Below are 55,358 nucleotides of genomic sequence, written 5' to 3' on the forward strand. Positions count from 1 at the left end.
CTTCGTGGCGGTGGAGATCTCCGACCTGTCGTTAAACGTCAACCCTGCACGCGCCATCACGCCCGCCTCACCCCTCCAGGCCCCCGCCGGCCGGGAGTGTTGCTACGACGCTACGACACCGCCCTCACGCACCGCAGCGATAGAGGTGTTCAATATATTGCGGTGAAATACTCGCAGCGTCTCGCGGAAGCTGAAACGGTCGCCTCGGTTGGTTCGACCGGCGATTCCTACGACAACGCGATGGCCGAGGCGTTAAATTCGCTGTTCAAGGCGGAGCTGGTCCGAAACCAGGGGCCGTGGCAGGGAATCGACGACCTCGAGATCGCCACAGCGGAGTACGTCGACTGGTTCAACCATCGCCGCCTCCAGGGCGAGAACGGCATGATCCCGCCCGTCGAGCTCGAGGACAACTACGATCACAACCACGACGCGCTGGCGACCGCCGGCGCGTCACTTGCGAGCCTCTACGAAACCCGGGGCGATACAGTCAGCCGCTCGGAGCCGTCCTCGCAGGAGTACCAGCTGAGTATGTCGCCGTAGTGACGGTCGTGGTCGAGCTGTCCGCCGCCGCTTTCACTCAGCCCGGAACCCCACCCCAACCCCCGCCAACCACTCCAACGCCCCACCTAGATGCGCCTGCCACAGCGTCACCATGTGTCCTCCGTGCTCTGACCGCTCCGCCGTCAGCATTGTCGTCGGCCCCGCAGCCGTGACGGCCTTCGACATCTCCCCGAGGCTCGGCTCCGTCAGCGCGTCCTGGCCGCCGGAGAAGAAGTAGAGCGCGACCGGGGGCTTCTGGGCGGCGACGATCGCGGGGAGGTCGTAGCGGGGGTCATCCTGCGCGGCCCACTGCTGCCCGTCGGCGTAGATCGGGGTGTAGTAGCCGGCGAGCGAGACCGCTGTGCCGATGAGGTCCGGGTGGCGCACGGCGAGCATCGGCGCGCACCAGCCGCCCGCGCTGTAGCCGATCGCGGCCCAGGCCAGCGGATCCTCCACCATGCGCAGGTGGGTCTTCACCCAGCCGGTGACGTCCTGCGCCAGCCAGGTCTCGTAGTTGTTGCCGCCCGGAGCGGTCGCATCCACGCACTCGGTGTCATAGGTGCCGGGGAACACGCGCGGCATCACCACGATCGAGCTCGCCATCTCGCCCTTCGCGGCCATCGCATCCACGCGCTCCCCGATGCGGAACACCTGCTGCCAGGTGTACGGGCCGCCCGGGATCCCGCTGAGCGCCACGATCACCGGGTAGCGGCGCTCCGGATGCTGCAGGTACCCCGCCGGCAGATGCACCACCCCGGTCGAGAGGTTCGCCGGCAGCTTCGACGCCGAATTCGGGAACGTCACCGGCACGTACTGGCCGTCATCCGAATCCGCGATGCCCTTCAGCTCCGGATCCGTCAGCGGGCTCGTCGCCGTCCCCGGGGGAGCGGCAGCCTCGGCCGCATGGAGGCGCGCAAGCCCCTCGGGCGTCGCCGCCGGGTGCGCGGTCTCTCCCGGGGTGCCGCCGAACTGCTGGGTGGTGACCTTCCCTCCGCTGCCGGCGAGGATGTCGCCCCACTGCCCGAAGAAGACGAAGCTGCGGTTCAGCCAGATCCCTGTCGCCAGGATCGCGAGGGCGATGCACACCAGCAGCGAGACCAGCTGGATCAGCGCCGCCCGCAGCCCCGAGCGCTCGCGGCGGCGGATGATCCGCGGCACCGCCACCGTGCTCACCACCACTGCGAGGATCGTGAGTGCGATCGACCCCAAGCCCACCAGGGGCCCCAGCAGCCCGAAGGCGCCTTCCGATGCGTCCATTCCCTGCAGCTCCCTGATCGTTCCCGGAAGTTCCGCGGCGATCAATGCCGCAGATCTTCTCCACACCACCTCCACTCCACAGAGCACGGGAGCGCGGCGCCTGCCACCGTACTATCGGAGAGCCTCGCCCCAGCGGGGCTCTCCGGCCCGCCATGCCGCTCCCGCCCCGCGCGGCCCGCACGGCGATCGTCCCGGAGCACACCGCAGGCGGGGAGACGCGCACGATGGACCAGAGGCCAGCCCAGATCACCGATCCGAAGGGTCGCCGGATCGCCACCGCGATCACCTGGGTCTACGCGCTCGGCGCCGCCAGCTCCTTCATCCTGCTGATCTTCGGCCAGCTCGGCCGCGAAGCCCCCACGCTCCCCGAGATCCTCTTCAGCGTCCTGAACGTGCCGCTCTATCCCTCGCTCGCCTCGAGCGCGACGCTGCTGCTCGTCACCGGCGCGCTGCTGCGCCGCAAACGCGCAGGGCTCTGGGCCGTGGCGGTGCTGCAGGTGCTCGGCAGCCTGTACTCGCTGGCCATCGTGATCATGATCCTCAGCCAGCGCTCGCTCTACCTCCACGGTGGCGAGGACCTGCGGCTGTGGCTCGCGATCGGCGCGAACGCGATCAGCCCCCTCGTCGGCATCGCCGCCCTCATCCTCCTGCGCCGCGTGCGCGCCCAGTTCCCCGGGCGCCTCGCCCGCGGCTCCTGGCTGCTCGCCGCCGCGGTGCTGGTGATCGGCACGGCGGTCTCGCTGCTGGTCAGCCACGTGATCCTGCTGCTCACCGCCGGCTCCGGCGCGTTCCAATGGCAGGTGCTCCTGCACGGCCTGCTGGAAGCGTTCGGCCTGCGCCTGCCCGCCCCGCAGCTCACGCGCGTGCCCGGCTGGGTCCCGGACCTCACCGGGATCCTCCTCGGCCTCACGATCTTCGCCGCCGCCTGGGTGTTCCTCCGCTCCGCCCACCGCCGCGAGACCTGGAGCGCCGAGCACGCCCTGCGCGTGCGCAGCCTGCTCGCCGACCACGGCGCACAGGACTCGCTCGGCTACTTCGCCACCCGCCGCGACAAGGCCATCGTGTTCGGCCCCGGCGAGGAGGCCGCCATCGCCTACTCCGTGGTCGGCGGAGTGGCGCTCGCCTCCGGAGACCCCGTCGGCCCCAAGTCCGCCTGGGACGGCGCGATCGACGCGTTCCTCGACCTCTGCCGGCGCAGCGGCTGGCTGCCCGCCGTGATCTCCAGCGGCGAGGACGCCGCCGCCGCCTGGACCCGCCACGGCATGCTCGCCACCGCCATGGGCGATGAGGCCGTGCTGCGCACCGACCGCTTCGACCTCGCCCGCACCGACATGACCGCCGTGCGCCGCGCCGCGAACCACGCCCGCAAGGCCAGCCTCACCGTCGCCATCCGCCGGCACAGCGCCCTCACCCCCGCAGAGCGCGAGCAGATGGTCCGGCTCGCCGATCAGTGGCGCCAGGGCGGGGATGAGCGCGGCTTCTCGATGGCGCTCGGGCGGCTCGGCGATCCGGCCGACGGCTCCTGCATCCTCGTCACCGCCGAGGATCAGGACGGCCAGTGGCAGGGCCTCCTGAGCTTCGTGCCGTGGGGCCGCAACGGCGCCTCGCTCGACGTCATGCGGCGCTCCCCGTCGGCCCCCGGCGGCGTCACCGAGCTGATGGTCAGCGAACTGCTCACGCGCGGCAGCGAGGTCGGGGTGCGAGAGGTCAGCCTGAACTTCGCGATGCTCCGCGGCGTCTTCGCCGGCTCCGAGCGCGTGGGCGCGAGCCCCCTGACCCGCCTCGGCTCCGCGGTGCTCAGCCGCTTCGAGGGCCGCTTCCAGCTCGAGAGCCTCTACCGCAGCAACGACAAGTACCGCCCCGAGTGGCGGCCGCGGTACCTGCTGGTCAGCAGCGTGCTGACCGTCCCGCGCACCGCGCTCGCCGCCGGAGTGCTCGAGGGTTTCGTGCCCTGGCCCCGCCGGGCGCTGGTGGATGCACGCCCGCTCGGCTTCAGCGAGGACGAGCTCGCGCGCGTGCGGGAGATCGACGCACGGCGCGTCGCGACCGAGGATCTCGCGCCCCGCCGCTCCGACCAGTCCCGCCACCGCGTGCGGCACATGGAGTTGCTGCGCGAAGCCGGCATGGAGCCCTACCCGATCGGCCTCTCCGCACCGCAGGCCTTCGCCGAGGTCGCCGCGCGGATCGCGGAGGGCGGCAGCGACGCCCCGCTGCGGGCGGCCGGTCGCGTGCGCAGGATGCGCAGCTTCGGCGGGGTCGTCTTCGTCGAGCTCATCGAAGGTTCCGAGACCCTGCAGGCGATTCTCGAGCGCGGGACCGTCGGCCCCGATTCCCTGCGACTATGGCGCCGCGCGGTCGACACCGGCGACATCGTGCTCTTCCACGGCCGCGCCGGCACCAGCCGCGCCGGGGAGCCCTCGCTCATCGTGCACCGCTGGCAGATGGCGTCCAAGGCCCTGCAGCCGATCCCCTTCGGCTCCTTCGAGGATCCGGAGGCGCGCCTGCGCCGACGCTCGACCGACCTCATCGTCCACCCCCGCGACGCGGGGCTGCTGCGCGCCCGCTCCGTGGTGATCCGCGCGGTGCGCGAGCACTTCCAGAGCGCCGGGTACACCGAGGTCGAGACGCCGATCCTGCAGGCCATCCACGGCGGCGCGAACGCCCGCCCCTTCACCACCTTCATCAACGCCTACTCGGCCGACCTCACCCTGCGGATCGCCCCCGAGCTCGCGCTGAAGCGCCTGCTCGTGGGCGGGATGGGCCCGATCTTCGAGATCGGCCGCAACTTCCGCAACGAGGGCGCCGACGCCACCCACAACCCCGAGTTCACCGTGATCGAGGCCTACGCCCCGTTCAGCGACTACAACGGCATGCGCCGCATCACCGAGGCGATGATCAAGCAGGCCGCGCGGGCGCTGTACGGGCACGAGGTGCTGCCCCTGCACAACGTGCGCACGGGGGAGGACCTCGAGGGCAGGCCCCGCTCCGCGCAGCCCGCGGATCCCGCCGAGCGCCTGCGCGCGCTGCTCGGCGACGTCTCCGCGCCGTGGCCCGTGGTGCGGGTGCTCGATGCGGTGAGCGCGGCCGTCGGCACCGAGATCACGCTCGAGACCGACATGGACGTGCTGCTCGGCTTCGCCGCCGAGCACGGCGTGCACGTGGCCGACGGCATGGGCCCCGGCGCGATCATCGAGGAGCTCTACGGGGAGCTGGTCGAGGAGCGCACCATCCGCCCCACGTTCTACGTCGACTTCCCCCGCGAGACCAGCCCGCTGACCGGCCCGCACCGCAGCCAGCCCGGGCTCGTGGAGCGCTGGGACCTCGTGATCTGCGGGATGGAGATCGGCACCGCCTACTCCGAGCTCGCCGACCCCCTCGAGCAGCGCCGGCGCTTCACCGAGCAGTCCCTCAAGGCCGCCGCGGGCGACGTCGAGGCCATGCAGATCGACGAGGACTTCCTCCTCGCGCTCGAGAACGCGATGCCACCCGCCGGCGGCCTCGGCATCGGGCTCGACCGCCTGGTCATGCTGCTGACCGACACCAGCATCCGCGAAGTGCTGACCTTCCCGTTCGTGCGGCCGGAGCGGAAGGGCTGAGATTTCCAGCAATGAGGTGCCCGAGAGAGCCCCCTGAGAGACCTCCACACCAGTAGCGCCGGAATTCGTAGAGGTGTACCAGATCTCGAGCTGACAGAGATTCTGACTGAGCGGCGGCTTGAAGCCGTATCCGAGGTGCTCGCGCTGATCGACCTGCCGTTGTGGGGTGTGTAACTGGTGTCGTCGACCTAGGGGCGGGTGGGCAGGCAACTGGCGGGCACGATTGGCGGTGCTGAAGCTATTCACGTCCGAGACGAGCCGCGCTCCGAGGTCCGCCGGCACGCGTCGCGGAACCCTGGCGGTCGAGGATGAGTCGCCGAGCTGGTCCACGAGCAAGGCCGAGGACCGCGTTCCTCGCCGTCGAGTCGTATATCTCTGTGCGAAGCTGTGGAGATGAGCGCAATCGCCTTGCCCTCAGAGCACCTCCGCTGCGGTCGCCATCACTGCAAGCCCGTCCCGGTATCGCTCGAGGAAGACCTGATATGCGGCAACGTCTGTCGGCTCTGGGCCAATGATTGTGAACGGAGCCTTGGCGAATACTTTCTGGTCCAGAAAGCTGGCAAGGTCCATGTTGGGAGCGACCTCGAGGTACGAGGCGAGAACCGCGATTCCCCAGGCTCCGCCTTCAGCGGCGGTCTCTCCGACGGCGACCGGTGTGCCGAGTGAGTCGGCGAGCATGCGCTGAGGGATGCCAGCCGTACGGAACAGTCCACCGTGTGCGAGCATGTGGTCGATCGCGACGCCCTCCTTCTCGAGCACTCGCATTCCCAAGCTCAGGGTTCCGAAGATGCCGTACAACTGAGAACGGACGAAGTTGCCGAGGGTCAGCCTGCTCTCCGGAGTGCGCAGGAACATCGGGCGTCCTTGGGGGATGCCGGTGATCGGTTCTCCGGCCAGGTAGTTGTACGCGACAAGCCCACCTGCGTCCGCTTCCCCGTTGAGCGCCTCTTGCAAAAGGGTCCCGAAGACTTTGTCGGAGGACATCGGCGTTCCCGCAGCCTCGGCGAAGCGTGCGAACATGCCTGCCCATGCCCCAAACTCACTGGCACCGTTGTTGCAGTGCACCATCGCCACGGGATCGCCGGCCGGAGTCGTCACGAGGTCGAGCTCAGGATGTACGCCGACGAGAGGCTGCTGAAGCACGACCATGGCGAAGATGCTCGTTCCTGCCGAGACGTTCCCCGTTCGGGGTGCCACAGATCCGGTGGCCACCATCCCGGTCCCAGCGTCGCCCTCCGGCGGGCACAACGGCGCGCCTGACTCTAATGAGCCGGAAGGATCGAGCAGTGCCGCCCCGTGTGCCGTGAGCGTGCCTGCGGGAGTGCCGGCTCCGAGCACCTGAGGCAGCAGGTTCCGGATGCGCAGGTGAGCTGCACTGTCCCGGACCAGATCATCGAACTGCTCGGTCATCCGTGCGTCGTAGTCGACTGTTGTCGAGTCGATCGGGAACATGCCTGAGGCGTCCCCCACTCCCAGCACCCTCTGATCCGAAAGCTGCCAGTGAACATATCCGGCCAGGGTCGTGACGAACCGAGTCTGTTCAACGTGCGGCTCTTGGTCGAGGATCGCCTGGTACAGGTGGGCGACGGACCACCGCAGAGGGATGTTGACGCCGAACAGCTCGGAGAGTTCAGCGGCAGCTGGTCCGGTGTTCGTGTTGCGCCAGGTCCGAAACGGCACCAGCAGCTGATCAGCCTCGTCGAAGGGGAGGTAGCCGTGCATCATCCCCGAAACTCCTAGGGCGCCGAGCGCGGTGATCTCAAGGCCATAGCGCTCTTGCACACTGGCCGCAAGCTTGGCGTACGCGTCTTGAATCCCGATCCAGACCTTCTCGAGCGGATAAGTCCAGAGCCTGTCGACGAAATCGTTCTCCCACTCGTGTGCGCCGACCGCGAGAACTGCGGCCGGATCGGGGCCGATGAGGCAGGCCTTGATCCGGGTCGATCCGAGCTCGATGCCCAGGGATGTCCGGCCATCGCGAATCGACTGGCGTGCGGCGCTGTCCGGATCGGCAGATGGCGCTGCCGGAGCTGTGGGGCTCAACGGGTCCTCCAGAGGTAGTCGGGGTCCACCATTGCGGCAGACATCATCAAAGAGACAGCACTGCTTCCTCACGGGCCCGGAAGTAGCTGACCGTGTCATGGACGAGCACATCGAGACTGGCGGGGTCCGGTCGTCCGTTGCGCGCCGGATAGGGTCCGGCGCCGGGGCCGAGCGGCTCAGGCGTCACGAACCGGCCCTCCGTGTTCTGTCCGATGAGGTACAGCGCCATGATCATGGTGTCCACGTCCATCGAGCCGTTGCCCAGCGCGCCGCGGTTCGAGTCGGCCAGGTGCAGGTTCACCAGGCGATCGCCGGCCTCGAGGATGGCCCGCGGGATGTTCTGCTCCTCCGACTGCATGTGGTAGACGTCGCCGTTGATGTGCTGCACCCCTGGATGGTCGACGGCTTCTATGTACTCGACTGCGTCGGCCACCGACCGCACGAGAGATACCTCGGCGGCGCGGATGGGTTCGATCGCGGCCTTGACCCCCGTCTCGGTGAAGATGTCGGCCACAGACCTCAGTGCCTGGACCGACCGGTGGAACTCGGTGGTGTCATAGGCGTCCGGGCGGCCCACGGCGCCGGGGACCACCAGGAGGTACGCGCCACCGACGTCGCGTGTGAATGCCGCTTCACGGCGGGTGTATGCGATGGCCTCCTGCTGCTGGATCGGTCGGTTGCTGGAGAAGTCGTTGTCGACGCCGTACATCCCGCACACCCCCGATACCTCGAGGCCATGCCGCCGGAGGGTCGAAAGGGTCGCGTCCACCCGGTACCCGAGGTCGTCGCCATAGTGGTTGCCGTGCAGCTCGATGAAGCTCAGGCCCGCTGCTGCGAGGCGTGCGCAGGAGTCATCGAGATCCTCGATGCCGAATCCCCAGTTGGACCAGGAGATGTCGATGCGCCGCTCGAAGTTCTCCGGATGGTCGGTCTTGGCTTGGAGGAACTGCTCCCGGATCTCTCGGCGCCAGATGTCGACGTTCTGCTCACTCATGTGGTGCTCCCTTTTTCTGTGATGTGCGGATCAGCGCTGGCCGTAGACGTTCTGGTAGCGGTCGTAGAGGCGGTTGATGTCGTCCTGCGCGAGAGGGAGGGGATGCCCGATCTGACGGGCGAGGTGCACGGTCCTGGCGACCTCTTCGACCATCACTGCCGCCTTGACAGCGGCGCGCGCATCCTTGCCCACCGTGAATGGTCCGTGGTTCTGCATGAGGACCGCCGGTGACCTGGATTCCCGGAGGGTCTCGACGATGCCGCGGCCGATCGAATCGTCGCCGATGAGAGCGAACGGCCCGATCGGGATCGGCCCCCCGAATTCGTCCGCCATCATCGTGAGGCTGCAGGGCACAGGTTCACCGATGACGGCCCACGCGGTCGCGTAGGGCGAATGGGTATGCACGACTCCGCCGATATCCGGCATGTGCCGGTAGACGTAGGCGTGTGCGGCCGTGTCCGAGGACGGCTGGAGTCGCTCATCGGTGCCGTCATCGATCTTCACTCCGTCCAAGGTGCAGACGACCATGACATCGGCTCCTAGGTCGTCGTAGGCCACCCCGGAGGGCTTGATGACGAACAAGTCGCAGCCGGGCACCCTGGCTGAGACGTTCCCAGCAGTCCACACCACCAGCCCATTGCGGGGCAGCTCGGCGTGCAGGTCGGCCACCGTCGCCCGTGTCAGAGCGACGGTTTCTTGCAGCTCGGGGCTCAAGTCGGCGAGGACGGTGAGGGCATCGTCGGTCATGGGAATCTCTTCCGTTAGTTGTCGGGCGATCAGGTGCTGGTCGATCTGCGGATGACGAGTTCAGGGACCAGCACCCGCTGGGACATTGGGCTGCCGCTCTCGCACGCGTCGATGAGTTGGCCGACGGCGATGGACCCGAGCTCGGCCATCGGCTGGCGGATGGTCGTCAGCGGCACGGCGAGCATCTTGGCGATATCGATATCGTCGAAGCCGGTGACGGCGATATCGTCGGGCACACTCAGCCCGGCGGACTGCAGCGAGAGCATCACGCCGATGGCCGTATAGTCGTTGATCCCCACGATGGCGTCGAGGCTTGCGCCGCGGCGAGCGAGAAGCTCGACGGTGGCGGCCCGGCCGCCGTCCAGATCCGGTGCCGAGGCGACGACCTCTGTCAGATGGGCAGCAGGATCGAGCCCTGCCTCCTCTAGGACCCTCAGAAGCGCGGCCCGGCGCGCGACGTGCTGGTGGGCGCGACCCGGACCGTCGACGAATCCGAATTGCCGCCGTCCGCTGCGGATGAGGTGCTCCACGAGCAGCCTCATGCCGGCGAAGTCGTCCACGTGCACGGAGCCGATCGCGGGATTATCGCTCTCCTGGGCGAGGAGCATGACGCCGACGCCCCTGTCGTGGACTGCGACGAGTTGCGACAGGTCGGGCAGGGCGGTCGTGACGACGATGCCGCGCACGCCGTGTCGGATGAGGAAGTCGAGGCTCGCCTCCTCGCGCGTGATCACCTGGTCCGTACTCATGACGGTGAGTGCGTACCCACGGTCGTTTGCGACGTTGGACATGTGGCGGGCGCTGACGGCGAAGAAGGGGTTGGCGAGATCGAAGACCACTGCGCCCAGCGACTCCGTCCTGCCGGTCCGAAGACTGCGGGCGGCCGCGTTGGGAATATAGCCGAGCTCCGAGATCGCCGTCTCCACCCGCCTGCGCAGCGCCTGGCTCACCAGCTCGGGGCGGTTGATCGCATTGGACACCGTGGCCACCGAGACCCCAGCCTTCTGGGCGACGGCTTGCATTCCTACTCGGGGAGCAGGGCGAACGGCATCGATGTGCCCCTCGGTGGCAGTCATCAGAGCTCCATTCCGGTCGGCTAAAGGGTCTAGGGTGCGGCACTGACGGGGCCCAGGGTCCTCAGATCCCCGCCAGTGCCAGGGTTCGGCAGCGCCTCTACTCCGCCAGACCGTACCGGCGGTTCGCGTAGGAGTTGAGCAGCACGGCACCGAGCAGCACAAGGCCGAGAGCCAGAAGCTGGACACGGGGACCCATCGACCCCTGGAAGCTGATGAGGATCGCTGCGTTCAGCCACGTGATGAGCAGTGCGGCAAGAGCCGTTCCTCCGACCCGCCCGAGCCCGCCGGCGATTGCGACGCCGCCCAGGACCGCAATGGTGATGGCCGGCAGCGCCATGCCGTTCCCGGCTGTGCCGGCGTCTGGCCGTGCCGAGGCGAACTGGGCGACGTTCACGATCGCAGCCACGCCGCTGAGGAGACCGGCGGCGACGTAAGCAGATGCGCGCGTCGCCTTGACCGGCTGGGTCGCGTACTTGGCAGCGACGTCATTCGTCCCGACGGCATAGAGGGACTTGCCCCATCGACTCTTCGCGAGCGCGAGCCAGGCGATGAGAATACAGGGGAGGAGCACGGTGAAGACGTGCGCTGGTACCGCCACGTCCCCGAACAGCTCGATCCGCCGGGTGAGCGCGTTGGTCGCCGCGATGCGCTCGTCCGCGAACGGTGCCCGATCGTTGGCCAGCATAGCCATAGAACCGAAGACGTAGGAGCTCGCCAGAGTGGCGATGAGCGGTGGAAAGCCCAGGTAGGAGACGAGGTAGCCGTTGAGCAAACCCATGAGCATCGCGGCGATGAGGGTGATGACCACGGCCGTGATCACCGGCCACTGCTGGGGCCCCACAAGCCATCCGAAGAGCATTGCGGCGAGGGAGACCATCCCGCCCACGGACAGGTCGATCCCGCTGCGCCCGGACATGATCACGAACATCTGGGCGAGCGCGAGGAGTGCGACCGGAACCAAGGACATCAGGGAGGTCGACAGATAGGAGACATTGAACGGGGCGTTGAGCCTGTCGGCGGCGCTGAGGGCACTGAAAGCCACCAACAGGGCGACGATGAGGATGGCGAGGAGCGTGACCCGATCTGTCAGGACCCTGCGGAGGACTCGGCTGCCGAACCCATCGCTGGAGGGTCCCTGCTTGGCTGGCTGCAGATTGCCAGGAACGGTTGAGGTGCTCACAGCTTGGTCCTCCGCTTCTGACGGACGAGGTCGATGCCGACCGCGACGATGATAAAGATGCCGACGAAGAGATTCGTCAGCTCGTTCGGCCACCCCAAGTGCGTCACCGCACTGGAGACCGTACCGACTAGCAGGGCGCCCAGTAGAGTGCCGAACACCGTTCCGCGACCACCGAGCACAGAGGTACCGCCGATGACGCACGCGGCGATGACCTGCAGCTCCAGGCCGATCCCGACGTTCTGCTGGATGAGGCCGCCTGAGCCCACCTGGACGAGAGAGGCGATGCCGACGAGGACCCCGATGAGAACGTAGACGCTGATGAGCTTTCTGTTGACCTGGATTCCCGTGAGCCGGGCGGCCCCCGGGTCGCCGCCGATCGCATACAGATGTCGCCCACCGGCCCACTGCCGCATGTACGCCCACATGATCACCATGAGAGCCATGGCCAGCAGGAGGGCGTTAGGGATGCCGAACGTCACGGCTTGGACTGAACCGCCAATGAATCCGAGGTCATCCGGCACACCGGAGACCTGCTGATCGCCAAAGATTTGCAGCGCGACGTAGCGATAGACATTGAGGGTGCCGAAAGTGATGATCATCGGATGGATCCTGCCCACGACGATCAGCAGACCGTTGATGATGCCGAGGATCGAGCCGACGACCACGGCCACGACGAGTGCCGGGAACCAGCCGAGGTCGGTGTCGCGCAGCAGCTTGCCCACGACGACCATGGCGATTGCCATCTGACTGCCGACGGATACGTCGATTCCGGCGGTGACCATGACCGCGGTCATTCCTACGCCGATGATGGCGATCGGAGCGACTGTGTAGAGCACGGTCTGGATATTGGCCGACGTCATGAACGTGTCTGTAAACACTGCGAGCAACACCCCGACGATGACCAAGACGGCGATGAGGACGGCTTCCTGCCCCTCGATGATCGGCGTGCGCCGCAGGCGCGGGACAGGTCGCGGGGCCTTCTCCTGCGTGACGGTGCTCATGACTCTCCCTCTGTGATCCGCGGGGCGGGGATGGCTCGGTCGGCGTCGGCGTCAACGTCGGTGGCGCCAGACGCGGCAGCGAGCAGAGCTGCCGTGGATGTGTCACCGGGGAACTCGTGGCCCACGCGCCCCTGGTGGAGCACAATGATCCGATCGGACAGTGTGCGGATCTCTTCGAGATCCGTGGAGATCACGACCGAAGAGGTGCCTTCGGCTGCGAGCTCCAGCACGAGACGATGGATCTCGTCCTTCGCGCCGACGTCGACCCCCTGAGTGGGCTCCTCGAGGATGAGGACTGACGGGGACTCCACCAGCTGCCGGGCCATGACGACCTTCTGCTGGTTGCCGCCTGACAATGCACCGATCCTGGTTTCCGGAGCGGGGGCCTTGACGCGCAGCTTCTTCATCAGTTCGAGGGTGGTGGCTCGCTCCCGCTTCGCATCGAATGCGAGTCCTGCCTTGGAGAAGTAGCGCAGATGGCTCGCAGAAATGTTGAACGCGAGCGACTTGTTGAGGAAGACGCCTTCGGACTTCCGGTTTCCCGGCACCATGGCGAAGCCGGCAGCAGCGGCATCCGCCGGCGACCGCAGTACAGCCGTCGTCCCGTTGACTTTGATCTCGCCCGCAGTTGACGGGACGATCCCGAACATGGCGCGGGCAAGGTCCGAGGTGCCTGAGCCGATGAGCCCATAGACGCCGAGGATCTCGCCTTTGCGGAGCTGGAGGGAGACGTCCTTCATCGACTTCCCGGCAGCCAGTCCATGGATATCGAGAACAACCTCCTCGGATACCGTCTTCCGCTCGACGGATAGCCGTTCCAGTTCGTGGCCGACCATGAGCTCTGCGATCTTCCGAGGATTGAGCTCATGCGTCGGGCGGGTGGTCACCACGGAGCCGTCGCGCATGACAGTGATTCTGTCAGTGATCTGACCGAGCTCGTCGAGGCGGTGACTGATGTAGATGACGCCGACGCCTGAGGCGCGCATACGGCGGACGACTTCGAACAGCGTGTCGATGTCGCGGTCCGCGAGGATAGCGCTGGGCTCATCGAGAATGAGGATCTTTACCTCGGTGGCGAACGCCTTGGCGATCGAGATGAGCTGTTGCTCGCCGACCGGCAGATCGGCGACGTTGCGCCGAGCTAGGTTCGGGTCGAGTCCGATCTGCTCGAGGAGCTGGGCGACCTGTTCACGCTGCTCGGCCCAGCGGACTCTTCCGCGAGTGGTCAGCTCGCGGCCGACGAAGATGTTCTCCGCCACGGTGAGCTCACCGAAGAGATGCGGCTCCTGGTAGACGGTTGAGATCCCAGCTGCGAGAGACGCTTGGGTGTCACCAAGGCGCAGGGTCTTGCCATCCACAGTGACCGTTCCCGTATCAGGGGTTTCGGCACCCGCGAGCACTTTGATCAAGGTCGACTTGCCTGCCCCGTTCTCGCCGACGAGCCCATGGACCTCGCCCGCACGAATTTCGAAATCCACTCCACGGAGGGCGCGCACGCCGCCGTATCTTTTCGCCACATCAGTGGCGCGCAGCATTGGTTCGAGGTTGGAGGAAGTCCGCCCCGCGCTGTCTGAAGTCATCACACCGCTCCCGACTGTCGGTGGTGGCGGATGCCAGCTAGGCAGGGATCCGCCACCACCTTGATGGATTCGATCGGTCAGTAGTCGAAGTCGCCCGCGTTCTCGGCGGTCAGGATCAGAGGCTCACCCAGGAGCAGGATGTTCGTCTCCGGGTCGAACGTCACTCCACTGATGCGCCCGGCATCGAAGGGGCCATCGCTGGGGAACTCATTGCCCTGCGCGACCTGCCAGCCGGCCCACGCCGTGAGGTACCCATGGTCCTCGACGTTCCACAGCACGGACGACGAAGCGGCACCCGACTCGAGGTAGGGCAGCATCGCCTGAGGGGTGCCGACACCGGTGGAGAAGACCTCTCCGACCTTGCCGGACTCGGTGATCGCCTGGGCGATGCCGGGAGCGGCAGTGGTGCACGGTCCGATGAGGCCCTTGAGGTCAGGGTGAGCGTTCATCAGGTCCTTGGCCATCGTGACGGCCTGCGCCTGATCCTCATCGGCGTAGACGACGTCGACGATCTCGGCGTTGGGGTAGTCCGATGCAATCTTCTCCTCGATGACATCGATCCAGGCGTTCAGATTGGAGGCCGTCTGGCCGCAGGACACAATGGCAATCTTGCCTTCGCCGTTCATCGGTTCCATGATCTCCTCCGTGAGAGCGGTGCCGATGCCCTCCTCGGATGCCTGGCTTACGAAGTACTCTCGGACGGAGTTCGGTGCGTCGGTATCAGCCGTTGCGACGGAGATTTCGGCATCCGCCGCCTCCTGCAGCACGGGGGCCATGGAGTTCGGATCGTTGGGCGCGACGCTGATGCTGTCGACATCCTGTTGGACGAGCGATCGGACGACGTCCGCCTGTGCAGCGGGATCGGCCGTGGTGGCACCGGAATACACCCATTCGAAGCCGAACTCCTCGGCAGCATCCTGGCCGCCGGTGTTCATCGCTTCGAAGAAAGGAATTCCCTGCACCTTCGGGACGAATGCGACCTGAACTGTGTCGCTACCTGCACCCCCGTCGGAACCGGCGCTGCTCGTTCCCGAGCCGCCTCCACACGCGGCGAGTGCGAGAGTCGTCGCCAGTGCGAACCCTGTCATCACAAATGCCTTTGTACGACGCATGAACGTCTCCTTCTCCTGAGTCAGCATCTTTGCCGGCCGCTTCGGCGCGGCACCTCGCGGTGGAGATCCCACCGAGTCCTTAAAACGTTTAAATCGAAGCCCTGTTGGCGCTTGAAACGTATTAAGAGGTTGTGATCACCGTAGCAGGTGAATCGACTGTGGTCCAGGTCTCTCGCAGAGTGTGCCGCGGATCACGCTAGTGTCCGATATTTGAGCTCTGCCCCTTGGGAGTGGCGCTTCCGGGCCGGCTCAGGTTCGAGAAGGGCGCTGGATGCGCTGGTTGGCGCGAGTCCTCAGGGCGGCCACCCCGCCATGGCACTAGATCAGGATCCGGGCTACTTGTTCCGGTGTGGGCGGACGATCCCCAGTCGACGGGCGGGGGATCGTGCCCCATGTTGGGTAAGCATGGCGGGGGATTGACTGCGTGGCCTTCCGACCGCCATCAAACCGTTCCTAGAGGATCGGCCGTGGCGAGCAATACGGCTCACCTCTCGGTGCCAGTAGACCGGCGGCGTAGGGAGACTGACGAGCCTGCGGAATCCGTCAGACGCTTGAAGACCGGTTCAGATTGAGGTGCGCGGCTCAGAAGTCCGCGGTCGCGGGATCGGCTGCGGCGCGGCCGTCCTCGCCCTTGTCGAGGGCGTCGATCTGCGCGATCTCCTCGTCGGTGAGCTGGAGGCTCGCGGCCTCGAAGTTCGAGACGATGCGCTCGGGGGTCTCGGACTTCGTCAGCACCACGAGGCCTTTGGCGAGGTGCCAGGCGAGGATGACCTGCCCGGCGTCCACGCCGTGCTTCTCGGCGATTCCAGTGATGACCGGGTCCTCGAGCTCGCCGCCGCCCTGGCCGAGCGGCGACCAGGACTCGGTGAGGATGTGGCGGGTCTCGCCGATGCCGCGCAGCTCGCGCTGCTGGAAGTAGGGGTGCAGCTCGATCTGGTGGATCACGGGGACCACGCCGGTGGCGTCGATGATCTCCTGCAGCTGCTCCTTCGGGAAGTTCGAGACGCCGATGGACTTCGCCTTCCCCTGCTTCTGCAGCTCGATGAGCGCCTTCCACGAATCCACGTACTTCCCCTTCGAGGGGACCGCCCAGTGGATCAGGTACAGGTCGACGTAGTCGAGGCCCAGTCGCTCGAGCGAGGCGTCCATCGCCTCCAGCGCCGACTCGTACCCCTGGTCGGAGTTCCAGAGCTTCGTGGTGACGAACAGGTCCTCGCGGGGCACGCCGGAGGCGGCGATGGCCTTGCCGACGCCCTTCTCGTTGCCGTAGACGGTCGCGGTGTCGATGTGGCGGTAGCCGGCCTTCAGCGCCTGGCCGACGACGTCCTCGGCGACGTCGTCCTCGACCTGCCACACCCCGTAGCCGAGCTGGGGGATCGAGCGGCCGTCGTGGAAGGGAAGCGTGCGCACGTCAGTCATGGGGGTCTCCTTCAGGAGGGGGTTCGGGTTCTGGCCCCACTGTAGGAAGGCGGGCTGGACGGGAGGCGGGAGTTCGCGCGGGGCCGACGGGCGGAGTCCGCGCCCCGCCCCCCCCTCACGGCAGCGTCGGGTGCTCGTGGTCTGCGAACCTCGCCGACTTCACGCCCACTGTCTCGGGCTGTATCGGGTAGTCCATGCCCTCCGTGTCCTGGGGCCAGAGCTGCACGGTCCAGCGCTCTCCTCGGGTGAAGGTCTCGGCCGGTCCGCTGGGGCTGATCAGGTTGTACCCTTTCGTGCACTCGTACCAGACCGTCATGCCAGGCGGTGCGCTGTAGTCCTCGTTCACCCAGAACTCCCGTGCCCCCGGGAGCATCGGCCAGCAGTACTTCCCGTCTTCCAGCCTCACAGAGAGCGGCTGAGGCTCGCCGTCGTACTCCTCCAGCTCCAGTCCCGCTGCGGCGGTGGGGGAGTCGAAGCGGATCATCTTGTGGCCGACGCCGCCCACGATGCAGGTCACGCTGTCGCCGACGCCGTCGAGCGCACAGGCGCGCACACCCTCGTCTGGGAATTCGCAGATGAAGTGGTCGGGACCGTCCGGCAGCTCGTAGGGCGAGGCGGAGGCGCCGTCGGCGCAGAGGTCCTCCTCGACCTGCCAGGGCGGAATGTCATCGATCTCCCAGACGGTCTGAATCTCCGTGACGGGGTGCAGGGAGGCGCCCAGGCTGGTGCAGGCCGCGAGCATCAGGACACTGAAGAGCATGGCCGTGGCACTGAGGAGCTTGCGCATCAGATCCTCCGGGTAGTCGGGCGCAGCGGGACCGACGCCAGCGTAGGCAGATCGGGGCTCACCGCACCGTCGGATTCGCGTGATCGGCGAACATCGCCCAGTCCACGATGACGGTCTCGCTCTCCCCGCCCTCCGCGTAGCGCTGCACGGTCCAGCGCTCACCGCGGTCGAAGGTGTCGTCCGCGCCGCCGCCGCTGAGCAGCACCGAGCCGTCGCTGCAGCGGTACCAGCTGTCCGTCCCGTCGGGCAGGACGGTGAGTGCGGGCGGATCGGAGGCATCCGCGGGGGAGTCCCGCGGCTCGCAGCTCACGTCTCCCACCAGCATGAGGGCGAGCGGCATCGGCTGACTGCGCGTGCCCTCCGCGTCGAGACCGGCCGCCGCGGACGAGGAGCGGAACCGCAGCGCGGTCTGATCGATCGCGTCGACGATGAAGGTCATGGTGGCGCCGTCGTCATCCAGGGCGCAGGCGCGGGCACCGAGCGCGTAGTCGCCGCAGATGACATGGTCGCTGCCGTCGGCCAGTTCATAAGGCGAGGCAGCCGCTCCGCCGGCGCAGAGGTCTTCGTCGATCTCCTCCACCTGCCAGTCGTCCTGGACCCAGGTGGTGAGGAGGCTCGTGACCTCGCCGGCGCGCTCCTGCGGGGTGCCGTCGGACGTGCCGGGACCCGTGCAGGCCGCGAGCATCAGGATCGTGAGGGACAGAGCCAGGGGACGCAGGTGCGAGTGCATGGATCCTCCTGGGAGCCGGGCCGGGCGCTGTTAGCCCTCGTACTGCGCGAAGATCGCGGCGGTCACCGCGGTCGCCTCCGGGGCCTGCTGGTCGCGGGAGCGCTGCACGACCCAGGGCTCGCCGCGCTCGAAGGTCGCGTCGATCTCGTCGGGCGTCAGCAGCTCCGAGCCGTCCTCGCAGCGGTACCAGCTGAACTGGCCGCCGAAGTGCTGGTCGTGGTCATGGGTGATCGGCGCGCAGTTCACGCCGTCCGGCAGCGCGACATACAGGGGGATCGCCTCGCCCTCGCGCGGGGAGACGTCGGTCCCGGCGGCGAGAGCGGGCGAGCGGAAGCGGATGGCCTTCTTCGCGAGCGGATCGACGATGCAGGTGACGGTGTCATCCGGGCCGTCGATCGCGCAGGCCATGGTGTCCGCCGCGGTCGGCCCGCACATGACGTGCTGCCGGTCGCCCGTGAGCGTGAACGGGGAGACCACGGCGCTGACCGCGCACAGGTCCTCGCTGCGCTCCTCCACGCTCCAGGTCGAGTCCACCCAGATCGTGGTCAGGGCGGTGCCTCCGGAGGACTGGGGGTCCTCGCTGGCGGTCTCGGTCGAGGGCGACGCCGAGGGTGTCGCGCGCGGAGCGCCCGACGATGTCGCGGCCGCGGGGCTGCTCGCCGGGTCGGTGGCGGGCGGACCGGAACCGGCTGTCGTCGTGCCGACGCAGGCGGTGAGGGACAGAAGGGCCAGGGGCAGGGCGATCAAGCGCAGCATGTGCCGCATGGTTCCTCCAGGGGCGGTCGAGCGCGGGGCCGACGAGCGGCTGACTGCGGCCAGGATAGGGCGATTCGGGCGCTCTCGGAAGGGCCCGCGAGCCCGTCGGCCCTCACGCCCCGCGCTTCGCCTTCGAGGGCTTCCTCTTCGAGGGCTTCTCGAGCTTCGCGGCGACGTCCTCCGCATAGACGAACTCGGAGCGGTCGGGGCGCTCGTACCCGGTGTCCTTCTCCGCCGGACGCTTCGGGATCGTGATCGAGGGCTCCTCGACGTAGGTCCACGGGATGCGGGTGAGGATGTCGTGGATGACGTTGATGCGGGAGCGCTTCTTGTCCTCGCTCTCGATCGTCACCCAGCGGGCGCCCGGGAGGTCGGTCGCGGCGAACATCGTGTCCTTCGCGCGGGAGTAGTCCTCCCAGCGGGTGATCGACTGGACGTCCATCGGGGAGAGCTTCCAGCGGCGCATCGGATCCTCTGCGCGCGAGCGGAAGCGGGCCTCCTGCTCCTCGTCGGACACGGAGAACCAGTACTTGATCAGGCGGATCCCGTCCTCCACGAGCATCCGCTCGAAATCCGGGGCCTGCCGCAGGAAGCGGTGGTACTCGGTATCCGTGCAGAAGCCCATCACGCGCTCCACCCCTGCGCGGTTGTACCAGGAGCGGTCGAGGATGACGATCTCGCCTGCGGCCGGAAGGTGGGGCACGTAGCGCTGGAAGTACCACTGCGTCTTCTCGCGCTCCGTCGGCGCGGGCAGGGCGACGATGCGGGCGTGGCGCGGATTCAGGTACTGGGTGATGCGCTTGATCGCGCTGCCCTTGCCCGCGGCGTCGCGCCCCTCGAAGATCAGGAGCACCCGCTCCCCGGACTCGATCACCCACTGCTGCATGGCGACGAGCTCGGCCTGCAGGCGCTCGAGCTCCTTCTCGTAGGCGGCCTTGTCGAGCTTCTTGGGGCTGCCGTTCTTGACTTCGTTGTCGTGCGTGGACATGGGGGCAGGGTATGCCGGGCGGGGCGGGGTGGGGAGGGGCTTTGGTCCTGAGGGGGGCGGATGTAACGCCTGGCGTGGACGACGGAAGTCGTTGGAGAATCTCCCCATGACAGATCGGTCGGGAGCAGCGAGGCCGAAAGCCCGCAGCCGCGCGGGCGCGCGCCGTCGATCGATCAGGCCGGAGGAGGTGGTGATCGTTGACTACCACTGGCAGGATCGCGCCGATCCACCCGGGTGAAATCCTCATGGAGGATTTCATCGAGGGGTTCGAGATCACGCAGAACAAGCTCGCCGTCTCCATCGGCGTGCCCCCTCGCAGGATCAATGAGATCGTGCACGGGAAGCGTGGGATCTCTGCGGATACGGCGCTGCGGTTGGCGCAGTACTTCGGGACCTCGGCAGAGTTCTGGGTCAACCTGCAGAGCCGCTATGAACTGGACCGTGCAGAGGATTCCGCAGGGGAGCAGATCGCAGAGATCGTGCCCCTCGCCGTGGCGTGACCAGCAGGGAACTGTCGGTCGCGGTCAGTCTGCGAGACGCTGCAGCATGAGGCAGTCCTGCCACTGGCCGGCGATCCGCAGGTATTGCGGGGCGAGCCCGTAGACCGTGAAGCCGCAGCGGGCGAGCACCCGCAGCGAGGCGATGTTCGCCGGCAGCGCTTCTGCCTGGACGCGGTGCAGGTCCAGTTCATCGAACGCGTGCTGGACCGCTTCCTCGAGTGCCTGGGTCGCGAAGCCGTGGCCACTTGCGGGCTCGGCGAGCCAGTAGCCCACCGCGCACGACTGCAACGCCCCGCGCACGATCCCGCTGAGGGTGATCTGCCCGGCGACCCGGCCCTCGTCATCGAGGATCACGAACGCGGCGCACTGGCCGCTGGCCTGCGCCTCCAGCAGTCCGGTGATCACGGCGGACTGCCCCGCGGCCGTGTAGTGCTCATCGGAGCGGAGGGGCTCCCACGGAGCGAGGAACGCGCGATTGCTCTGCTGGAGATCGGCGAGAGCGGGGGCGTCGGCGAGGGCGATCGTGCGGATGCGGGGCATGGGCGGGAGTGTGGCACACGGCGAGCACTCCCTGCCCCGATCCGCCCCGGCCCTCACCCTCAGCCCACCGGCTGCATCTCGCTCTCCACGACCCACTTGTGGTTCGTCATCGTCATGCCGTCCGCATCGACATCGACCATGTAGACGGTCTCCTGGGTGGAGCTGTCGATCGTGGCGGTCGCGCCCTTCATCCCGGGCATGTGCTCGGCGAGCAGGACGACCTCGGTGCCGTCGGGCAGGGGAGCGGCGCCGGGGTTCTCGAGCTCCTCGTGGACGACCCACTTTTGGTCCGTGACCGGGGCGCCGCCGTCGGTCGGGGTGTAGGAGACGGCGTAGGTCGTCGTCGTGAAGGCGCCGGTGATGGTGGCCTCCGCGCCCTTCATGCCGGGCATGTGGTCGGCGGTCAGGACGACCTCCGTGCCGACGGGGTAGGTCGGATCGGCCGCCTCGGCGATGCCCTCGGGGGCCGGCCCGCCAGCCATCGCATGGCCGGCGTGAGCGCCGCCATGGTCGGAGCCGTGGCCGGATGTCCCGTCGGACCCCGCGCCGGAGCCGCTGTCGGAGGCCTGGCCGTGCGCACTGCCGTGGTCCATGCCCGGCATCGCGTCATCTTCGCCGCTCGTGCAGCCGGCGAGAACGGCGAGGCCGCCGGCGAGGATCGCGGCCCGACGGGTGAGCTGGGGGAGAGTGTGCATGATCTGTCCTCTCAGGGGCAGGGGTGGTATCCCTCGAGACTATACCCCTATGGGGTATTCGTCAGCCCCTGCGGGCCGCACCGCACCGCGTGCAGGGCGCGCGGTGCGGCGCAGCCCGCATTGCTCGTGTGCGCGGGCGGGACTAGAGTTATAGTTGCATCTTCAATCAATGTCGGGACGTCTTCCCGCCCCCGGGCGCGGCACGCCGCGACCTGCCAGGAGGCCCCATGAGCACCCAGCCCGCCACCCCCGCCACCCCCGCCGCGACGGGCGCCGAGCCCGGCCCGGCCACCCCCACGAGCGAGCTCCACCTGCACCCGGCGACCTCCATGGACGCCGTGACCCTGCGCGTCGGCGATCTCGCGCTCATGAGCTCGTACTACGAGAATGCGCTCGCTTTGGTGCCCCTGGAGGAGCGCAGCCGCGGCACCGAGGTGCACCGCGTGCTCGGGCGGAACGGCGTGCCGATGGTGCGGCTCGTCGGCACCCCGAACCTCCCGCGCTGGAACCAGCGCGACGCGGGGCTGTTCCACACCGCCTTCCTCTTCGAGGACAAGGCGAGCCTGTCGGCGACACTCGCGCGCGCCGCGCAGGATCCGCGGGGCACGTATGTCGGCTCCGGCGATCATCTCGTCTCCGAGGCCTTCTACTTCACCGATCCCGAGGGGAACGGCATCGAGCTGTACGTCGACCGGCCCCGCTCGCAGTGGACGTACAACGCGGCCGGCGAGGTCGAGATGACGACCCTGTTCCTCGACCCCAACGCCTACCTCCAGGACCACCTCACCGAGGCCGCCCTGACCGCCGGGCCTGCGCTCGCCGGGAAGATCGGCCACGTGCACCTGCAGGTCGGCGACATCCCCACCGCCCGCGCGTTCTACGTCGATGCCTTGGGCTTCGAGACCACCGTCGGCTCGCATCCCTCGGCCCTGTTCGCCTCCGCCGGTGGTTACCACCACCACGTCGCGATGAACACCTGGAACAGCGCCGGCGCCGGTCCGCGCGCCGCGACCCTCGGCCTCGGCGACGTCGCGATCACTGTCCCGCAGCGCGAGGAGCTCGACGCCCTCGTCGCCCGCCTGCGCGCCCGCGGCATCCCGTTCGCCGACGAGGGCCAGCGCGTGGTCGTCACCGACCCGTGGGGCACGCAGGTCAGCCTCGCCGTGCCGGGGACGACGACGGAGGAGCTGCTCGCGCGGTGACGGGGCGGGCGGGACCCCACCTCTCCCGGGGTGCCCGAGACGCCTGCGATAAGGACCGTCGGGGCGAAGTTGCTCACCGTTGCCCGTCGGTGCTTGGCGTGGACACCGTGACGCGGGTATGGTTCCCGCATAAACACCGGGCCCTCTCCCGACAACTGGTTCGCGCCGACCGTCGTGCATGGCCCGGTTTTTTCTGCCCTACGTGTCACACTCGCCGGATGAGGTACTCCAAGCCGCATCTCGGCTACGAGCAGCAGGCCTCCCTCCTCGACGCGCGAGGCCTCGACGTGGGTTGTCGAGACCAGGCCGTGGAGACCCTGAAGCGCATCGGCTACTACCGACTGTCTGCCTACACCTTCCCCCTTCGGAAGCTGGATCCGGAGGACAAGGACGGCAAGCTCAGGCTCGACGAGTTCCGCGATGGAGCCTGTCTTCGCGACGCTGTCGCCCTTCATGACTCGGACCACCGCTTGCGCAAGGCGCTCCTCGGAGGGCTGCAGGAGCTCGAAGTCGGGCTCAGGACGCGCCTCGCCTATGGTCTCGGCAAGAGGGATCCCTTCGGGCACGTCAACCAGGTCGGGCTCGACTCGATCAGGTGCGCTCGCGTCGACTCTCGGCCTGGGGCGCGCGCTGCTACGTTCCATGCCTCATGGATCGTGGAGTACCAGAAGCTCCAGAAGCAAGCCGGCAGGGAGCCGTACGTCCAGCACTTCGTCTCGCGATATGAGGGGGAGTTCCCCATCTGGGTCGCCGCGGAGTTCCTGACCATGGGCAGCCTCGTGAGCCTGTACGACCTCCTCGAGCCGAACCTGAGCCGAGATATCGCGCAGCGGCTGAAGGTCAGCAATCAGAACGTCCTCTACGGCTGGCTGCGCGCGCTGAATACGCTCCGCAATCACTGTGCCCACACAGCGCGCATCTGGAACCGGACGTTCGTCTTCGAACCGGACAAGATCAACGTCCGCATGGTCGAGCCCTCCCTTCATCACCTCGTGGATGTCGATCGGCGCAAGCTCTACTTCCTGGCGACAGTGCTCGCCTACCTGCTGCAGACGATCCATCCGGATTCGCGGTTCCGCAACGACTTCGTGACGGCGATGAAGAAGCACCCATCCGTCTTGGGGCTCACACCCCAGAGCGCGATGGGGTTCGTCCCCGACTGGGAGAAGCTGGAGATCTGGAGGATCTCTTGAGCGGAGCGGTGCAGAGGTCGCCGTGGCCCGCACTCCATCATGGATGGGTGCGCTGGGGTGCCGATTTCTTGTGGAGGCGGAAGATAGGAGGAGCGCGATGTGGGACGGCTCAGACGTGAGAAGCGCGGTGCGTCGGGCTCTCGAGGGGGCAGGTGACCGCACGCCGCTGCGAGACGTGGAGGTGTGCGAGGTCGGCACGGGATCCCTGGTCCTCCTCACGCCGCGCACCGCGGTGCGCGTGGCTCGTGATCGCCAGCGCGGCCCGGAGATCGAACGCGCTCAGCGCCTCGTCGACTCCCTCCTCGACCTGCCCTTCGCAGTGCCCCATTCGACCGGGCCGACCGCCACCGCCGGCGGAGCGACAGCCATCCCCACGATGAGACTGAGCGGCGAGCCCCATCCGCCCCGCAGTGGAGACCCCGGACCCCTCCGGGAACTGCTGGATGCTGTGCACGGCGTGGAGCTGGGCCCCTCCTGTCCCGACCTCGCGCAGAGGCATGCCTTCATGGGCGGGGACGGCTGGGAGCGTGTCCTGCGCGATCGCGTCGTCCCGCTCCTGCAGGAGGATCTGCGCGGGGAGGCCCGGGCGCGGATCGACGCCTACGCATCGCTCGCCCCCGTCGACCTCTGCTTCGGGCACGGAGACCTCGCCGGCACGAACGTCCTCTGGAGCGGCGGAGCGGTCAGCGGCGTCCTCGACTGGGACCTTGCCACGCTGGAGGACCCCGAGGAGGACCTCGCCTCGCTCGCATGGTGGCACGGCTGGAACGTGATCGATGCGATCGCGCCAGGCAGGACCCCCGGCCGCGCGGAGACGTACCGGGACCTCTTCCCCCTCCAGATGATCGCCTTCCACGTGCTGCACGATGGCGATGAGGCCGGGCTCGCGCGTCTGCTCGAGCGCACGGCACCACTCCTCCAGCAGCGCACCGTCTGCTGAGGCAGATCGTGCAGCCGGGGAACTGGCGCGACGCGAGGCGGGAATGCGGCCCAGCCCGGTACCTTTCGCTGCGATGAAAGGTACCCAGGCGGGCCGAAACGCGGGCGGCGCAGGCGTTGCTCCGTGGGTCAGCTGCCCCCGTCGCTCGCGCCCGTGCCGACGCCAGCGCCCGTGCCCGCGCCGCCGGGCTGCCCCGCACTCGCCGAACTCGACGTCCCGTCCAGCGCGGCGAGGATCGCGTCGGCATCGGACTGGACGTCGTCGGCCGAGATCAGAGCGGACGCCGTATCCGTCAGCACCTTCGCACGAGCCTCGACGATCGCCTTCGCCGCGCCCGTGTCCACGAGGTCCGTGCGCAAGGTCGCGGCCTGCTCGGTGACGAGCTGTGAGAACGTCGAATCCGCGGCGAAGCGCGTGGCCAGGATGTTCTTCCCGCCCATGCCGCCGCCGCGACCAGCTCCGCCCTGGCCGGCGGCCTGACCGGCGCCCTGGGCTCCGGCTGCCGGAGCTGCGCCGCCCGCGTCCGACGGGGCTGCGGCGCCGTCGGGCGCGCTTCCATCTGGCATAGCGCCGCCGGGCATCGCCCCGGCGGGCGGTGCGCCACGCTGGCCGTCCTGGGTCCCGCCCATCCCGCCGGGACCCCTGCCACCGCCCTGGCCGCCCCCGCCGGGGCCGACGCCGAAGGCCATGTTGTGGTCCCAGGCGACCACCGTCATCGTGCCCGCGTCGGGCCCGTAGTAGAGGTAGGAGTTGTTGCCGGGGCCGTCGATGTCGTCGAAGTTGCCGATCAGGTCCTCGAAGGCGAGGTAGCGGGCGAAGGCGTCGACGTCGAGATGCTGGGAGAGCTCCGATGCGAACGCGGAGTCGTCGGCCTCGTTGACGAACTTCAAGAACGCGGCGAGCGGGGCGTAGTTCTCCTCCCCGCCCTCGACGTCGAACACGCCGTCGTAGTCCTCGGCGGCATCGCCGCGGTAGCTGTAGTCGCCGCCCGCTTCCGCTTTGAAGAGCGTGCCGTCGGCCGAGAACACCGAGGTCATCCACGCGGTGTCGAGGAACTCGAGGATCAGGCGCAGCTGCGGGGCGCCGCCGTTGACGGTGAGGGAGGCGGGGGAGGAGAGCTGCGAGGCGAGGCCGGCATTCGCGAGCATGTCCAGGGCCACCGCCTCGTTCAGGGCGCTCGCGGTCGTGCTGTCGCGCACGACGATGTCGGCGGCGCCGTCGAGGCTCTGCCCCTCGACGTTCTTGTCCAGGCGGATGCGCCAGGGGAGGGTCGCCGGGTCGGTGTCGGCGGTGATGCCCTCCAGCGAGGAGTTGCCCTTGAGCGTGAAGCCGACGTTCTCGAAGCTCTGGCCGTCGATGACGGCGGTGCCGGTGATCCACTCCTTGTCGGAGCTCGCGAGGAACGCCTCGAGCATCGCGGAGAGCTCGGCCGCGTCGATCGTGAGATCGATCGTGTGCAGGACGCTCGGATCCCACAGGGAGCTGGCCTAGGTGCGCTCGGCGCTGCCGTCCACCGAGGTGAGCGCCGCGACGCCGGACAAGGAGCCGGTCGTGGATCCGCAGGCGGCCAGCGCCGTCGCACCGCCGCCGGCGAGCAGGGCCGACAGCAGCAGGCTGCGGCGGGAGAAGCGGGCCGCGCTGCGAGAGGGGGCGGCGTCGGCGGGGTGAGCGGACTGAGCGGGGCGGGCGGAGCGGGCGGGTCGGGTGGAGCGGGGCACTGGAACCTCCGTGCGATCGTCGGAGAAGCCATCGGACCGCGCGCACCTGTCGGCGAGCTATGCGGGAGGTAGGGCGGGGCTGTCTGTTCGGGGAGGGCGAGTTCTGGGGCGTCGGACCCGGGTACGCGCTGCGGCCTGGCAACGCCAGACCCCGGAACACGCTGCGGCCCGCTCCGGTACCTTTCCGCGACGCGAAAGGTACCGGAGCGGGCCGCAAGCAGGCCGCGCTGAGCAGGCCGCAAGCGGCCGCCCTGAGCGGGCGGCAAGCACGTCGCGCTTGGCGGCCCGCGCCGGCTCAGGGCCGGCGGCGGGCGCTCCGTCCGGGGATCAGCCCCGCGTCTTCAGCTGGTCGACGATCTCGGTGGTGTTCTGCGAGGTGCGGATCGTGGCGACCACGAACTCGAGGCCCACGCGCAGCAGGAGGATCGTCAGCACGGGGAAGATCCAGCCGAACACGAGGTACAGCAGGAACGGCCAGATGGAGAAGTCGTCGTAGTAGCTCATGCCGGCGCCCATGATGAGCGACATGATGAGGCCGCCCACGTAGTTCAGGATCGCCCAGGCGATGCCGATGATGTAGAAGACCTGCACGAAGCGGATCGTCACGAAGTGGCGGAACGAGAAGTCGAAGATCGCGCCGAAGAAGCCCTTTGCCGTGGTGCCTGCGCCCGTCGGCTGTCCGCCCGTGTGGGTGCCGGCCGACGGCGAGCCGGGGTAGCCGGTGCCGTAGGCGCCGACCGCGGGATCGCTCGCGGGAGCCGCGGGGGACTGCGCGGTGCTCGACGCGCCCCAGGGGTCCTGGAAGGGAGCTGCAGGCGCGCCCTCGCTGCGCGGAGCGGCGGAGGAGCCCTGGTGGGGCTCGGGCTGGGTGTACGGGGACTGCGTCATGGGGTGCCTCGATCGGGGAGGGGAGGGATGCCGCGCGGGCATTTCGGGCGCGGTTGGACTCTCAACACTAACCTTTCTGCTCCTGTGTCGGGCGGCCCCGTCCAGGCCCCGCTCTCACCCCCGCCCGAGCTGCTGCGACAGCGGGCAGGCCCACACGTCGAGACCGCCGCGACCGGCCTGGTTGATGTATTCCGCGACCTCGCGGTACGAGCGGCCGAGCGGGGTCTCGTGGTACGCGACGCCGAGGCTGCGGCAGTACTCGCGCACGATCGGCGCCGCGCGGCGCAGGTTCGGGCGCGCCATCGAGGGGAAGAGGTGATGCTCGATCTGGAGGTTCAGCCCGCCCATGAGCACGTCGACCATCCGCCCGCCGGAGATGTTCCTGCTCATGAGCACCTGGCGGCGCAGGAAGTCGACCTTCACGCCCTTGGGGAGGATCGGCATGCCGATGTGGTTCGGCGCGAAGGCGAGCCCCATGCAGAGGCCGAACACGCCGAGCTCGACCGCGGCGAACGCGAGCGCCTTGCCCGGCGAGAGCACCAGGAAGATCAGCGCGAAGAACGCGACCAGTCGCACCGCGATGAAGGTGAGCTCGACCGCGCGCCGCTTGATCGGCCGCTTCGACAGCAGGCGGGAGATGCCCTGGACGTGCAGGTTCACGCCCTCCAGGAGCAGCAGCGGGAAGAAGAACAGGCCCTGGCGAGCCGTCAGCCAGCGGCCGAGGCGGGTCCGGCGGGCCTGTGCGTCGCCGGGCGCGAACACGAGCACGCCGGGGGCGATGTCGGGATCGGTGCCGACGGTGTTCGGCGAGCCGTGGTGCTTGGAGTGCTTGCCGTTCCACCAGCCGAGCCCCATGCCCGCGCCGAGGTTCACCACCAGCAGCGAGACCCACTCGTTCCACCGGGCCGACGCGAAGATCTGCCGGTGCGCGGCGTCGTGCCCGAGGAACGCGACCTGCGTCATGAGCAGGGCGAACGCGGCGGCGATCAGCATCTGCCACCACGAGTCGCCGATCAGCAGGAACGCGACCACGAGAGCGGCCCCGATCAGCGGCAGGCCGATGAGGCGGCGCCAGTAGTGCCCGTAGGCCCGCTGCAGCAGCCCCGCGCTCTTGATGCGGGCGCTGAGCGCGGTGAAGTCCGACAGGTGCGCGTTCGGGGCGCGGCGCGGGGCCCCGGCCGGGGCGGGCGCCGCGGCGCCGTCGGCCGACGGAGAGGGCAGGGGGGAGGGGAATGCGGAGGATGCGGTCATCGGAGGCTCCTGCTGCGGTAGAACAGCGGCTGCCGTCCAGGTGGACCGCTCTCGACAGTACGGGCCCGCCGCCGGTTACCGGCGGGTCCGGCGAATACTGCTCACCCCTCGGACGCGGTCGGGCCGTCGCGCCCTCGGCAGGCCCGCTCCGGTACCTTTGCGCGACGCGAAGGGTACCTGGGCGGGCCGCAATCGGCCGGCGCCGCCACCAGCACCGCCCGCTCCGTCCCCGCCCACGGAAGCGGCCCCGCATCCGGTGATCCGGGTGCGGGGCCGCTCGGCGCGAGGGCGAGGCTCAGGAATCGGCCTTCTGGGCGTCGTCCGTGGTGGTCTGCGCCTGAGCGTCCTCGGTGGTCTCGCCCTCCTGGGGCATCTCCTCCGACGCGCTCTTCTCGAGGTTCTCGCCCTCGTGCAGGTCGTTGTTGTCGTTCATCTCTGCCTCCTTCGCCCGGGGAACTGCGGATGCGCCCAATCTACGCCGCAGTGCCTGAGCGGTGCGAGGGGCACTCGGATCTCGTCCCTCCGTCGGCCCCCCCCGTCGGCCCCGCCCCTCCATCGGCCCCGCCCCTCCCTCGGCCCCGCGCCTCCGTCGGCCCCGCGCAGCCCCAGCGCCACGCGCATGCCGCGAACCGCCTGGATGCGCCTGCCGGCCATGCCCGGCACACTGCTCGCATGACGAACCGCCCGCCCCTGACCGCCGAGGCCTTCCTCCTGCTCACCGACGACCGCGGCAGGGTCGAATCCGCGGAGCGGCGCCGCCACGCGATCGCAGCCGCAGCCCTGATGGAGCTCGCCCTGCGCGGCCGGATCGCGATCACCCGGGACGAGACGGGCACCGCCCGGATCCTCGACGCCTCGCCGGTGGGGATCCCGGAGCTCGACCAGGCCCTCGCCGCGCTCGCCGACCTGCCGGGCGCCCGACTGGATGCGGTGATCCGCCACCCGAGCATGGACCTCGTGGAGGCGACCGCGGGCAACCTCATCGCCAGCGGCGCGATCGAGCGCAGGAGCGGACTGCTCGGCGCCGCCTACCCCGCGCGCGACCGCGCCCTCAAGGGCGCTCTGCAGGCACACCTCGGCGGGATCCTCGACGGACGCGCCGAGGCCTCGGCCCAGGATCTGCTCCTGCTGGACCTGCTGATCCCGGCGGAGCATCTGCACGATGTCCTCGGGCGCCTCGCGGGGGGCCTGAAGGGGCGCAGGCTCACCGAGCGGATCGTAGAGCTGACGAGCGGCAGCCCTGCTGTCGCCGCCCTCGGCCCGGCGGGTGAGGAGCTGCGCGTGATCAGCCTCTGCCTGTGGTCGGTGGACACCTCGCCCGCGGCGCTGACCCTGCTGGCGAGTCGGATCTGGGACACCCCGCCCGCCTGAACCCGCCCCGCTGAGCAGCCCCGCTGGGCTGCCCCGGCGAACGGCCGGTGAACACTGCCGGGCCTGAGACCTCGCTGGGTGCGCGGCAGGATCGCCCTCCCGAGACTGCCCCCATGACGAACCGTGCGCCCCTGACCGCCGAGATCTTCCTCCTGCTGACCGATGACCGCGGGAAGTCCGCGGCGTCCGACACCCGCACCCACGCGATCGCCGCCGCCGCCATCGCCGACCTCGCCCTGCGCGGCCGCATCGCCTTCAGCGAGGAGAAGAATCCCCGCATCGAGATCCTCGACTCCGCGCCGACGGGCATCCCCGAGCTCGACCAGGCCCTCGCCGCGCTCGCCGAGATGCCCCGCAAGCGCATCGACGCGATCGTGCAGAACCGCCGGATGAACCTCGTGGAGGCCACTGCCGGTCCGCTCATCGACTCCGGCGCCATCGAGCGGAAGGACGGCCTGTTCAGCGCGTCCTTCCCGGAGCGCGATGGCGCCCTCGAGGACGCCCTGCGCGCGCATCTGGCCGACATCGTCACCGGTCGCGCGCAGCCCGACGAGCGCGACGTGGTGCTCCTGCAGTTCCTGCGCTCAGCCGATATCGCGCACGCGATCCTGAAGGACGACGTCCCCGAGCTCAGCCGCCGCGAGCTCGACCGGCGCATCACCGAGCTGGCCGCGGAGAGCCCCGCCGCGCGGGCGCTCGGGAAGATCGGCGAGGACCTCGAGGCCGTTCTCCTCACGATGTTCGTGATCAACCCCAGCGCGACGAACGCGGCGCTGCTGATGAGCCGCAGCTGATGAGCTGCGACTGAAGGCCCGCTGCCGAGGCTCTGCCTCAGCAGGCGCTGCCTCAGCAGGCCCTGCTCAGCGCTGCCGCGCTCTCCGCACCGCCGCGTCCCGCGCCCACATCGCCGCTGACAGCAGCATCATCACCGCGAGGATGATCGCGGCCATCCGCAGCGCCTGCGGGTAGCCGAGCACACCGGCGTCGATGAAGCCGTAGGGGTACCAGGCGGTGATCGCGCCGCGCAGCAGGGTCACGGCCGCATAGAGCAGCGGGAACACCGCGGCTGCGACGAGGTCCCGCAGCCGCAGCAGTCCGAAAGGTCCGGTCAGGAGCCACGCCAGCGGGGCGAGCCAGGGGATCGCGACGTGCTGGATCCCGTCGGTGATGACGTGCAGCCCCTGCGGGTCATCAAAGGGCCGCAGCAGGAACCAGTGCACGACCCCGGTGATGACGATCCCCGCGACCGCATTCATCAGCAGCGCCCGCAGCACAGGGCCGAGCGCCCGGCCCAGCATCAGCGGGATCGCGACGATCGCGACCAGCAGGTTCGTGAGGATCGTGAAGTAGGAGAAGAGCCGAGCGAGCGCCTGGCTGAGGCTCTGCCCGCTGACACCGGTGACGGCTTCGGTCACGGTGAGCGAGGTCGCCATGCACAGCCCGACCACGGAGAGCACCGCGACCGCGCCCCACGCGAGCCGTGCCGGGCCTGTGGCCGGTCCGGTGCCCGTGCCCGTCGGCGTCTGGAGAGTCGCTGTCATGCGCTCGCCGCCGTGCCGTCGGAGCTGCCGCCGACCTCGTCGACCTCCGCGACCGCGCCGTCGGGCCCGATCACGGTGACCTGCCCCTCGGCGCCCACCTCGCGGATCCCGTCGGCCCTCCCGGAGGTGCCCCCGGTGCCGAGCTCCGCGCCGTCAGCGCCGGGCTCCGCCGGGCCGACGACCTGCGCGCCGACGTCCACGATGCAGCCCTTCAGGTGCACCCCGGCGCCCACGCGCGCCCCGTCCAGGAGCACGCAGTCGGTGACCTCGGCGCCCGGATCGACGCGGGCGCCGGGGCTGAGCACGCTGCGGCGCACGGTCCCGGCGACGCTGGAGCCCGCCGCGAGCAGCGACTCGGAGACCACCGCCCCCTCCTCGACCTTCGCCGGGAGCAGCTGCGGCTGGGCGGAGCGGATCGGCCAGTCGGCGTCATCGAGCGCCGGGCCCATGCCGTCGAGGATGTGCATGTGCGCGCGCCAGTACGACTCGATCGTGCCGATGTCGCGCCAGTACCCCTCGAGGCGGTGCTCGACCGTGCGGCGGTTCTCGACGAACCAGGGCACGAGGTCGTCGCCGTAGTCCTCCAGGCCGCTCTCCTTCGCGCCGGGACCTGCGCCGAGCTCCTCGAGCGCCTCCACGAGCGCGTCGGCGCCGAAGCAGAACACCTCGGTGGCGACGAGATCCGTCGGCGGCTCCTCCGGCTTGTACCAGAACGCGCTCACCCGCCCGCGCGGTGTCGCCTTCACGACGCCGTGGCGGGAGGCGTCATCATCGTGCGACGTGGTGACGATCGTCAGGTCGGCCTTCGCATCCGTGTGCGTGGCGATGACGTCGCGCAGGTCCAGCGTGTAGAGGTGGTCGGCGCTCAGCACGAGCACGAGGTCCGCGCCGAACGCGGCGATCTGCTCGCGGAAGCGCCACAGGCTGTCGCTGTTGCCGGTCGCGAAGCCCTCGCCCGGGCCGCCCGTGAACGGGGCCAGGATCTGCAGGCCGCCGTGGCTGCGGTCCAGATCCCAGGGCCGACCCGCCGAGAGATGCGCGTTCAGCGTGTGCGGGAGGTACTGCTCGACGATCCACACATCCGAGATCTGCGAGTTCGCGAGGTTCGACAGCGCCACGTCGATCAGCCGGTAGCTCCCGGCGACGCGCAGCGAGGGCTTCGCGCGCGCGGCGGTGAGCACGTCCATGCGCGAGCCCTCCCCGCCGGCCAGGATGATCGCGAGCGTGCGGGGGATGCGCATGAGGCGGCCTTTCGAGGGGAGCAGTGCGCCCAGGCTATCCGGGCGACTCCTCGCCCTCCGCTCTGCGCGCTCTACGATCCATGCATGAGCACCTCGGCGGCGGAGCCCGCCCCCCTCACCCCGGAACGCCTCGCGGGCGCGCCCACGACCCCTGCGACCGTCGGCCCGACGGGCATCGACGCGCCCCCGGCGCCGCGCGCGCGGATGCTGCCGCGCGGCATCGTGATCCTGCTGGCGCTCGCCGCGATGTGGATCGTGATCGCCGGGATGCAGCAGGTGGCGGCGCTGATCGTGCCGGTGTTCCTCGCGCTGAACCTCATGATCGCCGTGCGGCCGCTCGGCGCCTGGCTCGAGCGGCGCGGCATGCCGCGGATCGTCGGCTCGATCGCGGGCATGCTCACCGTGCTGATCGCGCTGCTCGCGTTCTTCGGGGCGATCGCCTGGACGATGGTGCAGCTCGTCTCCGTCCTGCCCCAGTACAGCGACCGATTCACCTCCCTGCTGCGCCAGGGGCTGGACCAGCTGTCCCGGTGGGGAGTCAGCGAGAGCCAGATCAACGACTGGGTCTCCGCGTTCAACGTCTCCAGCCTGCTGGGGGTGCTCAACCAGGCGCTCAGCTCGATCGGAGCGATCGGCGGCCTGCTCGCCGCGGCCGTCGCCACGATCGTCTTCTTCGGCCTCGACGCCGCAGGGCTGCCCGAGCGCATGCGCGCCGTGGAGCGCGTGCACCCTCGCGGCTACCACGCCCTCGTGGACTTCTCCCGTTCCGTGCGGACGTACTGGCTGGTCACGACCGCTTTCGGCCTCATCGTCGCCATCATCGACGGCCTCGCCCTCTGGGCGCTCGGAGTGCCGCTGCCCGGGGTGTGGGCCGTGCTCCTGTTCGTCTGCAACTACATCCCGAACATCGGGTTCATCTTCGCGATGATCCCTCCCACCCTCATGGCGCTCCTCGAGAAGGGGCCGTGGACCGCGGTGATCGTGGTCGCGCTGTGCGTGGGCGTCGCGATGCTGCTGCAGGGCCTCGTGCAGCCCCGCGTCACCGGGCGGGCGGTCGGCCTCTCCGCGAGCGTCTCGTTCCTGTCGGTGCTGTTCTGGTCGTGGGTGCTCGGCGCGGCGGGCGCGCTGCTGTCCGTGCCGATGACGCTGCTGGTCAAGGAGCTGTTCGTGGACTCCGACCCCGACGCCCGCTGGCTGAACGCCTTCCTCGCCGACACCGCCGAGGCGGCCGTCGAGTCCCCGACGCAGCGCGTGGCCGACGAGGTCGGCTCCGCGGCGGGGACGGTGCGAGCGGTGGAGGCGGCTGGCGGGGCTGGCGCGGGCGCGGGCGATGGGGCTGGTGCGGGCGAGCCTGGTGGGGCTGGTGGTGCGGGCGGGGCGGCCGGGGGGTCTCCCGCGGTCTGATCCGCAAAGTCCTCGGTCACAGAGCCGCTCGCGTGCCCTGGTGCACGTGAGCGGCCCTCACACCGATCTTTGTGCGGACGACCGCCGAGCGCGGCCGGCCCGCACCGTCGGCCGCACCGCCGGCCGGCGCCAGAGGTCACCGACGCGCGCGTGCGGTCCGCGCGCGTGCGGTCAGAGGTTCTCGCTGACCTCGGCATCGGTGGCGCTGGTCTCGCCGACGAGCGCGAGCTGCCAGGTCACGCCGAAGCGGTCCTGCACCCAGGCGAACATCCCGAAGCCGTAGTCGCCCAGCGGCATCAGCTCCTGCCCGCCCTCGCCGAGCGCAGCCAGGACGGCCTTCTGCTCGTCCTCGCCGTCGCACTCGAGCCACAGCGAGACGCCGGGGGTCAGATCCCACTCGTGCTGGATGAGCGTGTCCGAGGCGCGCATGCGCTGCCCGGCGACCTCGAACTCCGCGAGCATGAGCGCGCCCTCGGCGTGGGCGGGATCGAGGCCCTCGGGCAGGGCCTCGGGGTCCCAGAAGGTCTGCGAGAGGACGCGGTCGCCCTCGAACAGGCTCGTGTACAGGGCGATCGCCTCGGCGGCGCGCTGGCCGCGGGACGGCTGGAAGGTGAGGAACGGGATCGTGCGGCGCATGGGGTGCTCCTGGAGGTCGGGGGTGGGGTGCGCGGGTGTGCTGCGGGGTGTGCGGGCGGGGGTGCAGGCCGGTTCTGGAGTGGAGGCCTGCAGGTGGAGGCCTGCGAGGGCTGACACAGGGGGCGGGTTCCGCAAAGTCCTCGGTCCCAGAGCCGGTCGCGTGGACTATGCCATGTCAGCGGCTCTCACACCGAGCTTTCTGCGGGGCCCGCGCCGACAGGCGGGAACGACAGGCCGAGACGACATGTCCGACGGGCGGCACCCCGGGCAGTGGCACCAGCCTGGCACACGGCGCATGATGGGGGCACCTGATCCGCGCGCTGCCCCGACACCGGGTTCGAGCGCCCGATCCGAGACCTGACCTGCGGCCCGGGCTGAGGCCGACCCCGAGGCCCGTGCTGAGGCCCGACCCTGAGGAGCGCACCATGACCGCAGACCGATCCATCACCGGCGCCCTCGACGGCGCCGACCTCGTGCTCACCCGCGAGCTCCCCGCCTCCCGGTCCGACGTCTGGTCCCGCCTCGCCGAGTCCGACGGCCTCGCCACCTGGTTCGGCACCTTCACCGGCGATCCCGCGAGCGGAACGGTGCAGGTCACGGGCACTGCGGAGCCCGGGGAGGCGGAGGCGGCCGAGTACACGATCCACGAGTGCACCCCGGAGGAGGCGCTCGAGGTCAGCTCGGCCTTCGGCGAGGGGGCATGGCGCCTGCGCGTGGAGCTCGAGGATGCGCCGGGCTCCGACGGCGGGGACAGCACCCGCCTCGTGTTCCGGCACATCGACGTGCCCGCCGCGATGCTGGGCGATGTCGGAGCCGGGTGGGAGTGGTACCTGGACCGGCTCACCGCGGCCGTCACCGGTGCGCAGCTGCCGGGGCTCGAGGTGTGGGAATCGGACTACATGCCGTTCGCTGCTAGGTACGCCGCGCTGCAGGGCTGATCGGGCTGGTCGGCCAGCTCGGGCTGCTCGAACTTCGTCAGCAGAAACCTCGCTGTGAGGGCCGCTCACGTGCACCAGTGCACGTGAGCGGCCCTGGGACCGCGGACTTTGCGGTTCCTGCTGCGGAGAGGCCACGAGCCGGCCCCGCCGGGGTCAAGCCCCTGCGAATCGAGACCTGGCCGGGCAGCACACCCTCGCCCGCCGAGGCACACGCATCACCCCAGCAGAAACCGCGGTGTGAGAGCCGCTCACGTGCATCAGTGCACGTGGGTGGCCCTGTGACCGAGGACTTTGCGGTACCGCCAGCGAGTGGCCGCAGCTGATGCCGTATCGGGCGGGATTCTGTCGGTCGATCGGACATGGCCAGGGCTGCCCGCATCCCATCGCGTGCCGGCCCGGCCGCGTCTGCCGGGGGCCCGCCCTCCTGCAGTGCCCCCGCCCCGCCCCGCCGCACCCCGCTGCCGGCCCCGCGCTCCCGCGGCCCCCGCCTCAGGGGACGATGTGCCCCGCGGTCCGGAACAGCTCGTACCACTCGGCCCGCGTCAGCGGCAGCTCCGAGCCCGCGGCGGCGTCGCGCACACGCTGCGGGGTGGTCGTCCCGAGCACGACCTGCATCTGCGCAGGGTGACGGGTGATCCAGGCGGTCGCGATGGCCTCCGGCGCCACCTCGTACTTCGCCGCCAGACGGTCGATCACGGCGTTCAGCTCGCCGTACTTCTCGTTGCCGAGGAACACCCCGTCGAAGAAGCCGCCCTGGAACGGCGACCACGCCTGGATCGTGATGTCGTTGAGGCGGCAGTAGTCGACGATGCCGCCGCCGTCGATCGTCATGGACTGGTCCTGCTCGGACATGTTCGAGGAGATGCCCTGGGCGATGATCGGGGAGTGCGTGATCGACAGCTGCAGCTGGTTCGCGACGAGCTTCTGCTCCACCGACTTCTGCAGCAGCGCGATCTGACGCGGGGTGTGGTTGGAGACGCCGAAGGCGCGCACCTTCCCGCTCGCGTGCAGTTCGTCGAAGGCGCGAGCGACCTCGTCGGGCTCCACGAGGGCGTCGGGGCGGTGCAGCAGGAGGATGTCGAGGTAGTCGGTGTCCAGCGCCTTCAGCGAGCCCTCCACCTGCGCGGTGATGTGCTCGTAGGAGTAGTCGAAGTACGTGCCGGACTCCGAGGGCACGATGCCGCACTTGGTCTGGATCGTGACCTGCTCGCGCTCCGACGGCGTGAGCTGCATGGCCTCCGCGAACCGGCGCTCGCACAGGTGGTCCCCGCCGTAGATATCGGCGTGGTCGACGAAGTCGATGCCCGCATCGCGCGCGGTGCGCACGAGCTCGCGGATCTCGTCGTCGGACTTCTGATCGATCCGCATCAGCCCGAGCACGACGTTCGGGACGGCGATGTCGGTGCCGGGGAGGGTGAACTGGCGCATGAGGGGGCTCCTGGGGGTGGCGGGGAGGGCTGGAGCCAGCGTAGTGGTGCCCTGGGCGGGTGCCCGCTGCCGAGATCCAGCCGCCCGGGTGCGCTGCACCCCAGCCGCTCCGTCCGACGCCCTGCCGACTGACAGCCCCCTCTCCTACGATCGGCTCCATCAGCGCCCGGCCCCGCAACCCCGGCCGGTGCGCTCGCCGAGCGAAGGAGCAGAGCATGTCGGACCCCCGTCCCGCCGAAGGCGCCCCTGCGGCTGAGGATCGCCGCCCTCCTGCGATCACTCGCGCCGAGAAGGTCGCTGCCGCCGCCCCGCCCACCACCGACCGCGCAGTCATCGAGCAGCGCGTCGCCCGCGCCCGCCGCGCCGCTGACGCTGGGGTTCCCCGCCCGGTCGAGTGGCGCGAGGCCCAGCTGAAGGCGCTGCGCGCGATGGTGCTGGAGAACCGGGAGCGCTTCGAGCAGGCGCTGTGGACGGATCTGCGCAAGAACGCCACCGAAGCCCAGGTCACCGAGCTCTCGCAGGTGGTCGCGGAGGTCGACCACGCGCTGAAGAACCTGCGCTCCTGGATGAAGCCTCAGCGAGCGAGCCTGCCGCTGGTCCTGCAGCCGGCGTCGGCCCGTCTCGAGGCGGAGCCGCTCGGCACGGTGCTGGTGATCGCGCCCTGGAACTATCCGGTGCAGCTGCTCCTGGTCCCTGTTCTCGGCGCGATCGCCGCTGGCAACGCCGTCGTGCTGAAGCCCAGCGAGATCACCCCCCACGTCTCCGCCCTGCTCGCCGAGCTCGTCCCCCAGCACCTCGATCCTGACGCCGTCCAGATCGTCGAGGGCGGGGTCGAGGAGACGACCGCCCTGCTGGAGCACCGGTTCGACCACATCGTCTTCACCGGCAACGGGACCGTGGGAAGGGTCGTGATGCGCGCGGCTGCGGAGCATCTGACCCCTGTCACATTGGAGCTCGGCGGCAAGTCCCCGCTGTGGTTCGACGACGACGCCCATCTCGAGGAGGCCGCGCGCCGCTTCGCCTGGGCGAAGTATCTGAACGCTGGCCAGACCTGCATCGCGCCCGACTACGTGCTCACCACCCCCGAGCGCGTCGGCCCGCTCGCCGCCGCGATCGAGCGGGCGATCGAGGCCCTCTACGGCGACGCCGGCACGAGCCCCGACTTCGGGCGCATCGTCAGCCCGAAGCAGTTCGATCGCACCGCCGCCTACATCGCGCAGGGCGAGGTGCTCGTCGGCGGGCAGACCCAGCGCGAGGACCTCTTCATCGCGCCGACGGTCCTGCGCATGGAGCAGCCCGCCGACCCTGCCGCGGAGCGCACCGAGGCCACGACCCCCGCGGTGCTGCGCGAGGAGATCTTCGCGCCGATCCTGCCGATCGTTCCCGTGGCCGACGTGGACGCCGCGATCGCCTACATCCGGGCCGACGAGAAGCCGCTGGCCCTCTACGTGTTCACCGCGGACGACGCGGTGCGCGAGGCGCTCATCGCGCGGACGTCCTCGGGCGCGGTGGTCGACGGCGCCGCGATCCTGCAGGCCGCGGCGCCCACCGTCCCCTTCGGCGGGGTGGGGGAGAGCGGCATGGGCAGCTACCACGGGCAGACGTCGTTCGAGCGGTTCAGCCACCGCAAGCCCGTGGTCACCAAGCCCTACGCGCCCGAGACGCTGCGCATGATCATGCCGCCCTTCTCCGCCGCCAAGCGCGCGATCGTGCGGAGGGTGTTCGGGGTCTAGCGCGCCTCGGGGGCCGGAGGCGGGCCGGAGGCGGGGTGGGGCGCGCCTCCGGGGCCGGAGGCGGGGCGGGGGCGGGGCGGTCCGAGGGACCGGGTCGCCGGGCCTGGGCCGACGGGACCGGGACCGGCCTGACTGCCGACTTTGGCCCGCCCTCGTACCCTTCGCGCGCCGGAAAGGTACCTGAGCGCACCGGAATGCCGGCGTGGGCGAGAGCGCCCCGCTCGACCGCCGCCCGGCCCCGCCCAATCTTGCGCCGCCCGGCTCCGCCGGCCCCGCCTTGGCCCTGCTCGTCAGCCCGCGACCGTCTGCGCCGGGGGCTTCCGACCGATCCCCAGCGACAGCACCCCCGCCGCGGCCACTGCGATCGCGGCGACCAGGAACGCGGTGCCGGCCCCGTCGGCCAGCGCCACCGCTTCGGCTGCGCCGCCGGACCGCGAGCCCTCCGAGACGGCGCTGAAGATCGCGATCAGCGCCGCGGTGCCGGCGGCTCCCGCGAGCTGCTGGGCGGTGTTGAGGATCGCCGAGCCGTGCCCGTACAGCGGGGCGGGCAGGGAGCCCAGCGCCGCGGTCATCAGGGGGGAGAGGCACGCGGCGAGGCCGATGGAGAACACCACATGGATCAGCGCGATCTGCCACACCGAGGTGGTCTCGTCGACCGTGGACAGCCAGGCGAGGGCCCCGAAGGCGAACACCATGCCGGGGATGACCACGGGGCGGGGGCCGACGCGGTCGAACAGGCGCCCGGCCACGGGGGAGAGCACCGTCTCCACGAGCCCTCCGGGCATCAGCACGAGCCCGGTGGCCAGCGCGCTGGCCAGCAGCGATCCCTGCAGGTACAGGGGAAGAGTGTTCATGACGCCGAGCAGGGCGGCGAACAGCACGAGCAGCGCGATGAGCGGGACGGTGAAGCCGGGCACGGCGAGCGGGCGCAGGTCCAGCAGCGCGCTCTCGGTGCGGGCGAGCCTGAGCTGGCGCCCGACGAACAGGGCGAGCCCCAGTGCACCGGCGACGCTGACGCCGATCGCGACCAGGGCCGCGGAGCCGCCGGCGAGGATGATGCCGATCGAGCTGAGCCCGTAGACCAGCCCGCCGAACGCCACGACCGACAGCAGCACCGAGAGCACGTCCAGCGGAACGTGCACGGGCGTGCTGACGTTGCGCAGGCGCATCATGCCGAGGATGCCGGCGGCGGCGACGAGCGGCACCATGATCCAGAAGATCCCGTGCCACGTGGTCACGGCGAGAACGGCGCCGGCGACCGTCGGCCCGAGGGCCGGGCCCACGGCCATCACCACCGCGATCACGCCCATCACCGATCCGCGGCGCTCGGCGGGCACCAGCGTCATGGTGACCGTCAGCATGAGGGGAAGGAGCATCGCGGTGCCGAGGCCCTGCCCGATGCGCCCGAGCAGCAACACGGCGAAGGTCGGCGCGAGCGCGGCCAGCACGGTCCCCACCAGGAACGATCCCACCGCGGCGGCGAAGACCGCCCTCGTGGTGAAGCGCTCCAGCATCCAGCCGGTGGTCGGCATGACCACGGCCATGGTGAGCAGGAAGCCGGTCAGCAGCCACTGCGCGGTCGCCGCGGAGACGGCGTAGTCCGCCATCACAGCGGGCAGCGCGACCGCGACAGTGGTCTCGTTGAGCATCATGACGAACGCGGAGCCCATCAGGATCGCGAGGACGGAGCGCACCTGAGCGCTCAGTGCAGGAGCCGGCGCGGCCGTGCCCGCGGGATCGATGGAAGCGGCGGGCTGGGACGGGTCGGTGACCATGGAGGACTCGTTCTTCGTGCAGGGCCCCGTGACGGGGAGGAGCCGGCGCCGAGGCGCAGCCGCTTCGACGCTAGCCGAACCACCGTGCGCGGTTGTCTCCGTTCACTCTCTTGCCGCGCGCTCCAGCAGCTCCTGGCCGACGAGCTCGTCGAGCAGACCCCTCGGAGCGGCCATCGCCTCCCCGCCCGCGACCGCGCACAGCGCGCCGAACACCGCGGCGATCGAGTCGGTGTCTTCGCCGGCGGCATTGATCGCGGCGATGCCCTCCGTGAAAGAGGCGGCTTCGTGGAAGCGCTGGCGAGCGTGGATCAGCGTGTGCTCGCTGAAGCCCGACGGCGGAGTCTGCGCGAAGAGGGCGGGATCGACCGGCGGCACCGGTGCGCCGGCGCCCGCTGCAGAGAGGATGCCGAACAGCTCGGAGGCGTCGGCCGCGGCCTTGTCGCCGTTGTGCGTGGTGCGCACGAGAGCCTCGAGATGCTCCGCGCCCGCACCGGAGGCGTGCACGGCGATAGCGACCATGAGGCACGCGTTGCCCGAGGAGGTGCTCGGCTCGACCTGCTCCCCGCGGGCGATGCGGGAGATCGCATGGCTCGTCTGGTTGCCGACGTCCAAGCGTTGCCCCTGCGCGGTGAACGCCCCGTTCCTCCAGGCCAGGAGGTTCTCCCGGTAGGCGGGGACCGGATCCTCGGGGGAGCGGCGCAGGGCGTCGAGCACCATCAGGACGATCTGGGTGTCGTCCGTCCAGGTGCCGTAGTCCGCCTCGCCGCCGAGGATCCGGACCCGCGGCCGCTCCCCGCCCGGAGCGAAGGTGTCCAGCGGCAGCTCGCGACCAGGGTGCAGGCCGAGCTCATAGGGCGCGCCGAGCGCGTCGGCGGCGGCGACGGTGCGGACCAGGTCGAGACGGTGCTGATCGATCCGGTGCTGATCGAGACGGTTCATGGCGGCTCCTCGTGGTGTCGAGCGGTGCGTCAGGCGCTGCAGATGAGGGGACCCTACGGCGGGGCTCCGACATTCGAGGCCGCCGACCGGGCAGAGTGGCCTGCGGCCTGCAGGGATGTCTCCCCGTCGGCCGCGCATCCCCACCTCACCCGCCTCGAGAGGACCCCCACCCCCATGAAGTTCTTCCAACGACTCGGCAGGTCCCTGATGCTGCCGGTCGCCGTGCTGCCGGTCGCGGCGATCCTCAGCGGCATCGGCTACTGGATCATCAGCGCGACCGACAACCCCAGCAACGTGGCCGGGGTATTCTTCACGCTCGCCGGAGGCGCCCTGCTGGACAACCTCGCGCTGCTGTTCGCGATCGGCGTCTCCATCGGCATGGCCACGAAGCCCGACGGCACGTCGGCCCTCGCCGGCCTCGTCTCCTGGCTGACGGTCACGACGATCCTGAAGCCCGAGAGCGTCGCGAAGTTCCGCGGCATCGACGTCGAGGCCGTGAACCCCGCGTTCGGCAGCCTGCAGAACGTGTTCATCGGCATCCTGTGCGGGCTCATCGGCGCCTGGGCGTACGACCGCTTCAAGGACGTCCAGCTGCCCGATGCGCTGGCCTTCTTCTCGGGCCGACGCTCCGTCGCGATCGTCAGCGCAGGCATCTCGATCTTCGCGGCGCTCGCCCTGTTCGTGCTGTGGCCGCTGCTGTACACGGGCCTGGTGACCTTCGGCGAGTTCATCGTGACGCTCGGCCCCATCGGCGCGGGCATCTACGGCTTCCTGAACCGCCTGCTGATCCCGCTGGGCCTGCACCACGCCCTGAACTCGGTGTTCTGGTTCGACGTCGCGGGCATCAACGACCTCGGCAACTTCCTCAACAGCACCGGCACCCGCGGCGTCACCGGCCAGTACATGACCGGCTTCTTCCCGATCATGATGTTCGGCCTGCCGGGCGCCGCGCTTGCGATGTACACGACCGCGAAGAGCTCGCGCCGCAAGCTCGCCGCCGGCGTGCTGCTCTCCAGCGCCGTGGCCTCGTTCTTCGTGGGCGTCACCGAGCCCCTCGAGTTCTCCTTCATGTTCCTCGCGCCGGTGCTGTACGTCATCCACGCCCTGTTCACGGGCATCTCGCTGGCGATCAGCGCGATGCTGCCGGTGCGCATGGGCTTCGGCTTCTCGGGCGGCTTCATCGACCTGGTGCTGGGCTGGATGAACCCGATGGCCGTGAACCCGTGGGCGATCCCCGTGATGGGCGTCTTCTGGTTCGTCGTCTACTTCCTCGTGTTCCGCTTCATGATCCTGCGTTTCGATCTGAAGACCCCCGGGCGCACCGAGGAGGATCCGGGGGCCGACGAGGGCTCCGAGACTGCGGGCACCTCGGGCACCGCGGGTGCTGCGGCTGACGGCGCTGCCGACGGGGTCCCGGCGGACCGCTATGCGGCGACCGCCACCGCGTTCCTCGCAGCGCTCGGCGGCAAGGACAACGTCCTCGAGCTCGAGAACTGCGCGACGCGGCTGCGCATGCAGGTCGCCGATCCCTCGATCGTCGACGACGCGGCGCTCAAGCGCGCGGGAGCGGCGGGCACCATGAAGCCCGGCCGCGGGTCCGTGCAGGTCATCTACGGCCTGAACGTGCAGTTCGTGAAGGATGCGATGGAGCGGATCATCGACGGGGAGCTCGCTCCCGTCACGTCGGCCGCGCCGGCTGATCCGGAGCGCGCGCGCCATCGTGCGGCGCTCCCGGCCGACGGGGAGGCCCCCGCCTCCGCGGGCGGGCGCCACGTGCGCCTGCGCCAGCCGCTCGCCGGTGCCGTCGTGCCGCTGTCGGCCGTCCCCGATCCCACGTTCTCCGAGCAGCTCATGGGCCCGGGCGCGGCGATCGAGCCGACCGACGGCGAGGTCGTGGCGCCCGCCGCGGGCACCGTCCAGCACATCTTCCCCACGGGCCACGCGATCGCGCTCGTGCTGGAGGACGGCACCGAGCTGCTGATCCACGTCGGCCTGGACACCGTGGAGATGAAGGGGAAGGGGTTCACCGCGCTCGTCGAGAACGGTCAGCGCGTGCGCGCCGGAGAGCCGCTCATGCAGGTCGATCTGGACGCGATCCGCGCCGCCGGGCACGCGACGATCACCCCGATCATCGTGCTCAACGATGCCGACGCGGTGATCGAGCTGCTCTGACCCCAGGGCTGGACGCCGCACGTGCGGGCGGCAGCGGGCCGCACCTCCTGACCGGGGGTGCGGCCCGCTGCGCGTCGGGGGCGCGCGCATCGAACCCGAACGGGCGCTGGTGCGCGTCGGGGGCGGGGGCGGCGGGACTACGCTGAGCCCACCGTCGGCCCGCCCGGGTCCCTCGCACGCTCCGAGAAGGCCAGGTCGCGCATGCTCACCGAACTGCTGGACCGCCTGCCCGCGCTCGGCGGCACGGGCTGGGCGCTCGTGGTCGTCGCTGCGCTGATCGTCGGCTTCTCGAAGTCGGCGCTGCCGGGAGCGGGCACGATCGCCGCTGCGCTGTTCGCCCTCGTGCTGCCGGCGAAGGAGTCGACCGCCGCGCTGCTGCTCCTGCTGATCCTCGGAGACATGCTCGCGCTGCTGATGTATCGCCGCGAGGTCGACGTCAAGGCGCTCGTGCGGCTGATCCCGACGGTCCTGCTGGGCGTGGTGGCGGGAGCGGTGTTTCTGCGCTTCGCCGGCGGCGCTCTCGTGCAGGGCGCGATCGGCGTGATCCTGCTGGTGCTGCTCGGCTTCACCCTCGCGGGGCGCCGACGGAAGCGCAAGGAGGCGGAGGCTGGGGGCTCGGCGGGGCCGGAAGCCGCGGCGGGGCCGGGCCCGGGAATCGGATCGCGCCTCGCCTACGGCACCCTCGGCGGCTTCACCACGATGGTGGCGAACGCGGGCGGGCCCGTGATGTCGATGTACTTCTTCGCGATGGGCATGCCCGCGAAGACCTTCCTCGGCACTGCCGCCTGGTTCTTCGCGACGGTCAACATCCTGAAGATCCCCTTCTCGGCGAGCCTCGGCCTCTTCCAGCCGGCCTATCTGCTGATGGACCTCGTGCTCGCCCCGCTCGTCATCCTCGCGGCACTCATCGGCAGGCGGATCGTGGGCCGAGTGCCCCAGCGCGCCTTCGAGATCGCGGTGCTGACGCTGACGGTCGTCTCCGCGCTCGGGCTGATCGCGGGGGCGGTGGGGTAGGGCGGTCGCTCAGCGGCCGACCCTCTGAGATCGCCGCACGGAGGCCGACGCGCAGCCGCCGATGCTCAGAGGCAGGCGCGGCAGGGAAGCGGAAAGCTCCCCTGCCGGCAGTGCTCACGCATCCGAGTCGGATGCGGGGCCGTCTGGGGACTGCGGGGCCTCCGCTGCCGGCGCGGCCGAACCCTGCGCAGCATCCCCCGCGAGCACGCGGTAGATGCCGCGCTTCGCCTCGGCGAGGACCTCTGCGGCCTGGGCGAGCTGTGCGGGGGAGGCCGAACGGCCTGCCTCGCGCACCGCACCGGCGAGCTCGTGGAGAGCCTGGCGGATGTCGGGAGTGGCGGCGGCGTCGTCGGCCGAGGGGAACGGATCGGACCACGAGTCCTTGTTCCCCTCGACGTGGGCGCGGCCGGTCTCGGTGAGGGTGGCGAGCTTGCGGCCGCCGTCCTTCGTGACGTCCACGAGACCCTCGTCCTCGAGCTGCGAGAGCGTCGGGTAGATCGCGCCAGGGCTGGGAGCCCAGCGGCCGGAGGTGCGATCGGTGATGGTCTGCATGAGCTGGTAGCCGTGCATCGGCTCCTCGGCCAGCAGGATCAGGACCGCGGTGCGGACGTCCCCGCGGGTGCGTCGTCCCCGGCCGCGCCCGCGACCGCGGGGGCCGCCGAAACCGGGGCCGTCGAAGCCGCGGTCCTCGGGGCCATGGCCCTCGAATCCGCCTCGGTCGAAGCCCGGCTCGCCGAAGCCGCGGGCCTCAGGGCCGCCGTCGCCGTGGCGGGGGTCGAAGCCGTCCGGCCGACCTCCACGGGGGCCGCGGAAGGGGCCGCGTCCCTCGAAACCGCTGCCGGGGCCGCCGTCGGAACCCGGGAAGCCGCCGCGGTGGTCCTCGGAGCGGCCCCGGAACCCGCCGTGTCGGCCCCGGCGCTGTGCGCGGGGGTCGGGGGAGACGGTCTGATCAGGGATGTGGTGATGGTGTCGCATGGATGCGCTCCTTCGTCGTTCATTACGTGACATGATGACGATATATCGCGAGTGTGGATCGCGCAAGCCCTGCCCGATCGTCCTTGAACTCCCGAACCTGTGCCCGGGCCCAGGGGGCGGCGGGGCCAATAGGTCCCCTCGCCCCTCGTTCAGTCCTCTCATGAGGTTCGGCAAGCGCCGGTAGAGCAGCTCAGGATCGCTCGCGCCCGCCCCATCCCATCGCGTCCCAAGGTGTAGGTGCGAGACCGTGGACGGTGGTGAGCGCTCCTGGGTGGAGCCTCACCGGCCGTTCCCACAGGTAGAGCTGTCGATGGAGCGAGCGTGTGGTGGGGCTGAACGGAAAGAGGGGGACCAGGGCCCAGTCGGGGATGCGTCTGACGCGAGGCGACTCGCTCTCGTCGACGAACTGGGCGAGTGCTCGCAGGGAGATGGCGGGCGGCGTCGGAGCCAGGAGCACTGCATCCCCTGACGTGGTCAGCTGCTCGGCCCGCGCGGCGGACTCGGCCATGGCATGAGCGAGGTCGGGGATCCAGGTCATGGCGTGGGGGGTGTCGGGGTCTCCCAGCACCCACGCTGAGCGCCCGCTCGAGACGGGGTCGACTACGGTCGCGCGGGGGATCGAGCCCTTGGCCGTCGCGGTCGGCCCGAGGAGGTCGGAGGCGACGATCGACAGTGTCCTGGCTCCGTGCGCACGGCGTGCGTCGAGGAGTTCGGCTCGCACCTCCCCGAGGGGGGAGCAGGGTTGGACCGGATCTCCTTCATGGAGGTTCTCGGCGCCGCGTCCGAACGCGTAGACGGATTCGGGGAACACGACGGGGATCCCCGCCTCTGCGGCGGCGTCCATGACGGCGCGCTCTCGGTGAGGGAGCTCGCGACGCCATGAGCGGGGATCGTAGGCCGCATGGGCCGTATGGAAGATCGCGCTGGCGCCGCGTGCGAGCTCCGTCAGGAGCTGCCGATCGGCCGCGTCCCCTGCCACTGTGGACGTTCCCAGGACCGGATCGGCGGAGCGACGGAGGACGACGGTCTCGTGGCCACGTGAATGGAGCTCTGCGACGAGGCTCTGACCGATCTGACCGGCGCCGATGATGAGAGAACGCATGAAGACCCCTTTATGTGAGCACTGCTCTCGAAACTTGGGGCAACGGTAGCGAGGCGGCGACCGCAAAGCAAGAGCACCGCTCTCGAAGTGGCTGCCGGGGTCGGCGGGACCGCGCTCGGCGTGTGGGATGATCGCCCCTATGCCGTACGAGGAGCGCGAGAGCCAGGGGATCAGGGCTCGCCGACGGGCGGAGATGGAAGCAGGGATCCTGCGCCTCGGTCGCGAGCAGCTGGCCGATCGCGGGCCAGCCGCCCTCTCCCTGCGGCAGATCGCGCGCGACCTCGGCGTGGCCTCTTCGGCCGTCTACAGGTACGTGGCCGACCGCGACGCCCTCTTGACTCGACTGGTGGTCGACGCCTATTCGGAGCTCGCCGACCACGTCGAGTCCGCGCTCGCCGCGGACGGTACTGCTCCGGCGCGCAGGAGCCTCCTGGTCTTCGCCCATGCGATGAGGGAGTGGGGTCTTCGCGATCCGGCACGGTGGGCGCTGATCTACGGGACCCCGGTGCCTGGATATGCGGCTCCCGAAGATCAGACTCTGCGCCCGGGCACCCGGTTGATGGCTGTTCTCCTGCGCATCGTGGCCGATTCGGGATCCGCGCCGGCGGTGCCGGTGCCTACGGGTGCCTATGCAGATTTCCTCGACCTCGGCGCCCGGGACCTCGGAGTGGATGCCACCGCCTCCCAGGGGGCCTTCGTGGTGACCGCCTGGTCGATGCTCATCGGGACCATCAGCTCAGAGGTGTTCGGCCAGCTCGGCCCTGTGACCCGCGATGTGGGAGCCCAGGTCTTGGACCATGCCCTCGCGCTGCTGGAGCAGGGGCTCGAGGGGAGCTGAGAAGAGCTCTCTCCCCCTGTCGTTCGTCGGCCGCCCGTCGTAGTGTCGTGGCACACACCGTCGAAGGAGCCGCGCATGCGCCGTCAGATCGTCAACGACCCCGATCAGATCGTCCCCGAGGCGCTCGAGGGCCTCGTGCTGTCCCATCCCCAGCTGCTCGAGCTGAACGTCGAGCACCGCTACGTCACCCGCAAGAGCCGGGCGAGCGGGAAGGTCGGCCTGGTCTCGGGCGGCGGCTCCGGCCACGAGCCCCTGCATGCCGGATTCGTCGGCACCGGGATGCTGGATGTCGCCGTGGCCGGCGCGATCTTCGCGAGCCCCACCGCACTGCAGGTGCTCGAGGCGACCCAGGCCGCCGATTCCGGCCGCGGCGTCGTGCAGATCGTCAAGAACTACACCGGCGACGTCCTGAACTTCCGGATCGCCGGCGAGATCAGCGAGGACTCCTCCGTGCAGACCGAGATGGTGCTCGTGGACGACGATCTCGCCACCGACCTCGGCGAGGAATCCGCGGGCCCGGGCCGCCGCGGCACCGCCGCCACGGTGATCGTGGAGAAGATCTGCGGGGCCGCCGCCGAAGAGGGCGCTGACCTGCAGGAGGTCGCGGAGCTCGGCCGACGCGTCGCCTCCCGCGCCCGCACCATGAGCCTCGCCCTCCAGGCCGGCACGCACCCCGGGGACGACGAGCCCCAGTTCGAGCTGCCGGCCGACGAGGTCGAGTTCGGGGTCGGCATCCACGGGGAGCGCGGCCGCAGCCGCGAGAGCTTCCGCGACGCCGACGGCCTCACCGCCCTGCTGACCGACCCTCTCCTCGACGCGCTCGAGATGCCCCGCGGCACGGAGGTGCTCGCCATCGTCAACGGGCTCGGCAGCACCTATCCGATCGAGCTGCAGCTCGCCGCCCGGGCGCTGCACCACCGCCTCGCGGACCGCGGGCTCAGCCCGGCCCGCTGGCTCGTCGGCCCGTACGTGACGAGCCTGGACATGCACGGCTTCTCCATCACGCTGATGCCGCTGGACGACGAACTGACCCGCCTGTGGGATGCGCCCGTGCGCACCCCCGGACTGACCTGGTGAAAGGAAGAGCCCCCATGACCAGCACCGATACCTCCTCCAGCGCACTTCCCGCCGATTTCGGCGAGGCCTGGGTCGCGCAGATGCGCACCGCCCTCACCGCGGGCGCGGCGGCCCTCGGCGATCTCGACCGACGCGCCGGAGACGGCGACTTCGGCACCAACATCCGCACTGCCATGAAGCTGGTCGAGAAGAACCTCGACGAGGACTCGCCGTCCGGGTACTCCGCCACCCTGACCAGCTTCTACCGCGCCTGGCTCGGAGTCGGCGGTACGAGCGGCCCGCTGTTCGGCATGCTCTTCCGCGACCTCTCGAAGGCCGGGGAGGGGAGCGGGGCGCCGACGATCACCGAGTTCGCCGAGGCCCTCGCGAACGGGCTCGCCACCGTGCAGCGCTACGGAGAGGCCGAGGTGGGGGACAAGACCATGGTCGACGCCCTCGCTCCCGCAGCCGAGGCGCTGACCTCGGCCGCGCAGTCGGGGGATGACCCGGTGGCCGCGCTCGGCGCCGCGGTCGATGCGGCCCGGGGCGGTGCGGATGCCACGGCGGAGACGATCGCGCGCCGCGGTCGCGCGAGCTACGTGGGCGACGCTGCGAAGGGCGTGATGGACCCGGGGGCCGCGGCCGTGGTGCTGATCCTCGCCGCCGCGCGCTCCGCCGCCGGGGGCGAGGAGAGCGTGGAGACGGACTGGATCGGCTGAGCCTGGCGCCGATCTGAGGGCGGCTCAGCCGAGGTCGAGGTGCACCCGCACCTCGACCTCGTCTCCGATCTCCACGCCCTCGGCCCGCTGCACGGCGACCTTCACCGGCAGGAAGTACGTGCCCTCGCGCGGGAACAGCGAAGTGGTGAAGGCGGTCTCGCCGATCTGCGCCTGGACGGGGATGACGCCCCAGCCGTAGGTGAGGCGCGCCTTCACCTGGTCGATCGCGTCGGCCTCCTCGGGCGGGAGGGGAGCGAAGACGTACGGCGCGGGGCCGCGCCATTCGACGGCGGTCGCGCTGAAGATGAGGTCCATGCCGGGAGCGTAGCGAGCGCCGAGTCGGAGCGCCCGGGTCTCAATGCCCAGGTCTCAGTGCTCGAGCTCCGCGCGGCGACCACGGATCTCCCGGAGCGCGCCGTTGATCGGCGAACCCTCCAGAGGGATCTCGTGCAGGCCGACGGCCGCCGCCGCGCGCAGCGCGATCCCATCGGCCCGCCGCGCCGCGGCAGGGCGCAGGCCGATGAAGTCCGCGAGTTCCGCCCAATGGCGTGCGCGGATCCGTGATACCCGCCCTCCGACGGGCAGCGCCATGGTGAAGTCCCGGTAGACCGCGGTGCAGGCGACGTCGTAGAGGGGCGAGACCTCCCAGCGCCCGGGCTCGCGCTGGAGAATCGAGATGTTCGTGGCGTGCAGATCCCCATTGCCTGTCAGCCACGCGAACAGGAACTGCAAGTAGAGGTTGCGGGCCGCGATGACGGGCGCCGCACACTGCCCCGCAACTGCGCGAATGAGATCTTCCGTGGCCACGGAGTACTTGGCGGCCGGGAGGATCCCCAGCACTTGCCCCGCATCCTCCAGGGGCAGGCGCACGACTGCTCCGTTCTCCGTCACGCTCCGATCGAATCGCCTCACGATCAGTCCGGGCACGCCATGGCGGTCCTGGACCAGGCGGCTCTGGGCGACCGGCAGATTCAGGAGCCGTGCCGCACGCAGATGCATGCTCTCGTTCAGCGCCAGGAACGGGAGCTCGGCCGGCTCGATCTTCAGCAGGGCGCGCTCTTCTGATGTCGTCAGGGGAGCGGTCAGTCGAGAGGCGGACGCCTTCGCCTGGACACCGGGGATCGCATGGCGGTCGATCTCCGCTCCGATCTGGCGGAAGTCCAGGTCCGAGATGTCGCCGTCGGCCAAGGGGGAGGGCTCTGCTGCGTGCTGGCCTGCGGGCACGATCTGCACAGCACCGGGGGTGTCGGCGCCGACTGCGAGGAGGAGGGACAGCTCGTCATCCATCGAGGTCTTCACCTCGCGCCGCAGGAGGCTGAGACGCCTGCCTTCGGGCATGAGTCCCGCGAAGAACGGGGGCAGACCGCCGCCGGGAAGGCTCAGCGGCGGGCCGTGCGCCGGCAGTGTGGTCGCTACGGGAGGGCCTGCGTAGTCCGCCGTGTATCGGAAGGTCACTTCTCCTGCGGGGGAGCGGGTGAGCTCTCCGACGGGATTCCCATGGGCGAGGACATGAGCGCGGTCGACGAACCGAAGCTCTTCGAGAGGGGTCTGTCTGGTCATCGCGTCACGCTCACGTGCAGGCCCAATATCTCGAGCAGCCGCAGCACGGAGCCGACGGCCGGACTGGGGGATCCGTTCTCGATCTCCCGGACGGTCCGGTCCGACAGGCCCGCCAGCTCGCCGAGCTCTGTCTGCGTCAGGCGCGCCTCACGCCGTGCCGCCCGGATCGAGGCGCCGAGGGATTCGGGGACGGAGTGCGGTGCGGTCATGGCGGAAGGATCCTTCCGGTGAGGTGGCGGATTCACACATCCTGGCAGATCCGGAAGAAGAAGGGAAGGATTCTTCCGATTCTTGCCCGTCGTACGGATGCGGTGGTGCCGTGCGCCCGAATCGGAACGATCATCCCGTTCCCGCACCCACTCCGCGCGCCCGATCGAACCACTCCCCGAGCTCCGCGATGGCCTGGGTGAGCGCGGCCGGCTCGATCACCTCGACGGGCAGTCCGAGATGCGCGAGGTGCATCGCGACCCACCGCAGATCCGCCTCGGCCAGATGCAGGAGGCACGCGTCCTCGCCGTCGGCCTCGACGGTGCCCGCGGTCGGCGGGATCCGCGGACGCAGCTGTGCGGCAGGCACCGAGAAGCGCACGATCACCCTCCCCGCGCGCCCGCCGCGGGCCACGGCGGCGCGCACGTGGGCCTCGATGTCCGGGGTGGGCCGGGGCGCGAATCGGAAGGTGCTCGCTCGCGCCTCGTGCATCCGGTCCAGGCGGAACGTGCGCCAGTCCGCGCGCTCCAGATCCCAGGCGAACAGGTACCAGCGTCCCTCGATCGTCAGCACCCGGTACGGCTCCACGCGCCGGGTCGAGCGGTGCCCGTCGGCCCGCTCGTAGTCGAGCCGGGCTTCCACACCGTCGCGAACGGCACCCGCGAGGATTACGAGCGTCGGCCCGGGGATCCCGGCGCGGGCCGACGGGAGGACCTCCAGCGCCGTCGTCACCGCGGTCACCTCTGCCCGCGCGGCAGGAGGGAGCACCTGCTCCAGTGCGGTGAGAGCGCGCAGGGCCTGCTCGCCGAGACCATCGATGCTGGAAGCTGCCGCGAGGCGAAGGCCGACGGCGACCGCGGCGGCCTCGTCGGCCCCGAGCAGCAGCGGCGGCAGCGCGCGCCCGGCGCCGAGGCGGTACCCGCCCCCGCTGCCGTGCGCGGCGTGGACCGGGTAGCCCATGCGGCGCAGGCGCTCGACGTCCCGGCGCACGGAGCGCGCGGTGACGCCGAGCTGCACGGCGAGCTCCTCGCCGCTCCACACCGCGCGCGACTGCAGCAGGGAGAGCAGATGCAGGGTCCGCTCGGTCACGTCGCTCATGGCACGAAGTCTCCCGGATCCTGCGGACAGGATCTGACCGCTATGGCGCGCATGATGCTCGTGCCGGGCCGATAAGGCCCCCGCCCCACCAGAACAGCAGGAGGATCCCATGCCCTTCATGACCCCCGACGTGACCGACGAGCGCGACGGCCTCGCGACCTTCGCCGCCCAGCAGCTGCGCCAGATCGCCGCGACCCTGCACGGACTGGATCGCGAGCAGCTCGCCGCGGCCCCGAGCGCGTCGGCCATGACCCTCGGCGCGCTCACCCGCCACTGCCTGTGGGTCGCGCAGCGCAACGTCCTCGCCATCCATGCTGCACCCGGGTGCCCGGAAGGCCCCCAGCACACGCCCGCGCAGGTCGAGGCCGAGGGCACGATCCAGCCCGACGCGCTGCGCCCGGAAGACACCGCCGGCAGCCTGATCGAGGAGCTGCACTCCGCCGCAGACGAGCTCGATGCGGCGATCCGCGCCGCCGATCCAGACACCTCGGTGCCGATCCCCGAGGAGCCGTGGTTCTCCGGCTCCGAGCACTGGAACGTGCGCCGCTGCGCGCTGCACATGGTCGAGGAGTTCGCGCGCCATGCCGGGCACGCGGACGTGATCCGCGAGAGCATCGACGGCAAGGGCGCGTACGAGCTGAACGCGCTCGCCGACGGCGAGGAGTGGCCGCCGACGGGCTGGTGATCCGGCCCCTCGCCCGCACAGTCCTCGGTCGCAGGGCCGGTGACGTGCATCAGTGCACGTTACCGGCTCCTGGACCGATGTCTTTGCTGCCCGCCGCCGCCGAAAGCTGCCCGCCACCCGCCGCGCCCAGCCCGCCCCCACCAGAGGAGACCCCATGACCCGCACCCCACCTCCCTCCACCACGATCAGCGCCGTCCTGCTGGAGCAGATCGAGTTCCACTGGCGCGAGCAGGCGCGCCCGCACCTGGAAGGCCTCACGGACGAGGAGTACCTGTTCGACCCGACCTCGGGCGGCTCCGCGTGGACCCTCCACCCCCGCCGCGACGACCTGCCCCAGGAGCATCTGCAGGGCGGCAGCGGCGACCTCGTCATCGACTTCGTGTTCCCGGAGCCCTCGCCGCAGCCCTTCACCACGATCGCCTGGCGCCTCGGCCATGTCATCGTGGGCGTGCTCGCCCTGCGCAATCACTCGCACTTCGGCGGACCCGCTGCCGACTACATGACCTGGGATTACGCGTCCACGGCCGCGGGAGCGCTCGCGCAGCTCGACCGAGAGTACGAGCGCTGGATCGAGGGCGTGCGCGCGTGGTCGGAGGACGACCTGCTCGAGCGGGCGGGGGAGGCCGAGGGGCCGTGGGCTGACCTCACGCGCGCTGATCTGGTGGCCCACATCCACCGCGAGCTCATCCACCACTTGGCCGAGATCGCGCTGCTCCGGGATCTCTGGACGCACACGCGCTGACCGGGAGCGCCGCGCGCGCTGACGTCGCGATGGACTCGCAAGGTCCTCGGTCACAGAGCCGCTGACGTGGACCAGTCCACGTCTGCGGCTCTGAGAGCGATGGTTCTGCTGCCCGTCATCCGCCGCCGGCCAGGCACCGACAGCAGCCGGGCCCAGCTGAGCCCGCCCCCCGTCCGGTATCCGCGACCGGCGGACCATCGCCCCTCCGTGCCCGCGCATGCCCGGCTACGGTGGAGGGGACACTGATCGGCCCGTCGGCGCAGGTCCTCCCCGTGCCGCACGGGCACTCGACGACGAGGAGCCCGACGTGACCAGCACGAGCAGCACCGATCCCCGCACCCCCGACACGACCCTGAGCAGCACCGCCCCCGACCGCAACCTCGCGATGGAGCTGGTGCGCGTCACGGAAGCCGCCGCGATCGCCGGCTCCCGCTGGGTGGGCCTCGGCGACAAGAACAAGGCCGACGGCGCCGCGGTCGACGCGATGCGCACCTTCATGGACACCGTCGCGATGAACGGCACGGTCGTGATCGGTGAGGGCGAGAAGGATGAGGCCCCCATGCTGTTCAACGGCGAGAGCGTCGGCGACGGCACCGGCCCGGATGTCGACGTCGCGGTCGATCCGATCGACGGCACCCGCCTGACCGCTCTCGGCTACGCGAACGCGCTGTCGGTGTTCGCGGTCGCGGAGCGGGGCACGATGCTGGACCCCTCGGCCGTGTTCTACATGGACAAGCTCGTGGTCGGCCCCCGTGCGGCCGACGCGGTCGACCTCGCCAAGGGCACCGCGTTCAACGTGCGGGCTGTGGCGGAGGCGCTCGACAAGCCCGTCGAGCAGGTGACGGTGTGCGTCCTGGAGCGCCCTCGCCATGAGGGCCTGGTGGAGGAGATCCGACGGGCCGGCGCGCGGGTCAAGTTCATCATGGACGGCGACGTCGCCGGTGCGATCGCGGCTGCCCGCCCCGGCACGGGAGTGGACATGCTGCTGGGCACCGGCGGGACGCCCGAGGGCATCGTCACGGCCTGCGCGATCAAGGCCACCGGCGGGGTCATCCAGGGCCGCCTCGCGCCGCTCGATGAGGCCGAGGAGGAGAAGGCCCGTGCGGCCGGTCTCGACCTCGGCCGCGTGTACAGCACGGATGAGCTGGTCACGAGCGACAACTGCTACTTCGCGGCGACCGGCATCACCGACGGCGAGCTGCTGCGCGGGGTGCGCTACGAGGGCGGGCGGGTGCTCACCGAGTCGATCGTGATGCGCTCGGCGTCCGGCACCGTGCGCGTGGTCGAGGCCGAGCACCTCGCCGCGAAGTGGGATCGCTGGCTGAAGGGCGACGCCGCGGGGGAGTGAGCCCGGGCCCGGCCTTTACCTTCTCCCCCAAGAACAGGCCTGCTCGGTCTCCTTCACCCAGGGCGGGCAACACATTCCTCGGTGTCAGGGCCGGTGACGTGGA

Annotated in this window: 52 protein-coding genes; 19 read left to right on the top strand and 33 right to left on the bottom strand. The window is 70.1% G+C overall.

The window, feature by feature from the left end:
- Nucleotides 1-162 precede the first annotated feature (162 nt).
- The gene (locus Bequi_RS14290) at nt 163-540 is read left to right on the top strand and encodes an integrase core domain-containing protein (protein WP_430623121.1); all 378 of its coding nucleotides are present in this window, start codon (nt 163-165) and stop codon (nt 538-540) included.
- 33 nt (nt 541-573) lie between these two features.
- Here the strand turns inward: Bequi_RS14290 and Bequi_RS12335 are convergent, their stop codons facing one another.
- Nucleotides 574-1,797, bottom strand: coding sequence for an alpha/beta hydrolase (locus tag Bequi_RS12335; RefSeq protein ID WP_249738239.1), 1,224 nt, complete (start codon nt 1,795-1,797; stop codon nt 574-576).
- Between the two features lie 152 nt (nt 1,798-1,949).
- Here Bequi_RS12335 and lysX point away from each other — a divergent pair, with 152 nt between their 5' ends.
- A complete protein-coding gene (gene lysX, locus Bequi_RS12340) occupies nt 1,950-5,393 on the top strand; it encodes a bifunctional lysylphosphatidylglycerol synthetase/lysine--tRNA ligase LysX (protein ID WP_249738240.1) in 3,444 nt (1,147 codons plus the stop codon).
- Between the two features lie 414 nt (nt 5,394-5,807).
- Here lysX and Bequi_RS12345 read toward each other — a convergent pair whose 3' ends face one another.
- From Bequi_RS12345 to ppk2, 13 genes are all read right to left on the bottom strand, one after another.
- Entirely contained in the window at nt 5,808-7,436 is a 1,629-nt protein-coding gene (locus tag Bequi_RS12345) for a xylulokinase (protein WP_249738241.1), read from the bottom strand.
- A 46-nt stretch (nt 7,437-7,482) separates the two neighbouring features.
- Entirely contained in the window at nt 7,483-8,430 is a 948-nt protein-coding gene (locus Bequi_RS12350) for a sugar phosphate isomerase/epimerase family protein (RefSeq protein ID WP_249738242.1), read from the bottom strand.
- Between the two features lie 30 nt (nt 8,431-8,460).
- Nucleotides 8,461-9,177: an L-ribulose-5-phosphate 4-epimerase gene (locus Bequi_RS12355; protein ID WP_249738243.1), complete on the bottom strand. Its 717-nt coding sequence runs from the start codon at nt 9,175-9,177 to the stop codon at nt 8,461-8,463.
- Between the two features lie 29 nt (nt 9,178-9,206).
- Complete coding sequence (locus Bequi_RS12360; RefSeq protein WP_249738244.1) at nt 9,207-10,253, bottom strand: LacI family DNA-binding transcriptional regulator; 1,047 nt, start codon at nt 10,251-10,253, stop codon at nt 9,207-9,209.
- A 97-nt stretch (nt 10,254-10,350) separates the two neighbouring features.
- Nucleotides 10,351-11,433 (bottom strand): ABC transporter permease, encoded by a 1,083-nt coding sequence (locus tag Bequi_RS12365; RefSeq protein WP_249738245.1) that lies wholly within the window; start codon nt 11,431-11,433, stop codon nt 10,351-10,353.
- Nucleotides 11,430-12,434, bottom strand: a complete 1,005-nt coding sequence (locus Bequi_RS12370) for an ABC transporter permease (protein ID WP_249738246.1) — start codon at nt 12,432-12,434, stop codon at nt 11,430-11,432. The genes Bequi_RS12365 and Bequi_RS12370 overlap by 4 nt, the downstream gene beginning before the upstream one ends.
- The gene (locus tag Bequi_RS12375; RefSeq protein WP_249738247.1) at nt 12,431-14,014 is read right to left on the bottom strand and encodes a sugar ABC transporter ATP-binding protein; all 1,584 of its coding nucleotides are present in this window, start codon (nt 14,012-14,014) and stop codon (nt 12,431-12,433) included. Before Bequi_RS12375 ends, Bequi_RS12370 begins: the two co-directional genes overlap by 4 nt.
- Before the next feature lie 77 nt (nt 14,015-14,091).
- Complete coding sequence (locus Bequi_RS12380) at nt 14,092-15,153, bottom strand: autoinducer 2 ABC transporter substrate-binding protein (protein WP_347272005.1); 1,062 nt, start codon at nt 15,151-15,153, stop codon at nt 14,092-14,094.
- Nucleotides 15,154-15,708: 555 nt separating this feature from the next.
- Entirely contained in the window at nt 15,709-16,545 is an 837-nt protein-coding gene (locus Bequi_RS12385; RefSeq protein ID WP_249738249.1) for an aldo/keto reductase, read from the bottom strand.
- A 115-nt stretch (nt 16,546-16,660) separates the two neighbouring features.
- Nucleotides 16,661-17,332, bottom strand: coding sequence for a hypothetical protein (locus tag Bequi_RS12390; protein WP_249738250.1), 672 nt, complete (start codon nt 17,330-17,332; stop codon nt 16,661-16,663).
- Nucleotides 17,333-17,390: 58 nt separating this feature from the next.
- Complete coding sequence (locus tag Bequi_RS12395) at nt 17,391-18,062, bottom strand: hypothetical protein (protein WP_249738251.1); 672 nt, start codon at nt 18,060-18,062, stop codon at nt 17,391-17,393.
- A gap of 30 nt (nt 18,063-18,092) precedes the next feature.
- Nucleotides 18,093-18,818, bottom strand: coding sequence for a hypothetical protein (locus tag Bequi_RS12400; RefSeq protein WP_249738252.1), 726 nt, complete (start codon nt 18,816-18,818; stop codon nt 18,093-18,095).
- A gap of 112 nt (nt 18,819-18,930) precedes the next feature.
- Complete coding sequence (gene ppk2, locus Bequi_RS12405; protein ID WP_249738253.1) at nt 18,931-19,806, bottom strand: polyphosphate kinase 2; 876 nt, start codon at nt 19,804-19,806, stop codon at nt 18,931-18,933.
- Between the two features lie 197 nt (nt 19,807-20,003).
- On the opposite strand from ppk2, the gene Bequi_RS12410 reads away from it, so the two are divergent.
- On the top strand, nt 20,004-20,306 hold the full coding sequence (locus tag Bequi_RS12410) for a HigA family addiction module antitoxin (protein WP_249738254.1): 303 nt from the start codon (nt 20,004-20,006) through the stop codon (nt 20,304-20,306).
- Between the two features lie 24 nt (nt 20,307-20,330).
- Here Bequi_RS12410 and Bequi_RS12415 read toward each other — a convergent pair whose 3' ends face one another.
- Nucleotides 20,331-20,846: a GNAT family N-acetyltransferase gene (locus Bequi_RS12415; RefSeq protein ID WP_249738255.1), complete on the bottom strand. Its 516-nt coding sequence runs from the start codon at nt 20,844-20,846 to the stop codon at nt 20,331-20,333.
- Between the two features lie 59 nt (nt 20,847-20,905).
- Nucleotides 20,906-21,541, bottom strand: coding sequence for a YdhK family protein (locus Bequi_RS12420; RefSeq protein WP_249738256.1), 636 nt, complete (start codon nt 21,539-21,541; stop codon nt 20,906-20,908).
- Between the two features lie 227 nt (nt 21,542-21,768).
- On the opposite strand from Bequi_RS12420, the gene Bequi_RS12425 reads away from it, so the two are divergent.
- From Bequi_RS12425 to Bequi_RS12435, 3 genes are all read left to right on the top strand, one after another.
- Nucleotides 21,769-22,743 carry a VOC family protein gene (locus Bequi_RS12425; protein ID WP_430623122.1) on the top strand — a complete coding sequence of 325 codons (975 nt, stop codon included), beginning with the start codon at nt 21,769-21,771 and terminating at the stop codon, nt 22,741-22,743.
- 218 nt (nt 22,744-22,961) lie between these two features.
- On the top strand, nt 22,962-23,936 hold the full coding sequence (locus Bequi_RS12430; RefSeq protein WP_249738257.1) for an Abi family protein: 975 nt from the start codon (nt 22,962-22,964) through the stop codon (nt 23,934-23,936).
- Nucleotides 23,937-24,033: 97 nt separating this feature from the next.
- A complete protein-coding gene (locus Bequi_RS12435; protein WP_249738258.1) occupies nt 24,034-24,876 on the top strand; it encodes a phosphotransferase family protein in 843 nt (280 codons plus the stop codon).
- 128 nt (nt 24,877-25,004) lie between these two features.
- On the opposite strand, the gene Bequi_RS12440 is transcribed toward Bequi_RS12435, so the two are convergent.
- The 5 genes from Bequi_RS12440 to Bequi_RS12460 form a co-directional block, all read right to left on the bottom strand.
- Nucleotides 25,005-26,291 (bottom strand): CotH kinase family protein, encoded by a 1,287-nt coding sequence (locus tag Bequi_RS12440; RefSeq protein WP_249738259.1) that lies wholly within the window; start codon nt 26,289-26,291, stop codon nt 25,005-25,007.
- Nucleotides 26,292-26,363: 72 nt separating this feature from the next.
- Entirely contained in the window at nt 26,364-26,594 is a 231-nt protein-coding gene (locus tag Bequi_RS12445) for a hypothetical protein (RefSeq protein ID WP_249738260.1), read from the bottom strand.
- A gap of 327 nt (nt 26,595-26,921) precedes the next feature.
- Complete coding sequence (locus tag Bequi_RS12450; protein ID WP_249738261.1) at nt 26,922-27,482, bottom strand: DUF4282 domain-containing protein; 561 nt, start codon at nt 27,480-27,482, stop codon at nt 26,922-26,924.
- Between the two features lie 114 nt (nt 27,483-27,596).
- Nucleotides 27,597-28,733: a fatty acid desaturase family protein gene (locus Bequi_RS12455; protein ID WP_249738262.1), complete on the bottom strand. Its 1,137-nt coding sequence runs from the start codon at nt 28,731-28,733 to the stop codon at nt 27,597-27,599.
- A 295-nt stretch (nt 28,734-29,028) separates the two neighbouring features.
- Entirely contained in the window at nt 29,029-29,166 is a 138-nt protein-coding gene (locus tag Bequi_RS12460; RefSeq protein ID WP_249738263.1) for a hypothetical protein, read from the bottom strand.
- Between the two features lie 239 nt (nt 29,167-29,405).
- Here Bequi_RS12460 and Bequi_RS12465 point away from each other — a divergent pair, with 239 nt between their 5' ends.
- Together Bequi_RS12465 and Bequi_RS12470 are read left to right on the top strand one after the other, a co-directional pair.
- Nucleotides 29,406-30,104, top strand: a complete 699-nt coding sequence (locus Bequi_RS12465) for a GPP34 family phosphoprotein (RefSeq protein ID WP_249738264.1) — start codon at nt 29,406-29,408, stop codon at nt 30,102-30,104.
- A gap of 113 nt (nt 30,105-30,217) precedes the next feature.
- On the top strand, nt 30,218-30,898 hold the full coding sequence (locus Bequi_RS12470) for a GOLPH3/VPS74 family protein (RefSeq protein ID WP_249738265.1): 681 nt from the start codon (nt 30,218-30,220) through the stop codon (nt 30,896-30,898).
- Nucleotides 30,899-30,964: 66 nt separating this feature from the next.
- On the opposite strand, the gene Bequi_RS12475 is transcribed toward Bequi_RS12470, so the two are convergent.
- Nucleotides 30,965-31,645 (bottom strand): Pr6Pr family membrane protein, encoded by a 681-nt coding sequence (locus Bequi_RS12475; RefSeq protein ID WP_249738266.1) that lies wholly within the window; start codon nt 31,643-31,645, stop codon nt 30,965-30,967.
- Complete coding sequence (locus Bequi_RS12480; protein ID WP_249738267.1) at nt 31,642-32,886, bottom strand: glucose-1-phosphate adenylyltransferase family protein; 1,245 nt, start codon at nt 32,884-32,886, stop codon at nt 31,642-31,644. The genes Bequi_RS12475 and Bequi_RS12480 overlap by 4 nt, the downstream gene beginning before the upstream one ends.
- 84 nt (nt 32,887-32,970) lie before the next feature.
- Between Bequi_RS12480 and Bequi_RS14295 the strand changes: the two genes are divergently transcribed.
- Nucleotides 32,971-34,290: an AI-2E family transporter gene (locus Bequi_RS14295; RefSeq protein ID WP_283775003.1), complete on the top strand. Its 1,320-nt coding sequence runs from the start codon at nt 32,971-32,973 to the stop codon at nt 34,288-34,290.
- Nucleotides 34,291-34,461: 171 nt separating this feature from the next.
- On the opposite strand, the gene Bequi_RS12490 is transcribed toward Bequi_RS14295, so the two are convergent.
- Nucleotides 34,462-34,926 (bottom strand): VOC family protein, encoded by a 465-nt coding sequence (locus Bequi_RS12490; RefSeq protein WP_249738268.1) that lies wholly within the window; start codon nt 34,924-34,926, stop codon nt 34,462-34,464.
- A gap of 425 nt (nt 34,927-35,351) precedes the next feature.
- Between Bequi_RS12490 and Bequi_RS12495 the strand changes: the two genes are divergently transcribed.
- Complete coding sequence (locus Bequi_RS12495; protein ID WP_249738269.1) at nt 35,352-35,864, top strand: SRPBCC domain-containing protein; 513 nt, start codon at nt 35,352-35,354, stop codon at nt 35,862-35,864.
- 489 nt (nt 35,865-36,353) lie between these two features.
- Here the strand turns inward: Bequi_RS12495 and Bequi_RS12500 are convergent, their stop codons facing one another.
- The gene (locus Bequi_RS12500) at nt 36,354-37,292 is read right to left on the bottom strand and encodes an aldo/keto reductase (protein ID WP_249738270.1); all 939 of its coding nucleotides are present in this window, start codon (nt 37,290-37,292) and stop codon (nt 36,354-36,356) included.
- 215 nt (nt 37,293-37,507) lie between these two features.
- Between Bequi_RS12500 and Bequi_RS12505 the strand changes: the two genes are divergently transcribed.
- Nucleotides 37,508-39,025 (top strand): aldehyde dehydrogenase family protein, encoded by a 1,518-nt coding sequence (locus Bequi_RS12505; protein WP_249738271.1) that lies wholly within the window; start codon nt 37,508-37,510, stop codon nt 39,023-39,025.
- A gap of 290 nt (nt 39,026-39,315) precedes the next feature.
- Here the strand turns inward: Bequi_RS12505 and Bequi_RS12510 are convergent, their stop codons facing one another.
- On the bottom strand, nt 39,316-40,800 hold the full coding sequence (locus tag Bequi_RS12510) for a DHA2 family efflux MFS transporter permease subunit (protein ID WP_249738272.1): 1,485 nt from the start codon (nt 40,798-40,800) through the stop codon (nt 39,316-39,318).
- Between the two features lie 102 nt (nt 40,801-40,902).
- Nucleotides 40,903-41,739: an ADP-ribosylglycohydrolase family protein gene (locus Bequi_RS12515; RefSeq protein ID WP_249738273.1), complete on the bottom strand. Its 837-nt coding sequence runs from the start codon at nt 41,737-41,739 to the stop codon at nt 40,903-40,905.
- Between the two features lie 174 nt (nt 41,740-41,913).
- Between Bequi_RS12515 and nagE the strand changes: the two genes are divergently transcribed.
- The gene (gene nagE / locus Bequi_RS12520) at nt 41,914-43,911 is read left to right on the top strand and encodes an N-acetylglucosamine-specific PTS transporter subunit IIBC (RefSeq protein ID WP_249738274.1); all 1,998 of its coding nucleotides are present in this window, start codon (nt 41,914-41,916) and stop codon (nt 43,909-43,911) included.
- A 201-nt stretch (nt 43,912-44,112) separates the two neighbouring features.
- Nucleotides 44,113-44,925, top strand: a complete 813-nt coding sequence (locus Bequi_RS12525) for a sulfite exporter TauE/SafE family protein (protein WP_249738275.1) — start codon at nt 44,113-44,115, stop codon at nt 44,923-44,925.
- A 114-nt stretch (nt 44,926-45,039) separates the two neighbouring features.
- Here Bequi_RS12525 and Bequi_RS12530 read toward each other — a convergent pair whose 3' ends face one another.
- Together Bequi_RS12530 and Bequi_RS12535 are read right to left on the bottom strand one after the other, a co-directional pair.
- Entirely contained in the window at nt 45,040-45,900 is an 861-nt protein-coding gene (locus Bequi_RS12530; protein WP_249738276.1) for a PadR family transcriptional regulator, read from the bottom strand.
- 190 nt (nt 45,901-46,090) lie between these two features.
- Nucleotides 46,091-47,002 carry an NAD-dependent epimerase/dehydratase family protein gene (locus tag Bequi_RS12535; RefSeq protein WP_249738277.1) on the bottom strand — a complete coding sequence of 304 codons (912 nt, stop codon included), beginning with the start codon at nt 47,000-47,002 and terminating at the stop codon, nt 46,091-46,093.
- 139 nt (nt 47,003-47,141) lie between these two features.
- Here Bequi_RS12535 and Bequi_RS12540 point away from each other — a divergent pair, with 139 nt between their 5' ends.
- From Bequi_RS12540 to dhaL, 3 genes are all read left to right on the top strand, one after another.
- On the top strand, nt 47,142-47,840 hold the full coding sequence (locus Bequi_RS12540) for a TetR/AcrR family transcriptional regulator (protein ID WP_249738278.1): 699 nt from the start codon (nt 47,142-47,144) through the stop codon (nt 47,838-47,840).
- Between the two features lie 75 nt (nt 47,841-47,915).
- Nucleotides 47,916-48,917, top strand: coding sequence for a dihydroxyacetone kinase subunit DhaK (locus tag Bequi_RS12545; protein ID WP_249738279.1), 1,002 nt, complete (start codon nt 47,916-47,918; stop codon nt 48,915-48,917).
- Between the two features lie 14 nt (nt 48,918-48,931).
- The gene (gene dhaL, locus Bequi_RS12550; RefSeq protein WP_249738280.1) at nt 48,932-49,615 is read left to right on the top strand and encodes a dihydroxyacetone kinase subunit DhaL; all 684 of its coding nucleotides are present in this window, start codon (nt 48,932-48,934) and stop codon (nt 49,613-49,615) included.
- Between the two features lie 24 nt (nt 49,616-49,639).
- Here the strand turns inward: dhaL and Bequi_RS12555 are convergent, their stop codons facing one another.
- The 4 genes from Bequi_RS12555 to Bequi_RS12570 all read right to left on the bottom strand — a co-directional run bounded on the left by Bequi_RS12555 (nt 49,640) and on the right by Bequi_RS12570 (nt 52,480).
- Complete coding sequence (locus Bequi_RS12555) at nt 49,640-49,930, bottom strand: DUF1905 domain-containing protein (protein WP_249738281.1); 291 nt, start codon at nt 49,928-49,930, stop codon at nt 49,640-49,642.
- A 54-nt stretch (nt 49,931-49,984) separates the two neighbouring features.
- The gene (locus tag Bequi_RS12560) at nt 49,985-51,175 is read right to left on the bottom strand and encodes a type II toxin-antitoxin system HipA family toxin (protein WP_249738282.1); all 1,191 of its coding nucleotides are present in this window, start codon (nt 51,173-51,175) and stop codon (nt 49,985-49,987) included.
- On the bottom strand, nt 51,172-51,384 hold the full coding sequence (locus Bequi_RS12565; protein WP_249738283.1) for a helix-turn-helix domain-containing protein: 213 nt from the start codon (nt 51,382-51,384) through the stop codon (nt 51,172-51,174). The genes Bequi_RS12560 and Bequi_RS12565 overlap by 4 nt, the downstream gene beginning before the upstream one ends.
- Nucleotides 51,385-51,514: 130 nt before the next feature.
- Nucleotides 51,515-52,480 (bottom strand): helix-turn-helix transcriptional regulator, encoded by a 966-nt coding sequence (locus Bequi_RS12570; RefSeq protein WP_249738284.1) that lies wholly within the window; start codon nt 52,478-52,480, stop codon nt 51,515-51,517.
- A gap of 109 nt (nt 52,481-52,589) precedes the next feature.
- Between Bequi_RS12570 and Bequi_RS12575 the strand changes: the two genes are divergently transcribed.
- From Bequi_RS12575 to glpX, 3 genes are all read left to right on the top strand, one after another.
- A complete protein-coding gene (locus Bequi_RS12575; protein ID WP_249738285.1) occupies nt 52,590-53,165 on the top strand; it encodes a mycothiol transferase in 576 nt (191 codons plus the stop codon).
- Between the two features lie 154 nt (nt 53,166-53,319).
- Complete coding sequence (locus tag Bequi_RS12580) at nt 53,320-53,907, top strand: DinB family protein (RefSeq protein WP_249738286.1); 588 nt, start codon at nt 53,320-53,322, stop codon at nt 53,905-53,907.
- A gap of 385 nt (nt 53,908-54,292) precedes the next feature.
- Nucleotides 54,293-55,255, top strand: coding sequence for a class II fructose-bisphosphatase (glpX, locus tag Bequi_RS12585; RefSeq protein ID WP_249738310.1), 963 nt, complete (start codon nt 54,293-54,295; stop codon nt 55,253-55,255).
- Nucleotides 55,256-55,358 lie beyond the last annotated feature (103 nt).

Source organism: Brachybacterium equifaecis, assembly GCF_023509525.1.
In the GTDB taxonomy this organism is placed as follows: domain Bacteria; phylum Actinomycetota; class Actinomycetes; order Actinomycetales; family Dermabacteraceae; genus Brachybacterium; species Brachybacterium equifaecis.

What these genes read in the sequence shown, in the direction of transcription:
- Bequi_RS12350 (WP_249738242.1), bottom strand. Translation starts at nt 8,430, where the DNA reads ATGAGTGAGCAGAACGTCGACATCTGGCGCCGAGAGATCCGGGAGCAG.
- Bequi_RS12390 (WP_249738250.1), bottom strand. Translation starts at nt 17,332, where the DNA reads ATGCGCAAGCTCCTCAGTGCCACGGCCATGCTCTTCAGTGTCCTGATG.
- Bequi_RS12490 (WP_249738268.1), bottom strand. Translation starts at nt 34,926, where the DNA reads ATGCGCCGCACGATCCCGTTCCTCACCTTCCAGCCGTCCCGCGGCCAG.
- Bequi_RS12505 (WP_249738271.1), top strand. Translation starts at nt 37,508, where the DNA reads ATGTCGGACCCCCGTCCCGCCGAAGGCGCCCCTGCGGCTGAGGATCGC.
- Bequi_RS12385 (WP_249738249.1), bottom strand. Translation starts at nt 16,545, where the DNA reads ATGACTGACGTGCGCACGCTTCCCTTCCACGACGGCCGCTCGATCCCC.
- Bequi_RS12565 (WP_249738283.1), bottom strand. Translation starts at nt 51,384, where the DNA reads ATGACCGCACCGCACTCCGTCCCCGAATCCCTCGGCGCCTCGATCCGG.
- Bequi_RS12580 (WP_249738286.1), top strand. Translation starts at nt 53,320, where the DNA reads ATGACCCGCACCCCACCTCCCTCCACCACGATCAGCGCCGTCCTGCTG.
- Bequi_RS12355 (WP_249738243.1), bottom strand. Translation starts at nt 9,177, where the DNA reads ATGACCGACGATGCCCTCACCGTCCTCGCCGACTTGAGCCCCGAGCTG.
- Bequi_RS12335 (WP_249738239.1), bottom strand. Translation starts at nt 1,797, where the DNA reads ATGGACGCATCGGAAGGCGCCTTCGGGCTGCTGGGGCCCCTGGTGGGC.
- Bequi_RS12400 (WP_249738252.1), bottom strand. Translation starts at nt 18,818, where the DNA reads ATGCTGCGCTTGATCGCCCTGCCCCTGGCCCTTCTGTCCCTCACCGCC.
- Bequi_RS12540 (WP_249738278.1), top strand. Translation starts at nt 47,142, where the DNA reads ATGCCGTACGAGGAGCGCGAGAGCCAGGGGATCAGGGCTCGCCGACGG.
- Bequi_RS14295 (WP_283775003.1), top strand. Translation starts at nt 32,971, where the DNA reads ATGAGCACCTCGGCGGCGGAGCCCGCCCCCCTCACCCCGGAACGCCTC.
- Bequi_RS12575 (WP_249738285.1), top strand. Translation starts at nt 52,590, where the DNA reads ATGCCCTTCATGACCCCCGACGTGACCGACGAGCGCGACGGCCTCGCG.
- Bequi_RS12535 (WP_249738277.1), bottom strand. Translation starts at nt 47,002, where the DNA reads ATGCGTTCTCTCATCATCGGCGCCGGTCAGATCGGTCAGAGCCTCGTC.
- ppk2 (WP_249738253.1), bottom strand. Translation starts at nt 19,806, where the DNA reads ATGTCCACGCACGACAACGAAGTCAAGAACGGCAGCCCCAAGAAGCTC.
- Bequi_RS12420 (WP_249738256.1), bottom strand. Translation starts at nt 21,541, where the DNA reads ATGCACACTCTCCCCCAGCTCACCCGTCGGGCCGCGATCCTCGCCGGC.
- nagE (WP_249738274.1), top strand. Translation starts at nt 41,914, where the DNA reads ATGAAGTTCTTCCAACGACTCGGCAGGTCCCTGATGCTGCCGGTCGCC.
- Bequi_RS12415 (WP_249738255.1), bottom strand. Translation starts at nt 20,846, where the DNA reads ATGCCCCGCATCCGCACGATCGCCCTCGCCGACGCCCCCGCTCTCGCC.
- Bequi_RS12570 (WP_249738284.1), bottom strand. Translation starts at nt 52,480, where the DNA reads ATGAGCGACGTGACCGAGCGGACCCTGCATCTGCTCTCCCTGCTGCAG.
- Bequi_RS12435 (WP_249738258.1), top strand. Translation starts at nt 24,034, where the DNA reads ATGTGGGACGGCTCAGACGTGAGAAGCGCGGTGCGTCGGGCTCTCGAG.
- Bequi_RS12450 (WP_249738261.1), bottom strand. Translation starts at nt 27,482, where the DNA reads ATGACGCAGTCCCCGTACACCCAGCCCGAGCCCCACCAGGGCTCCTCC.
- Bequi_RS12460 (WP_249738263.1), bottom strand. Translation starts at nt 29,166, where the DNA reads ATGAACGACAACAACGACCTGCACGAGGGCGAGAACCTCGAGAAGAGC.
- Bequi_RS12510 (WP_249738272.1), bottom strand. Translation starts at nt 40,800, where the DNA reads ATGGTCACCGACCCGTCCCAGCCCGCCGCTTCCATCGATCCCGCGGGC.
- Bequi_RS12560 (WP_249738282.1), bottom strand. Translation starts at nt 51,175, where the DNA reads ATGACCAGACAGACCCCTCTCGAAGAGCTTCGGTTCGTCGACCGCGCT.
- Bequi_RS12530 (WP_249738276.1), bottom strand. Translation starts at nt 45,900, where the DNA reads ATGCGACACCATCACCACATCCCTGATCAGACCGTCTCCCCCGACCCC.
- Bequi_RS12545 (WP_249738279.1), top strand. Translation starts at nt 47,916, where the DNA reads ATGCGCCGTCAGATCGTCAACGACCCCGATCAGATCGTCCCCGAGGCG.
- Bequi_RS12480 (WP_249738267.1), bottom strand. Translation starts at nt 32,886, where the DNA reads ATGCGCATCCCCCGCACGCTCGCGATCATCCTGGCCGGCGGGGAGGGC.
- Bequi_RS12440 (WP_249738259.1), bottom strand. Translation starts at nt 26,291, where the DNA reads ATGCTCGAGGCGTTCCTCGCGAGCTCCGACAAGGAGTGGATCACCGGC.
- Bequi_RS12525 (WP_249738275.1), top strand. Translation starts at nt 44,113, where the DNA reads ATGCTCACCGAACTGCTGGACCGCCTGCCCGCGCTCGGCGGCACGGGC.
- lysX (WP_249738240.1), top strand. Translation starts at nt 1,950, where the DNA reads ATGCCGCTCCCGCCCCGCGCGGCCCGCACGGCGATCGTCCCGGAGCAC.
- Bequi_RS12425 (WP_430623122.1), top strand. Translation starts at nt 21,769, where the DNA reads ATGAGCACCCAGCCCGCCACCCCCGCCACCCCCGCCGCGACGGGCGCC.
- Bequi_RS12475 (WP_249738266.1), bottom strand. Translation starts at nt 31,645, where the DNA reads ATGACAGCGACTCTCCAGACGCCGACGGGCACGGGCACCGGACCGGCC.
- Bequi_RS12375 (WP_249738247.1), bottom strand. Translation starts at nt 14,014, where the DNA reads ATGACTTCAGACAGCGCGGGGCGGACTTCCTCCAACCTCGAACCAATG.
- Bequi_RS12360 (WP_249738244.1), bottom strand. Translation starts at nt 10,253, where the DNA reads ATGACTGCCACCGAGGGGCACATCGATGCCGTTCGCCCTGCTCCCCGA.
- Bequi_RS12515 (WP_249738273.1), bottom strand. Translation starts at nt 41,739, where the DNA reads ATGAACCGTCTCGATCAGCACCGGATCGATCAGCACCGTCTCGACCTG.
- Bequi_RS12555 (WP_249738281.1), bottom strand. Translation starts at nt 49,930, where the DNA reads ATGGACCTCATCTTCAGCGCGACCGCCGTCGAATGGCGCGGCCCCGCG.
- Bequi_RS12395 (WP_249738251.1), bottom strand. Translation starts at nt 18,062, where the DNA reads ATGCACTCGCACCTGCGTCCCCTGGCTCTGTCCCTCACGATCCTGATG.
- glpX (WP_249738310.1), top strand. Translation starts at nt 54,293, where the DNA reads ATGGAGCTGGTGCGCGTCACGGAAGCCGCCGCGATCGCCGGCTCCCGC.
- Bequi_RS12495 (WP_249738269.1), top strand. Translation starts at nt 35,352, where the DNA reads ATGACCGCAGACCGATCCATCACCGGCGCCCTCGACGGCGCCGACCTC.
- Bequi_RS12500 (WP_249738270.1), bottom strand. Translation starts at nt 37,292, where the DNA reads ATGCGCCAGTTCACCCTCCCCGGCACCGACATCGCCGTCCCGAACGTC.
- Bequi_RS12430 (WP_249738257.1), top strand. Translation starts at nt 22,962, where the DNA reads ATGAGGTACTCCAAGCCGCATCTCGGCTACGAGCAGCAGGCCTCCCTC.
- dhaL (WP_249738280.1), top strand. Translation starts at nt 48,932, where the DNA reads ATGACCAGCACCGATACCTCCTCCAGCGCACTTCCCGCCGATTTCGGC.
- Bequi_RS12470 (WP_249738265.1), top strand. Translation starts at nt 30,218, where the DNA reads ATGACGAACCGTGCGCCCCTGACCGCCGAGATCTTCCTCCTGCTGACC.
- Bequi_RS12455 (WP_249738262.1), bottom strand. Translation starts at nt 28,733, where the DNA reads ATGACCGCATCCTCCGCATTCCCCTCCCCCCTGCCCTCTCCGTCGGCC.
- Bequi_RS12370 (WP_249738246.1), bottom strand. Translation starts at nt 12,434, where the DNA reads ATGAGCACCGTCACGCAGGAGAAGGCCCCGCGACCTGTCCCGCGCCTG.
- Bequi_RS12465 (WP_249738264.1), top strand. Translation starts at nt 29,406, where the DNA reads ATGACGAACCGCCCGCCCCTGACCGCCGAGGCCTTCCTCCTGCTCACC.
- Bequi_RS12380 (WP_347272005.1), bottom strand. Translation starts at nt 15,153, where the DNA reads ATGCTGACTCAGGAGAAGGAGACGTTCATGCGTCGTACAAAGGCATTT.